The 55,464-nt window shown below is 32.9% G+C and carries 58 protein-coding genes and 1 pseudogene; 35 read left to right on the top strand and 24 right to left on the bottom strand.

Translation table 11 applies throughout. The features are described 5' to 3' along the window. From ACODSB_RS13290 to epsC, 4 genes and pseudogenes are all read right to left on the bottom strand, one after another. Positions 1–472, bottom strand: a pseudogene (locus tag ACODSB_RS13290) (hypothetical protein); the annotation flags it as partial. Between the two features lie 147 nt (positions 473–619). Next, the gene (locus ACODSB_RS13285; protein ID WP_488937399.1) at positions 620–1,606 is read right to left on the bottom strand and encodes an aldo/keto reductase; all 987 of its coding nucleotides are present in this window, start codon (positions 1,604–1,606) and stop codon (positions 620–622) included. Positions 1,607–1,773: 167 nt separating this feature from the next. After that, the gene (gene cysM / locus ACODSB_RS13280; protein ID WP_053473644.1) at positions 1,774–2,661 is read right to left on the bottom strand and encodes a cysteine synthase CysM; all 888 of its coding nucleotides are present in this window, start codon (positions 2,659–2,661) and stop codon (positions 1,774–1,776) included. Between the two features lies 1 nt (position 2,662). Next, positions 2,663–3,454: a serine O-acetyltransferase EpsC gene (epsC, locus tag ACODSB_RS13275; RefSeq protein WP_488937398.1), complete on the bottom strand. Its 792-nt coding sequence runs from the start codon at positions 3,452–3,454 to the stop codon at positions 2,663–2,665. A 190-nt stretch (positions 3,455–3,644) separates the two neighbouring features. Here epsC and ACODSB_RS13270 point away from each other — a divergent pair, with 190 nt between their 5' ends. Beyond that, positions 3,645–4,346, top strand: a complete 702-nt coding sequence (locus ACODSB_RS13270; RefSeq protein ID WP_180861274.1) for a DUF1003 domain-containing protein — start codon at positions 3,645–3,647, stop codon at positions 4,344–4,346. Between the two features lie 15 nt (positions 4,347–4,361). Here the strand turns inward: ACODSB_RS13270 and ACODSB_RS13265 are convergent, their stop codons facing one another. Then, positions 4,362–4,628, bottom strand: a complete 267-nt coding sequence (locus ACODSB_RS13265; RefSeq protein WP_488937400.1) for a DUF2752 domain-containing protein — start codon at positions 4,626–4,628, stop codon at positions 4,362–4,364. A 122-nt stretch (positions 4,629–4,750) separates the two neighbouring features. On the opposite strand from ACODSB_RS13265, the gene ACODSB_RS13260 reads away from it, so the two are divergent. Both ACODSB_RS13260 and ACODSB_RS13255 read left to right on the top strand, forming a co-directional pair. Next, complete coding sequence (locus ACODSB_RS13260; protein ID WP_488937397.1) at positions 4,751–4,936, top strand: hypothetical protein; 186 nt, start codon at positions 4,751–4,753, stop codon at positions 4,934–4,936. Then, complete coding sequence (locus ACODSB_RS13255) at positions 4,926–5,477, top strand: DUF8465 domain-containing protein (RefSeq protein WP_488937396.1); 552 nt, start codon at positions 4,926–4,928, stop codon at positions 5,475–5,477. The genes ACODSB_RS13260 and ACODSB_RS13255 overlap by 11 nt, the downstream gene beginning before the upstream one ends. A gap of 120 nt (positions 5,478–5,597) precedes the next feature. On the opposite strand, the gene ACODSB_RS13250 is transcribed toward ACODSB_RS13255, so the two are convergent. Next, the gene (locus ACODSB_RS13250) at positions 5,598–6,608 is read right to left on the bottom strand and encodes a hypothetical protein (protein ID WP_053473638.1); all 1,011 of its coding nucleotides are present in this window, start codon (positions 6,606–6,608) and stop codon (positions 5,598–5,600) included. Between the two features lie 86 nt (positions 6,609–6,694). Between ACODSB_RS13250 and ACODSB_RS13245 the strand changes: the two genes are divergently transcribed. Further along, positions 6,695–7,819, top strand: coding sequence for a cysteine desulfurase family protein (locus ACODSB_RS13245; RefSeq protein WP_488937395.1), 1,125 nt, complete (start codon positions 6,695–6,697; stop codon positions 7,817–7,819). A 227-nt stretch (positions 7,820–8,046) separates the two neighbouring features. Here the strand turns inward: ACODSB_RS13245 and ACODSB_RS13240 are convergent, their stop codons facing one another. Both ACODSB_RS13240 and ACODSB_RS13235 read right to left on the bottom strand, forming a co-directional pair. Next, positions 8,047–8,619, bottom strand: coding sequence for an L-threonylcarbamoyladenylate synthase (locus tag ACODSB_RS13240; RefSeq protein ID WP_053473636.1), 573 nt, complete (start codon positions 8,617–8,619; stop codon positions 8,047–8,049). 39 nt (positions 8,620–8,658) lie between these two features. Next, positions 8,659–9,735 (bottom strand): DegT/DnrJ/EryC1/StrS family aminotransferase, encoded by a 1,077-nt coding sequence (locus ACODSB_RS13235; RefSeq protein ID WP_488937394.1) that lies wholly within the window; start codon positions 9,733–9,735, stop codon positions 8,659–8,661. 251 nt (positions 9,736–9,986) lie between these two features. Between ACODSB_RS13235 and ACODSB_RS13230 the strand changes: the two genes are divergently transcribed. The 7 genes from ACODSB_RS13230 to ACODSB_RS13200 are packed head-to-tail and all read left to right on the top strand — an operon-like array spanning position 9,987 to position 15,761. Next, positions 9,987–10,217: a phosphopantetheine-binding protein gene (locus tag ACODSB_RS13230; protein WP_053473634.1), complete on the top strand. Its 231-nt coding sequence runs from the start codon at positions 9,987–9,989 to the stop codon at positions 10,215–10,217. Between the two features lie 4 nt (positions 10,218–10,221). Next, positions 10,222–11,277 carry a 3-oxoacyl-ACP synthase III family protein gene (locus ACODSB_RS13225; protein ID WP_488937393.1) on the top strand — a complete coding sequence of 352 codons (1,056 nt, stop codon included), beginning with the start codon at positions 10,222–10,224 and terminating at the stop codon, positions 11,275–11,277. Next, positions 11,274–12,374, top strand: a complete 1,101-nt coding sequence (locus tag ACODSB_RS13220) for an aromatic ring-hydroxylating oxygenase subunit alpha (RefSeq protein ID WP_053473632.1) — start codon at positions 11,274–11,276, stop codon at positions 12,372–12,374. Before ACODSB_RS13225 ends, ACODSB_RS13220 begins: the two co-directional genes overlap by 4 nt. Next, complete coding sequence (locus tag ACODSB_RS13215; RefSeq protein ID WP_488937392.1) at positions 12,361–13,104, top strand: SDR family NAD(P)-dependent oxidoreductase; 744 nt, start codon at positions 12,361–12,363, stop codon at positions 13,102–13,104. Before ACODSB_RS13220 ends, ACODSB_RS13215 begins: the two co-directional genes overlap by 14 nt. A gap of 7 nt (positions 13,105–13,111) precedes the next feature. Beyond that, positions 13,112–14,122 carry a 3-oxoacyl-ACP synthase III family protein gene (locus ACODSB_RS13210; RefSeq protein WP_488937391.1) on the top strand — a complete coding sequence of 337 codons (1,011 nt, stop codon included), beginning with the start codon at positions 13,112–13,114 and terminating at the stop codon, positions 14,120–14,122. Continuing rightward, positions 14,122–14,757: an acetyltransferase gene (locus ACODSB_RS13205; RefSeq protein WP_488937390.1), complete on the top strand. Its 636-nt coding sequence runs from the start codon at positions 14,122–14,124 to the stop codon at positions 14,755–14,757. Before ACODSB_RS13210 ends, ACODSB_RS13205 begins: the two co-directional genes overlap by 1 nt. A 38-nt stretch (positions 14,758–14,795) precedes the next feature. Then, positions 14,796–15,761 carry a glycosyltransferase gene (locus ACODSB_RS13200; RefSeq protein WP_488937389.1) on the top strand — a complete coding sequence of 322 codons (966 nt, stop codon included), beginning with the start codon at positions 14,796–14,798 and terminating at the stop codon, positions 15,759–15,761. Positions 15,762–15,764: 3 nt separating this feature from the next. Here ACODSB_RS13200 and ACODSB_RS13195 read toward each other — a convergent pair whose 3' ends face one another. Next, a complete protein-coding gene (locus ACODSB_RS13195; protein ID WP_488937388.1) occupies positions 15,765–16,784 on the bottom strand; it encodes a glycosyltransferase family 2 protein in 1,020 nt (339 codons plus the stop codon). Between the two features lie 119 nt (positions 16,785–16,903). On the opposite strand from ACODSB_RS13195, the gene ACODSB_RS13190 reads away from it, so the two are divergent. Beyond that, positions 16,904–17,767, top strand: a complete 864-nt coding sequence (locus tag ACODSB_RS13190) for a hypothetical protein (RefSeq protein WP_180861246.1) — start codon at positions 16,904–16,906, stop codon at positions 17,765–17,767. A 3-nt stretch (positions 17,768–17,770) separates the two neighbouring features. Here ACODSB_RS13190 and ACODSB_RS13185 read toward each other — a convergent pair whose 3' ends face one another. After that, positions 17,771–18,844, bottom strand: a complete 1,074-nt coding sequence (locus ACODSB_RS13185) for a glycosyltransferase family 4 protein (protein ID WP_488937387.1) — start codon at positions 18,842–18,844, stop codon at positions 17,771–17,773. Between the two features lie 85 nt (positions 18,845–18,929). On the opposite strand from ACODSB_RS13185, the gene ACODSB_RS13180 reads away from it, so the two are divergent. Continuing rightward, on the top strand, positions 18,930–19,700 hold the full coding sequence (locus ACODSB_RS13180) for a Kdo domain containing protein (protein ID WP_488937386.1): 771 nt from the start codon (positions 18,930–18,932) through the stop codon (positions 19,698–19,700). Here ACODSB_RS13180 and ACODSB_RS13175 read toward each other — a convergent pair. The 3 genes from ACODSB_RS13175 to ACODSB_RS13165 all read right to left on the bottom strand — a co-directional run bounded on the left by ACODSB_RS13175 (position 19,678) and on the right by ACODSB_RS13165 (position 22,456). Then, entirely contained in the window at positions 19,678–20,466 is a 789-nt protein-coding gene (locus ACODSB_RS13175) for a glycosyltransferase family 2 protein (RefSeq protein WP_488937385.1), read from the bottom strand. The genes ACODSB_RS13180 and ACODSB_RS13175 overlap by 23 nt on opposite strands. Before the next feature lie 2 nt (positions 20,467–20,468). Continuing rightward, the gene (locus ACODSB_RS13170) at positions 20,469–21,533 is read right to left on the bottom strand and encodes a glycosyltransferase family 9 protein (protein ID WP_488937384.1); all 1,065 of its coding nucleotides are present in this window, start codon (positions 21,531–21,533) and stop codon (positions 20,469–20,471) included. Positions 21,534–21,640: 107 nt separating this feature from the next. Then, a complete protein-coding gene (locus ACODSB_RS13165; protein ID WP_488937383.1) occupies positions 21,641–22,456 on the bottom strand; it encodes a 2,3,4,5-tetrahydropyridine-2,6-dicarboxylate N-succinyltransferase in 816 nt (271 codons plus the stop codon). Between the two features lie 273 nt (positions 22,457–22,729). Here ACODSB_RS13165 and ACODSB_RS13160 point away from each other — a divergent pair, with 273 nt between their 5' ends. The 4 genes from ACODSB_RS13160 to ACODSB_RS13145 all read left to right on the top strand — a co-directional run bounded on the left by ACODSB_RS13160 (position 22,730) and on the right by ACODSB_RS13145 (position 25,845). After that, the gene (locus ACODSB_RS13160; RefSeq protein ID WP_291153069.1) at positions 22,730–23,362 is read left to right on the top strand and encodes a PAS domain-containing protein; all 633 of its coding nucleotides are present in this window, start codon (positions 22,730–22,732) and stop codon (positions 23,360–23,362) included. A gap of 138 nt (positions 23,363–23,500) precedes the next feature. Then, positions 23,501–23,734, top strand: coding sequence for a hypothetical protein (locus tag ACODSB_RS13155; RefSeq protein WP_488937382.1), 234 nt, complete (start codon positions 23,501–23,503; stop codon positions 23,732–23,734). 76 nt (positions 23,735–23,810) lie between these two features. Then, a complete protein-coding gene (gene ruvX, locus ACODSB_RS13150; protein WP_488937381.1) occupies positions 23,811–24,227 on the top strand; it encodes a Holliday junction resolvase RuvX in 417 nt (138 codons plus the stop codon). Positions 24,228–24,351: 124 nt separating this feature from the next. Beyond that, on the top strand, positions 24,352–25,845 hold the full coding sequence (locus tag ACODSB_RS13145) for a malate:quinone oxidoreductase (RefSeq protein ID WP_256634123.1): 1,494 nt from the start codon (positions 24,352–24,354) through the stop codon (positions 25,843–25,845). Positions 25,846–26,205: 360 nt separating this feature from the next. On the opposite strand, the gene ACODSB_RS13140 is transcribed toward ACODSB_RS13145, so the two are convergent. Then, a complete protein-coding gene (locus ACODSB_RS13140; protein ID WP_488937380.1) occupies positions 26,206–28,428 on the bottom strand; it encodes an FUSC family protein in 2,223 nt (740 codons plus the stop codon). A 199-nt stretch (positions 28,429–28,627) separates the two neighbouring features. Between ACODSB_RS13140 and def the strand changes: the two genes are divergently transcribed. The 4 genes from def to mazG all read left to right on the top strand — a co-directional run bounded on the left by def (position 28,628) and on the right by mazG (position 31,672). Beyond that, entirely contained in the window at positions 28,628–29,218 is a 591-nt protein-coding gene (gene def / locus ACODSB_RS13135; protein ID WP_053473614.1) for a peptide deformylase, read from the top strand. A 64-nt stretch (positions 29,219–29,282) separates the two neighbouring features. Continuing rightward, positions 29,283–29,771, top strand: coding sequence for a DUF5606 family protein (locus ACODSB_RS13130; protein WP_488937379.1), 489 nt, complete (start codon positions 29,283–29,285; stop codon positions 29,769–29,771). Between the two features lie 231 nt (positions 29,772–30,002). After that, positions 30,003–30,809, top strand: a complete 807-nt coding sequence (locus ACODSB_RS13125; RefSeq protein ID WP_488937378.1) for a carbonic anhydrase — start codon at positions 30,003–30,005, stop codon at positions 30,807–30,809. Positions 30,810–30,901: 92 nt separating this feature from the next. Then, complete coding sequence (gene mazG / locus ACODSB_RS13120; RefSeq protein ID WP_488937377.1) at positions 30,902–31,672, top strand: nucleoside triphosphate pyrophosphohydrolase; 771 nt, start codon at positions 30,902–30,904, stop codon at positions 31,670–31,672. A gap of 1 nt (position 31,673) precedes the next feature. Here the strand turns inward: mazG and ACODSB_RS13115 are convergent, their stop codons facing one another. Next, positions 31,674–32,354 carry a Crp/Fnr family transcriptional regulator gene (locus ACODSB_RS13115; RefSeq protein WP_488937376.1) on the bottom strand — a complete coding sequence of 227 codons (681 nt, stop codon included), beginning with the start codon at positions 32,352–32,354 and terminating at the stop codon, positions 31,674–31,676. Between the two features lie 198 nt (positions 32,355–32,552). Here ACODSB_RS13115 and ACODSB_RS13110 point away from each other — a divergent pair, with 198 nt between their 5' ends. The 8 genes from ACODSB_RS13110 (at position 32,553) to ACODSB_RS13075 (ending at position 41,526) form a co-directional block, all read left to right on the top strand. Next, positions 32,553–34,940 (top strand): heavy metal translocating P-type ATPase, encoded by a 2,388-nt coding sequence (locus tag ACODSB_RS13110; protein WP_488937375.1) that lies wholly within the window; start codon positions 32,553–32,555, stop codon positions 34,938–34,940. Positions 34,941–35,055: 115 nt separating this feature from the next. Further along, positions 35,056–35,247, top strand: coding sequence for a cbb3-type cytochrome oxidase assembly protein CcoS (gene ccoS / locus ACODSB_RS13105; protein ID WP_053473608.1), 192 nt, complete (start codon positions 35,056–35,058; stop codon positions 35,245–35,247). A gap of 3 nt (positions 35,248–35,250) precedes the next feature. Then, positions 35,251–37,434 carry a cytochrome-c oxidase, cbb3-type subunit I gene (ccoN, locus tag ACODSB_RS13100; protein WP_488937374.1) on the top strand — a complete coding sequence of 728 codons (2,184 nt, stop codon included), beginning with the start codon at positions 35,251–35,253 and terminating at the stop codon, positions 37,432–37,434. A 7-nt stretch (positions 37,435–37,441) separates the two neighbouring features. Next, complete coding sequence (locus tag ACODSB_RS13095; RefSeq protein ID WP_053473606.1) at positions 37,442–37,636, top strand: CcoQ/FixQ family Cbb3-type cytochrome c oxidase assembly chaperone; 195 nt, start codon at positions 37,442–37,444, stop codon at positions 37,634–37,636. 2 nt (positions 37,637–37,638) lie between these two features. After that, positions 37,639–38,577 carry a cbb3-type cytochrome c oxidase N-terminal domain-containing protein gene (locus ACODSB_RS13090; protein ID WP_488937373.1) on the top strand — a complete coding sequence of 313 codons (939 nt, stop codon included), beginning with the start codon at positions 37,639–37,641 and terminating at the stop codon, positions 38,575–38,577. A 10-nt stretch (positions 38,578–38,587) separates the two neighbouring features. Further along, positions 38,588–40,006, top strand: coding sequence for a cytochrome c oxidase accessory protein CcoG (gene ccoG, locus ACODSB_RS13085; protein WP_488937372.1), 1,419 nt, complete (start codon positions 38,588–38,590; stop codon positions 40,004–40,006). 13 nt (positions 40,007–40,019) lie between these two features. After that, entirely contained in the window at positions 40,020–40,469 is a 450-nt protein-coding gene (locus tag ACODSB_RS13080; RefSeq protein WP_488937371.1) for a FixH family protein, read from the top strand. Between the two features lie 355 nt (positions 40,470–40,824). Then, positions 40,825–41,526, top strand: a complete 702-nt coding sequence (locus ACODSB_RS13075; protein WP_488937370.1) for a sulfite exporter TauE/SafE family protein — start codon at positions 40,825–40,827, stop codon at positions 41,524–41,526. Here ACODSB_RS13075 and hemN read toward each other — a convergent pair. The 5 genes from hemN to ACODSB_RS13050 form a co-directional block, all read right to left on the bottom strand. Further along, positions 41,523–42,887 carry an oxygen-independent coproporphyrinogen III oxidase gene (gene hemN, locus ACODSB_RS13070; RefSeq protein ID WP_488937369.1) on the bottom strand — a complete coding sequence of 455 codons (1,365 nt, stop codon included), beginning with the start codon at positions 42,885–42,887 and terminating at the stop codon, positions 41,523–41,525. The two genes, ACODSB_RS13075 and hemN, sit on opposite strands and share 4 nt — an antisense overlap. A gap of 126 nt (positions 42,888–43,013) precedes the next feature. Further along, the gene (locus tag ACODSB_RS13065; protein ID WP_488937368.1) at positions 43,014–43,484 is read right to left on the bottom strand and encodes a hypothetical protein; all 471 of its coding nucleotides are present in this window, start codon (positions 43,482–43,484) and stop codon (positions 43,014–43,016) included. A 113-nt stretch (positions 43,485–43,597) separates the two neighbouring features. Further along, positions 43,598–43,945: a hypothetical protein gene (locus ACODSB_RS13060; RefSeq protein WP_488937367.1), complete on the bottom strand. Its 348-nt coding sequence runs from the start codon at positions 43,943–43,945 to the stop codon at positions 43,598–43,600. Positions 43,946–44,059: 114 nt separating this feature from the next. After that, on the bottom strand, positions 44,060–44,482 hold the full coding sequence (locus ACODSB_RS13055; protein WP_073413919.1) for a DoxX family protein: 423 nt from the start codon (positions 44,480–44,482) through the stop codon (positions 44,060–44,062). Between the two features lie 120 nt (positions 44,483–44,602). Further along, positions 44,603–46,231, bottom strand: coding sequence for an acyl-CoA carboxylase subunit beta (locus tag ACODSB_RS13050; protein ID WP_053473597.1), 1,629 nt, complete (start codon positions 46,229–46,231; stop codon positions 44,603–44,605). Positions 46,232–46,542: 311 nt separating this feature from the next. Between ACODSB_RS13050 and ACODSB_RS13045 the strand changes: the two genes are divergently transcribed. The 4 genes from ACODSB_RS13045 (at position 46,543) to ACODSB_RS13030 (ending at position 48,183) form a co-directional block, all read left to right on the top strand. Next, complete coding sequence (locus ACODSB_RS13045) at positions 46,543–47,133, top strand: TetR/AcrR family transcriptional regulator (protein ID WP_488937366.1); 591 nt, start codon at positions 46,543–46,545, stop codon at positions 47,131–47,133. 68 nt (positions 47,134–47,201) lie between these two features. Continuing rightward, complete coding sequence (locus ACODSB_RS13040; protein WP_488937365.1) at positions 47,202–47,660, top strand: hypothetical protein; 459 nt, start codon at positions 47,202–47,204, stop codon at positions 47,658–47,660. Positions 47,661–47,662: 2 nt separating this feature from the next. Next, positions 47,663–47,974, top strand: coding sequence for a DUF3817 domain-containing protein (locus tag ACODSB_RS13035; RefSeq protein WP_488937364.1), 312 nt, complete (start codon positions 47,663–47,665; stop codon positions 47,972–47,974). 2 nt (positions 47,975–47,976) lie between these two features. Then, complete coding sequence (locus ACODSB_RS13030; protein WP_488937363.1) at positions 47,977–48,183, top strand: hypothetical protein; 207 nt, start codon at positions 47,977–47,979, stop codon at positions 48,181–48,183. A 223-nt stretch (positions 48,184–48,406) separates the two neighbouring features. Here ACODSB_RS13030 and lpxD read toward each other — a convergent pair whose 3' ends face one another. From lpxD to prfB, 3 genes are all read right to left on the bottom strand, one after another. Then, on the bottom strand, positions 48,407–49,405 hold the full coding sequence (gene lpxD, locus ACODSB_RS13025; RefSeq protein WP_053473592.1) for a UDP-3-O-(3-hydroxymyristoyl)glucosamine N-acyltransferase: 999 nt from the start codon (positions 49,403–49,405) through the stop codon (positions 48,407–48,409). Positions 49,406–49,734: 329 nt separating this feature from the next. Then, a complete protein-coding gene (gene msrB / locus ACODSB_RS13020) occupies positions 49,735–50,181 on the bottom strand; it encodes a peptide-methionine (R)-S-oxide reductase MsrB (RefSeq protein WP_488937362.1) in 447 nt (148 codons plus the stop codon). A gap of 87 nt (positions 50,182–50,268) precedes the next feature. Next, positions 50,269–51,367, bottom strand: a protein-coding gene (gene prfB, locus ACODSB_RS13015) for a peptide chain release factor 2 (RefSeq protein WP_108422250.1) whose coding sequence is annotated in 2 segments (ribosomal slippage) — positions 50,269–51,303 and positions 51,305–51,367 — 1,098 coding nt in all. Because the reading frame shifts where the segments join, the coding sequence is not laid out codon by codon here. Between the two features lie 344 nt (positions 51,368–51,711). Here prfB and ACODSB_RS13010 point away from each other — a divergent pair. Then, positions 51,712–52,731, top strand: coding sequence for a threonine aldolase family protein (locus tag ACODSB_RS13010; RefSeq protein ID WP_291153145.1), 1,020 nt, complete (start codon positions 51,712–51,714; stop codon positions 52,729–52,731). Positions 52,732–52,886: 155 nt separating this feature from the next. Here the strand turns inward: ACODSB_RS13010 and ACODSB_RS13005 are convergent, their stop codons facing one another. Then, positions 52,887–53,207, bottom strand: a complete 321-nt coding sequence (locus tag ACODSB_RS13005) for a YbaB/EbfC family nucleoid-associated protein (RefSeq protein WP_053473588.1) — start codon at positions 53,205–53,207, stop codon at positions 52,887–52,889. Between the two features lie 69 nt (positions 53,208–53,276). Between ACODSB_RS13005 and ACODSB_RS13000 the strand changes: the two genes are divergently transcribed. Further along, positions 53,277–55,412 (top strand): S9 family peptidase, encoded by a 2,136-nt coding sequence (locus ACODSB_RS13000; protein WP_488937361.1) that lies wholly within the window; start codon positions 53,277–53,279, stop codon positions 55,410–55,412. The last annotated feature ends 52 nt before the right edge of the window (positions 55,413–55,464 follow it).

The following is a 55,464-nucleotide window of genomic DNA, read 5'->3' as shown; positions in this document are numbered from 1 at the left end:
TAATTATAAAAATGTAGCTTAACTTTTTCTCCAGTTTTTGTTTGCATATCCAAGCGGCAGCTAAAGGTCTGCGTGCAACATCACAAGTTGAAGTAATATTCCATTTTGTATTAAATATTTCTTGTTGTATAGCATAGGAGTTGACTTTTGCTAAAAATTCAGTCCTGTCGATTTTTAAAGAATAAGGAATATACTTTTGAGGTCCTCCGCAAGTTTTTTTTCCTATTGCTATAAAATCCCACTCTCCAGAGCAAGCAGAATTGCTGTCTGAAAGTGCAATAATTTCATCATACAATTTTTCTAAATTTTTAGAATCTTCATCTTGTGTAGAATCTTCATTTTTTAATGATTCTTTTTTTTGCGTGTTTAAAGAATCTTGAAGTTTAATTTCACTGTCTGAATCACATGCAGTAAAACTTAAACAAATCATAAGGGTAATTAAGCTAATTTTCTTCATGGTTTTGATTTTCATGCAAAGAAGAAAGTTTTAGGCTTAAAACACAGCTACTAAAAGATTGTAAAATAATAAAATAAGACAAAATTTAAACTTAAAGCAGAAAAAAATTAAATGTAGATCTTTTTCTGCTTTAGTTTTTTTTGGGAATTGTTGATGAATCTTTTACCAAAGATGATGTACATCTTGTTTTATATACTTTTCGTAAATTTTATTCATTTCCGAAATTTTCTCCGAACTTAATTTTGGTAAATCATACACTGATAAATTAGACAGCACATGACTTTCTTTTGAAGCTCCGGGAATAATACAGCTAATTTCGTTAAAACTCAAAATCCATTGCAAAGCAATAGGAGCAAGGTTTGCAGTTTCCGGAAACAAGGCTTTTAATTCTTCAACAGCTTTTAAACCTAAATCATAATCGATTCCTGAAAAAGTTTCGCCTTTATCAAACGCATCTCCGTTTCTGTTGAAATTCCTATGATCTTGTGCGTCAAAAGTAGTTTTAGCATCAAATTTACCCGTTAAAAGTCCGCTTGCAAGAGGAACTCTCGCGATGATACCGATATCTTTCTTTTTAGCTTCAGAGAAAAATAATTGTGACGGACGCTGGCGAAATAAATTAAAAATAATCTGAACAGTCGTTACATTCGAATATTCGATTGCTTTTAAAGCTTCTTCGACTTTTTCGACACTCACGCCCAAATTCAAAATTTTACCCTGATCTTTCAAACGATCAAACATTTCAAAAATTTCAGGTCGGTAATACACTTCTGTTGGCGGACAATGCAGCTGAATCAAATCTAAAGTTTCTAATCCGGTTCTTTTAAGGCTGTCTTCAACAAATTTCTGAAGCACTTTTGGCTGATATCCATCATTCACATGCGGATTAATCTGACGCCCGCATTTTGTCGCAACATAAATACGTTCAGAACGTGAACGAACTACTCGTCCAACAGCAGTTTCGCTTAATCCGTTTTCATAAACATCAGCAGTATCTATAAAATTTACGCCGTTGTCAATTGCTGTGTTGATCAGTTCATCAGCAGTTTTATCGTTAAATCCTGAACCCCATTTTCCTCCAACCTGCCAGGTTCCAAGTGAGATTTCAGATATATTAAAGTTTGTTTTTCCTAGTTTTCTGTAGTTCATTTTCTTTTAAGTTGCAAAGGTTCATAGTTACAAAGTTGCAAAGGTTTTTGTAGAGGCGCACAGCAGTGCGTCTTTTAGGAAGTTATAAGGTATTGTAAGTAGTTTATAAAAAACTTAGCTCCCCTAACCCTTTTTCCCTTTGAACCTTTGTCGCTTTGACCCTCTTTTTAATCAAACAAATCCGAAGACAAATATCTATCACCGCGATCGCAAATAACAGCTACTATAACGCCAGATTCTAATTGTTCTGCGAGTTTTAAAGCTACGGCAACAGAGCCGCCGCTGCTCATTCCGGCAAAAACACCTTCTTCGAGCGCTAATCTTTTAGTCATTTCTCGTGCTTCTTCTTCGCTGACATCTATAACAGTATCTACTTTTGAAGCATCAAAAATTTTAGGTAAATATTCCTGAGGCCATTTACGAATTCCCGGAATTTGAGAACCGTCGCTTGGCTGTGCGCCAATAATTTGAACAGCAGGATTCTTTTCTTTTAAATAAGTCGAAGTTCCAATGATAGTTCCTGTAGTTCCCATTGCCGAAACAAAATGCGTTACAGTTCCATCAGTATCATTCCAAATTTCAGGCCCGGTAGTTTTGTAATGCGCTTTCCAGTTGTCATCATTTGCAAACTGATTTAGCATGATATAACCGCCCTCAGCCACTTTTTTGTCGGCATAATCCCTTGAACCAATAATTCCCTCTTCAGCGGGCGTTAAAATAACTGTAGCGCCATACGCACGCATGGTTTGTGTTCTTTCTTTCGTAGAATCTTCCGGTAAAATTAATTCTATCTCTATTTGAAATAATTGAGCAATCATCGCAAGAGCAATTCCGGTATTGCCGCTTGTTGCTTCAATTAATTTATCTCCTTTTTTAATTTCTCCTCTTTCAAGCGCTGCAGCAATCATGTTATATGCTGCTCTGTCTTTTACACTTCCACCAGGATTATTTCCTTCCAGTTTCAGTAAAAGCTTAACGTTTTTATTCTTAACCAAATTGACGGTTTCCATTAATGGAGTATTTCCAATTAGGTTTAGTAACTTCTGTGGACCCATTTTATTTTTTTTCTTTTATTTTAACTTCTGTTGTGGTGGTATTAAGTACAATCGAATCTTCGGGAATTGATTTAGTAATCCATGAATTACCGCCAATAATACTATTTTTTCCAATGATGGTTTCCCCTCCTAAAATCGTTGCATTGGCATAAATGCACACATTTGCTTCAACGGTTGGATGTCTTTTCGCGTTTTTCATATCTTTGCTTACACTCAAAGCTCCAAGCGTAACACCCTGATAAATTTTAACGTGTTTTTTAATAACGCTGGTTTCGCCAATAACAATTCCTGTGGCGTGATCTATAAAAAATGGCGAAGCAATATCGGCACCGGCGTGAATATCAGTTCCGGTAATTCTATGTGCATATTCGCTCATTAATCTTGAAAAAAGCAATAAATCTAAATGATACAATTCGTGGCTTAATCTGTAAATGGCAATGGCATAAAAGCCCGGATAGGCTAAATAGACTTCATCAATGCTGTTTGATGCAGGATCATTTTCAAGAATATATTCGGCATCCTGATTTAATTTTTCTAAAACGCCCGGAAGTTTTGCTACAAATCTGTCCCAGATTGATTCGCATAAATTTTGAGGTTTTTTGCAGGCTAAAACGGCTATTTCTTTAAAGCGGATTTCAAGTTCATCGATACTTTCGTCAAGAGCAGCATTTGAATCAAAAAGAGTGTAAAAAAGCTTCTCGGTAAAATCTTCAGTTTTGGTTTTGATACCGTAGTTTATATTAGAATGGCTTTTTAGAGCCTTAATATTTTGTATGATATTGTCTTTAGTCACAATAGTAAAATTGAGTGGATATTTTAAAACGTTAAAAGTAAGGTGTTTTTTGTAAATAAGGACATGATTTAACGAAAGAAATTTTGCTTTCAGAATTGTATTTGTGATAAATAAAAGATTAATAAATGCTTCTGTTTTATATGATTCTTAAGAAGTTAATTGTGTAAATTAGCGGATAAAATCTACAAAAATGAAAAATAATTCAACTTTTAAAAGTTCGATTTCTGATATTTCTTTTCCCGAAAGTGAGAAAATTTCCGGTAATTCTATCCACGATCCCATTTTAGGCCTTATTTTAAAAGATCATCCTTCATTTTGTGATGATGACTCTATTTCGGTTCAGGAATTGAATGAATACCGTCAAAAATATATTTCTAATTATTTATCAACTGAAATTGGAACACTTTCTGACCTTGAAAAAAGTGTTATTTCTTCTTTAAAAGAAGATAAATCAATTGTAAGTATTGTTGAAGATGAAGATGAAAAAAGAAGTTTCGGTCAAAAAATAGCCGATAAAGTGGCAGATTTTGGCGGAAGCTGGACTTTTATTATTTCGTTTATAGCTTTTATTGTTGTCTGGATTGGTTCTAATGTTTATTTTTTACTGGATAAAGGTTTTGATCCGTATCCGTTTATTTTATTGAATTTGATTTTATCTTGTATAGCCGCACTTCAGGCGCCGGTAATTATGATGAGCCAAAACCGTCAGGAAGAAAAAGATAGAAACCGTGCCAAAAAAGATTATATGATTAACCTGAAATCTGAATTAGAAATAAGAATGATTCACGATAAAATCGATCATTTAATTATGCACCAGCAGCAGGAATTAATCGAAATTCAGAAAGTTCAAATTGAGATGATGAATGATATTTTAAATCAGGTTAAGAAATAAAACAGACCTAAAATATTAAAGATAAAAGTGTTTGTAGTAATAACCCACACACATAAAAATGATATTTATCCCGGCAGCTTTCCAGATGATTTTTTGGTAGTTTCTGGATTTATCCAAAAAATATAAAGCCAGTAAAATTAAAAATAAAAGGGTAGTGTAGATGGCCGGATACATCTTAAAAGCGGCCGAAAATTCGCCTTGAAAAAGTAAGAATAGAGAACGTTGAAAACCACAGCCCAGGCACTCAATTCCGAAGAGTTTTTTGAATAGGCAGGGGATCATATATTTCTCTAAATTCACAGCGTAATTTTTTACAATTTTACAAAAAAATATTCGATAACATTTCAGAAGAAAGAAACTTCTATTTTAAAGTTTTATACTTTTGGATTTTTAAACTTTAGAAAATGAAAGCTTTTAAAATTTTAATTATGATTCTTGCCATTTCAGTTGCATTATATGAGCAGGTTTCTGATGATAAAAATATCTATGTAATGGTAATTGCAATTGCCATTTTTATGTATGGAATGATGCAGTTAAGCGCAAAAACGCCGAGTAAAAATCAAGAAAAAGAGGAGCAGGATGTTGACTAAAGGAGATAAAGTTTCGGTATTAGACGAAGCAATAAACGGAACAGTGGTTTCGGTTAAAAATAAAGAAGTTTTAATAGAAACTGAGGATGGATTTACGATGACATTTTTTGTCAATGAATTGCTTAAAATTCAGGATTCCAGTAATTTAATGAATTCTATTAAAAGAATTGATTTAGAAGAGGTTTCAAAAGAAAAAGCAGAACCGAAACCACGAAGTTTTGTCAAAGAAAAGAAAGATAAACGCGAAATTGCGGCTCCAGAATTTGATTTGCACATTGAAAAACTGGTTCCAAATAAACGCGGAATGTCAAATTATGATATCCTGACACTGCAGACAGAAACGGCAAAAAGACATATTGAATTTGCGATTAAAAACCGCATTCCAAAAATCGTTTTTATTCACGGTGTCGGCGAAGGAATTTTAAAAGCCGAACTTGATTTTTTATTGGGTCGTTATGACGGAATTGATTTTCAGGATGCCAATTATCAAAAATATGGCTTAGGTGCGACTGAAGTTTATATTCGCCAAAACAATAAATAAAAGAATTTTTAAGACTTAAAATTCTTTATTTTTAAGCATAAAAAAACGTCTGTTTTTTGAATCTGATTTAATAAAAAACCGGATCAAAAAACAGACGTTTTTTGTAAGAATATTTTTTTGCTATTTTTTGGACGTTGGTGCTGTTACTGGAGGATCAGTTATTGTACCAAGAACAAAATTATCTGCTAAATAAAAGCTGCTGTTTCCTTTTTTAAGAGTAACATTTTTTATGGTAATAGTATGCTTGTAAACAATACTTGTTGTACCTGTTGCTGTTGTTGTAACTTCAACAATACCTTTGTTATCTGCTACGCTATTCCATACTGTGCTTATAGCTGGTGCTGAAGGTGCCGGGGTTATACAAAAGTACGAGCTGGTTAAAGTCCCTGTATTAGATTTAAAAGTAGTATAATTTATATTGTTTGCTGCTGCTGTTATTGCTGCAGATCTTGTACCTACTACTTGTTTAATAAGTGTCTGGTCCAGATTATTAACCTGCATAAAAGAAGTTGGATTAAAATTATAAACTTGTTTCTTATCTGTACATTGTAATGCCGGAGTTGTAAAAGTCAAATATAGCGGATCTGGTGAAGTTGTGTAATTTCCAAAAACAAATTCTTCTTCTGTTTGTGGACCTGCAGGTTTTAAGAAAGTAATATTTCTAAAAACAATTTGATGATTGTAACCTGTAATTCTTGTACTTCCGTCAGTTTGGCTTTTATCTCCTGTAACTTGTGATGATGTAATTTCAATTATACCTGCTGTAGCCTGCCATTCTTCTGTTACATTTGGTGTTCTTGGCGGTATTGTACCACAAATATTATCAACTGCAACTTTACCGTCGTAAGCTCTGTAAAGTACACGATAAGTTGAATTATTTATATCGTAAGTAAGCGGATCACCATCTGGTGTAGCATCGTTTTTAATACTGTTTGCCGGCAGCTGAAGTATTAATGCTTCCTGAGTTTTTAATTTATAAATTAGAGTTGGAGCAGTTTCGTCAGTACTTGAATTAGGACATTTTGCCGAAGTCTGAATATCTTCAAAATTAATTGTATCTACAGTTAAATCGCCGTCGTCGCATCCGTTTAACAAAAGAGCCAATATTAAAAGGCTTACATATTTTTTCATCGTAATTTTATTTGGGTCAAAAATAGTGAAAAATTTGGCAAATGAACTTTTAGATTAGACAATTGATATTTCATAACTTTGCATCAATGAAAAAAGTATACCTCGATAACGCCTCAACAACCGCTATGCGACCTGAAGTCATTCAGGAAATGACTAAAATTATGGCAGAAGATTTTGGTAACCCGTCTTCTACGCATAGTTTTGGACGAAATGCTAAAACAGTTTTAGAACTTTCAAGAAAAAGTATTGCCAAACATTTAAATTGTTCTGCGCAGGAAATTATTTTTACTTCTGGCGGAACAGAGGCAAATAACTGGATTCTGAGATCGGCTGTTGAAGATTTAAAAGTAGAGCGTATCATAACTACAAAAATTGAACATCATGCTGTTTTGTACAGCGTTTTGGCATTGCAGTCAGATTACAATATTCAGGTTGATTATGTAAATGTTAATCAAGACGGAAGTATTGATTTAACGCATCTTTCTAATTTACTTTCTGATGAAAAGAAAACCATTGTTAGTCTAATGCACGTAAACAACGAAACTGGAACTGTTTTAGATTTGGATAGAGTTGGGGTGATCTGCAAACAATACAATGCTTTATTTCATTCAGACACCGTTCAGTCAATTGGAAAAACTGAAATCGATCTTCAAAAAACTCCTGTAGATTTTATTTTAGCAAGTGCGCATAAATTTCACGGACCAAAAGGCGTTGGTTTTGCTTTTATTCGAAAAAATTCGGGTTTACAGCCTTTGATTTTTGGCGGAGAACAAGAAAAAGGTCTTCGCGCCGGAACAGAAGCCGTACATCAAATTGCCGGAATGGCAAAAGCGTTGTCTCTTTCTTATGAAAATTTAGACACAGAAAGAGATCATATTTCTGATCTTAAAAAATATCTTATAGAACAATTGGAACTTAATTTTCTGGGTTTTAGAATTAACGGAAAAAAAGACGATTTTTATAATATCATCAATATCACGTTACCTTTTTCTTCAGATAAAACTTCAATGCTTTTATTTAGTTTAGATATGAAAGGAATTGCAGTTTCAAGAGGAAGTGCCTGCCAGTCCGGAAGTATAAAGCCTTCACATGTTTTAAAAGAAATGCTTTCGGAGGATGATTTAAAATTACCAAATCTCCGAATTTCATTTAGTCATTATAATACAAAAGAAGATATCGATTGGTTGATTGAGAGTCTGAAGGTTGTTTAGTTTTTAGGTGCAAAGATTCAGAATTGCTAAGGGGCTAAGCGGGTGTAAAAAAACTTTAGTTAAAAAAATAATCACAAACATTGTCATTTCGACGAAGGAGAAATCTCCACGAGAAACTCGACAAAGATTGGATTTTTGTTACGGAGTTACTTGCGGAGATTTCTCCTTCGTCGAAATGACAAAACTAGGTGTTAAAAAATCTAAAATCTACACTCTTAAATCTAAAATTACTTACGAATAACTTTTACCTGCGAGTCGTTTGTTAATTTGATAATTGTCGATGGTTTTCCAGCGATTTTATCCTGATTTAGTTTTACTACATAATCAACACCTTTAATGATTTCGGGATTTATGTCTTTGAAAGAAATAGGAGTAGGCTGCCCTGAAATGTTTGCAGAAGTCGAAACCAATGGTTTTTTCATTCTTTCCATTAACTTGAAACAAAAAGGCTCTTTTACCAATCTTATTCCTAATGATTTATCGGCTGCAATAATATTATGTGCAACGTTTCTGGCTTCGTCTAAAATTAGAGTGGTTGGTTTTTCAGATAAATCCATAATCTGCCAGGCCACTTCCGGAACGTTTTTAAAAACGTTGTAAATCATTTTTTCTCCATTCATTAAAACAATCATGCTTTGTGTTTCGGCGCGTTGTTTTAGTTTGTAGATTTTGGCAACAGCTTCAGGATTAGTAGCATCACAACCTATTCCCCAAACGGTATCTGTAGGGTAAAGAATAATGCCGCCTTCTTTAATCACTTCATAAGCATTGTGAACTTCAGTATTTATATCTTGATTCATGACCTAAATATTTTAATAATAACAGAATAATGCTCTGTATTACAATGTTTGTGTATTTATAATTTGAGTTATATTTTTTAAATCTGCTTCAGAAATTCCCACATAAAGTGGTAAACATAAAATTCTTGATGCGATAGATTCAGAAACAGGCATTTTTTCTCCTTTTGTATATTCTATAGTATTCAAAGAAGGATAAAAATAACGGCGGGGAATTATATTGTCTTTTGCTAAAGCTTCCAAAACTTTTAATAAAGTTTCTTCAGAATCTAAAATTACAGGATAATAACTATAATTCCATTCTGTATTTTCTCTTATTTTTAAAGTTTTTACAGTATTGAAATTTAAATTGTTATTATAAAAATCAACTACTTTTTTTCTTTCAGAAATAATATGATCCATATAAGGAAGTACCGCCAGACCCAATGCTGACTGTAACTCAGAAATTTTAGCATTTATCCCCAAACCATGAAAAGCCAAAGGACCATTGTGTCCAAAATTATGACTGTAATAAAGCTGATGAAAAATAGCAGCATCGTTGCAAAACATAGCGCCGCCTTCTCCAGTATGAAATAATTTAGTAGCATGAAAACTACAAGTGCTTACATCGCCAAAATTAAATACAGACTGATTGTCGAATTTAACTCCAAAACAATGTGCAGCATCATAAATAACTTTTAGATTGTGTTTTTTTGCAATATTTTCGATAGTAACAACATCACAAGGATTTCCAAAAACATGAGTTGCTAATATTGCAGTTGTTTTGGGTGTTATTGCAGCTTCAATTTTGGTTTCGTCAATTGTTAAATAATCCGGATTGATATCTACAAATACAGGCTTACAGTTTTCCCATACAATTGCCGCAGATGTGGCAACATATGAAAATGGTGTTGTAATGATTTCACCGCCTTCTCCAAAAAGTTTTAAGGCAATTTGAATAGGAATTGTACCGTTATTAGTAATTATCAAATTAGAAACGTCAAGAAGATTTTTAAGCTTATCTTCTAATTCTAAAGTAAGTTCGCCTCTATTTGTTAGCCAAACTTTATCCCATGCACGTTTTACATAAGAATTATATTCTTCTTGCGGGGGCAAAAAAGTTTTGGTTACAGGAATCATTTAATTATGGATTTAATGAGTTTAATTTATCATTACGGATAAACTATTGTTATATTTGCGGGGTAAAATTAGGAAAAGAAACCTTAATTTTTGACATAACTGAATATTATAACATTTTAAGAAGTAAAACTTTTGGTTAACCTGATTGGTAAACAGGAAGTTAAAGTTTTTAATCCAATTAATAAGGATGTGTTTTTGATATTTGGTATGATTAATGTAAAAAATGAACACAAAATAAATTTAATATTACTATGGAAATCAACGCTTTTTTGAAAAATTTTGCAGATATTTTAGATGATACAGATGCAGCTTTAATCACACAGGAAACTGTTTTTAGAGATTTAGATGAGTGGAATTCATTAACAGCGTTATCATTAATTGCAATGGCAGATGAAGAATACGATGTAAAATTAACAGGAGATGAAATTAAATCTTCAAATTCATTAAATGACATCTTCGAAATAATTAAAAATAAAGCATAATTAAATGGCAGCTTTTTCAGTAAATGATATTGCAATAAAAGGTATTTCCTGCTGTGTTCCTAAAAATAAGGAACTGAATGTCGATTTAGATATATTAACATCAGAAGAAATTCAAAAATTTATTGAAGCAACCGGAGTTGAAGAACGACGTATTGCTACAAAAGAAATTTGCACATCTGATTTATGCTGCGAAGCCGCCGAAAAGCTTATTAAAGATTTAAATTGGCAGAAAGATGAAATTGAAATCCTGGTTTTTGTTTCTCAGACTGCCGATTATATTTTACCAGTTTCTGCCGCTATACTTCAGGACAGATTAGGTTTGTCTACTAATTGTATTGCTTTTGATGTTCCGCTGGGATGTTCTGGTTATGTGTACGGAATGTCTATTATTGCCGGAATGATGAAAGCGACCGGTTTAAAAAAAGGTTTGCTTTTAGCCGGAGATACAAGCAGTAAACTGTTATCTAAAAATGATAAAAGTACGGTTCCGCTTTTTGGTGATGGAGGAAGTGCCACTGCATTTGAATTTGATGAAAAAGCAGAAAATTTACTTTTTGATTTAGGTACAGATGGTTCTGGATATAAAGCCATAATTGTTCCTGACGGAGGATCAAGAAACAGAATAAATGAAGATTCTCTTATTGTAAAAGATATTGAAGAAGGAATCAGCCGTAATGCCTGCAATTTGGTTCTTGACGGAATGGATGTCTTTGGTTTTGGAATTTCACAAGCTCCTAAAACCGTAAAAAAACTTGTTGAAAAATTTGAGATTGATATTGATAAAATAGATCATTTTGTATTTCATCAGGCCAACTTGATGATGAATAAAATGATTGTCAAAAAATTAAAACTGCCGGTTGAAAAAGTTCCTTATTCCTTAAAAGAATTTGGAAATACCTCTTCTGCCACAATTCCTTTAACTATTACTGCCGAATTAAAAGAGAGTTTAACAAACGCTTCTAAAGATTTAATAGTTTGCGGATTTGGAGTTGGTTTATCTTGGGGAACAGCAAAAATTAAGCTGGATAATGTTGTGATTTCTGATTTAATAGAAATATGATAAAGAATCTGGATTATATAGACGATGAAGTTTATTTAAAAGAAAAATCCTTGTTTTTTAATGAATCCTGGATTTTAGCAGCTCACAAAAATGAACTATTAAACAACAACGATTTTGTAACTTTTGAATACTACGGCGATAAAATTTTTATTCAAAATTTTAATGGCACCATAAAGTCTTTTCAAAACGTTTGTCTTCACAGATTTAATACGATACACGAAGAACCTTTTGGAAACAGGGTTTCATCTTGTTTGTATCATAATTGGACTTACGGAAAAAAAGGAAACGTTGTGGGTTTAATGTGCCGAAATTCTTTTGAAAGAGACCATATAAACGAGTTAAGACTTAAAGAATATGAAGTTGCCTTTTGCGGCGATTTTATCTTTTTAAAATTAAACGATAAGTTCGACAAAACTTTAGAGCAGTATTTAGGCAATATTTTTACACCACTTGAAGAAATAAGCCAGCATTTTGGTTCAAAAACAATCGATTATACAATTGAGCATAAAGTAAACTGGAAACTTTTGATAGAAAATGTTCTGGAATGCTATCATTGTACGTCAGTTCATGAAAATTCATTTGCAAAAATGGGATTCGGATCTGTTCCGCCAGAGAAATTTGATTTTTTTGATGCACACAGCTGGTGCGAATTTCCAAAAGGCGAAGATGTAAAACCAAATAAGATTATCGAAAAATCTTTGGCAGGAAGAACTTTTAAAACGCAGGGATATCTGCATTTTTATCTTTATCCAAATGCATTTGTAAGTTCAGTTGAAGGAAAAGGATTTTATTTAGGATTTATGCTTCCGGAATCTTCTTCAAAAACAAATTTAAGAGTACGCTATTTTGCTCCAAAATTTGAAAAAGAACTAAGCGAATCAGAACAAAATATTATTGATTTTATAAATACAAGTTCAAACGATTCTTTGGATTTAGTTTTAAATGAGGATAAAAAAATTGTAGAAAATATTCAGTCTAACTTAAAAAACTTTAAAGACCATTCGCCAATATTTGGCGATGAAGAATTTAGAATTTTAAAGTTTTACGAATATTTTAATAAACAAAAGAACAAAAGCAAATACAATGAATCCATTTGATTTATCAGGAAAAAAAATTTTAGTAACCGGAGCATCTTCGGGAATTGGTTATGAAACTTGTTTAGCAATTGCAAGGCAGGGCGGAAGTTTTATAGCAATTGCAAGACGTAAAGATTTTTTGGAAAAATTAATAGAAGAATGCGGAAGTGAAAATAGTTTCATAGCGGCAGATTTATCTCAAATGGAAGATATTAAATCTATTGTTGATACAATCGAAAATGTTGACGGAATTGTGCATTCGGCAGGAATCGTGTCTTTGGCGCCTGTTAAATTTTATTCAGAAGAATTAATGAATGAAATGCGAAGCATCAATTTTGATTCGATTGCTTACTTGGTTAATTTGATTTTTAAAAAGAAGAAAATTAATAAAGGAAGTTCCATTGTTTTGGTTTCTTCAATTGCCGGTTTATTCGGTATGAAAGGAAACGGAATTTATGCAGCAAGCAAAGGCGCATTAATTGCGATTTCTAAAGTTTGGGCAAACGAATTTGCATCAAGTAAAACTCGTGTAAATTGTGTTTCACCAGGAATGGTAAAAACAGAAATTACTTCAAAATCTATTGAAGATTTATCTTTAGAAGTAATTCAGCAGGATGAAAAAAAATATCCTTTAGGATATGGAGATCCCGTTCAGGTTGCCAACCCAATTGTGTTTTTGTTATCTGACGCAAGCAGCTGGATTACCGGACAAAATTTAGTATTAGACGGCGGAAGGACTTCAACCATATAATTTGAAGATGAAAGCAAATATTAAAGCCATATCATATTATTTACCTGAAGAAATTTTATCTAACGATTTAATTAATCAGGTATTTCCAGAATGGGATATTGAAAAGATAAGTTCAAAAACGGGAATCAATTCCCGACATATAAGTGCTGGTGATGAATTTTCATCAGACATGGCTGTTAAAGCCGCAGAAAAATTATTTGCAGAACATAATATTGATCGATCTACTATTGATTATTTGTTGTTTTGTACGCAAAGTCCTGACTATTTTTTACCTACAACCGCTTGTATTATTCAGGATAAATTAGGATTAAATACTTCAGTTGGAGCTTTAGATTTTAATTTAGGATGTTCTGGTTTTGTTTATGGATTAAGTTTAGCAAAAGGTTTAATTGCTGGTGAAATGGCAAAAAATGTTCTGTTGATTACTTCAGAAACTTATTCAAAATTTATTCATCCAAAAGATAAAAGCAATAAAACTATATTTGGAGATGCCGCCGCGGCAACTTTAATTACAAGCGACAAAGGTTTTTGTTCAGTAGGTAATTTTATTTTTGGCACCGATGGAAAAGGGGCAGAAAACCTAATTGTAAAACAAGGCGGAATGCGTTTTCCGGTTTCAAATGAAAATGAAGATATTCAGGATGAATTTGGAAACGTGAGAAACGATAAAAATTTGTTCATGAACGGAACTGAAATTTTCAATTTTACAGGTGAATTTGTTCCGAAACTTACAGAAGCTATTTTAGACAAATCAAACTTATCTAAAGATGATATCGACTTGTTTATCTTTCATCAGGCAAATAAATACATGCTGAATCACTTAAGAAAAAAAATAAAAATCCCTGAAGAAAAGTTTTTTATTGCAATGGAACATTGTGGTAATACAGTTTCATCAACCATTCCAATCGCTTTATACGAAGCTCAAAAACAAGAAAAACTAACTACTATTAAAAATTTAATATTAGCTGGTTTTGGAGTAGGATATTCCTGGGCTGCCTGTAACTTAATTATAGAATAATGAAAAATTTAGTAATAGTAGGCGCAAGAGGATTTGGACGTGAAGTTTATGACCTTGCGACACAATGTTCTGGTTATAATCTCGAATATGTAATAAAAGGTTTCCTTGACGATAAGGCTGATGCGCTTGATGGTTTTGAAAATTATCCTTCGATTATTTCTTCTGTAGAAGATTATAAAATTGAAGAAGATGATGTTTTTGTCTGCGCATTAGGAACTGTTGCATGGAAAAAACATTACGCCGAACTGATTATAGCAAAAGGAGGCAGGTTTATTAACTTAATTCATCCCTCTACAAAATTAAATACAAATGCTGTTGTGGGAACTGGTTTACTGGTTTTCATGTATGCAAATATCAGCAATGACTGTATTATCGAAGATTTTGTAACTATACAAGGATATGTTGGTCTGGGACATGATACTAAAATTCGTAAATGGGCGCATTTAAGTTCTTATTCTTTTACGGGAGGTTTTGTTGTTTTGGAAGAAGAAACGACCCTTAATACCCGTGCAACTGTGCTTCCGCGTGTAACTGTTCGCAAAGGCGCTACAGTTGGTGCCTGCAGTCTTGTAATCAAAAATGTAAAAGAGAATACTACCGTTTTTGGTATTCCGGCAAAGAAGCTAGACTTTTAGAATACAATAAAAAAAATAAAAAACCGAAATACTATTTCATGAGAGATCAAAACAGCATTATTTTAAATTGGACTGGCGATATACAAAAACCCATCGTTAGTATTTTATGCGATACTTTTAATCATGAAAAATTTATTACAGAAACTTTAGAAGGTTTTTTAAGTCAGAAAACGACATTTCCATTTGAGATCATTGTACATGATGATGCTTCAACAGATAATACAGCCAGTATTATTACTGAATTTGCCCAAAAATATCCCTTAATTATTAAAACCGTTTTACAGAAAGAAAATCAATATTCTCAAAAGATTAATTTTTGGAGTGATATTACTTTTCCCATGGCGCAGGGAAAATACATCGCCTTATGCGAAGGAGATGATTATTGGATCGATGAATTAAAATTGCAAAAGCAAGTAGACTTTTTAGAAAGCAATCCTGATTATGCAATTACATGGACAGATTTCCTTACCAAAAAAGAAACAGAATTAATTACTAATGATTTCAGCAGTACGTTACCTGCTGTTTATACGATTGATTTTAATACACTCTTTCAGCCTTATTGTACTTATACCTTAACAAGTCTTTTTAGAAAAGAAGCCGTTGATCCTTTAGATTATAAAAAATTCAAGTGCGGAAAAGATAATACACTTTATGCATTAGCACTTTGCAATGGAAAAGGAGCGTTTCTAAATTTTCAAGGCGCAGTGTACAGATGGCATTCAGGCGGGGTTTATTCCTTAAAAACACCTTTTTTCCAGCGTTATTCTTCTTATTTAAATATAAAAGAAATACTTGAAAACATTCCGCAGGCCAGAACTAATAACATGAAAAAAGTTATGGCAACTTTATTGAAAGCCTCAGCGTTTGAAGCTTTAAAATTGCGCAAAACGGATCAGTATAAAACTATTGAAGAACCTGAGAAAGCTATAAATGAATTTTTAGACAAAGCTAATCTGTCATTAAAAATGAAATATCTGTGGCGTTATATTAAAACAAATATTTAATTATTACTTCCCGGTTAAGGATTTAAAATAGAGAATCACTTTATCAACGAAGTTTATTTTTTGGAATAATGAACCTTCGTTATTTTTCAAATGTTTATAAAATGAAAGTTTATAAGAACCTGCATTTCGAACAATGCGGATTAAATTTTTAGTGATATGTTTTTGAAAAATCTCATGATTAAAATATCCCAACTTTTCATTTTGCAAAAGCAGGAATTTTGAAGCATTTATAGTTTCGATAATTTCTTCTGGAGAAAGCCCCTTTTTGAACGAAACAGCATTTAGGTAAAAATCAATTTTTGGATCGGCAGGATTAATTTCAAGCGCCGCCAATTGATTTACTTTAACTCTTTTTACAGATCGGTTTACATTATCAATTTTTGTTTTACTGATGTTATTATTGTGCTGTCTGTAATTTAATAGAGATTCAGGAATATTATAAAAGTTAGTTTTAGCCAATAATCTGCTCCATAAATCGTAATCCTCAACGGGAACATAGTCGTTATCGAATTTTAAATCACCTAAAACTTCTTTCTTAAACATTACAGTTGGATTCCCAATGTTACAACTGTGTAAAAAAGATACTTTGATAGCATCTGGATTTGTGTTATGCTTTATGATTTTATCTTTTTTTGATCCAAAAAAAGTAAACCATGTTCCGCAGACTCCAATTTCAGGATTCTTTTTTAATACTTCAATTTGTTTTTCAAAACGGGTTGGCAAAGCAATATCATCAGCATCCATCAATGCAATATAAGTGCCTTTTGCAGCGTTAATACCTTCATTCCTAAGGTTTGCAGGTCCAACATTCTGTTCTTTGTCTATAATAATTATTCGATTATCTTTAGCTTGAAATTTTTTAATTATTTCTAAACTTTCATCAGTAGATTTATCGTTTAATATGATAAGTTCAAAATCTGAGAATGTTTGACTTAAGATACTTTCAATGCTTTCGTGCAAAAATGAAGCTGCATTAAACACAGGAATTATCACAGAAATTTCAGGAAATTGAAGAATTTGCATGGTTTTTGTTTTATAAGGCAAAGATAATGTTTAAGTTAAAATTATCTTAAAAATTCGAAAGCAAATTTCGTAGATAATTTCGGAATGTTTTTATCTTTGCCCCTAACAAATTTAATTAAATGAAAAAAATTCAGGTCGGATTTTTAGTGTCGTATGATTATGAATTGCTTAAAATTGCTATTCCACAAGTATATAAAGAATCTGACTCAATTTTTTTAGCAATTGATAAGGAAAGAAAGACCTGGAAAGGAGAATCTTTTGTTATAGAAGACGATTTTTTTCAATGGTTGAGGACGATTGATGTCGATTCTAAAATAGAAATACTAGAAGATAATTTTTATCATCCGGAACTGACCAGCATGCAGTGTGAAGTTTTGGAACGAAAAATTCTTGCCGATAAAATGGGTATAGGAAACTGGCTCATTCAATTAGATGCAGATGAATATTTTTTAGATTTTAAAGGATTTGTAAAATTTTTAAAGTCAAAAAATCATTTTCTGGATAATCCCGAAAAAAATCAGGTTCAGATTTCTCCATGCCTTATAAACCTTTATAAAAGATTAGATAAAGGAGTTTTGTATGTTAAAAAGCCGACTAAAATCATGGTGGCTACAAACTATCCTAGTTATAAAATAGGAAGACAAACCCGTAAAAGAATCATTTATTTTAAAGGCCCAATTTTACACGAATGCATATCCAGAACAAAAGAAGAACTGGAAATGAAATTTAACAATTGGGGACATGATACGGATATCAATAAAGAAGAATTCCTGAATAAATGGGAAACCGTAAACGAGTGCAACTATAAAAGCATGCGAAACTTCTTTTACATGGAACCGGAAAAATGGAAAAAACTGGCATTTGTGAAAGGTTCAACCTTTAATGAAATCAAAAATAATCTGGACTTTTTTAAAGTTCTGCCATCAGATTTTTTCATTTGGAAAAAAAACGTCGGGCAGTGGTTTAAACATTTAAATAAATAGAATTTATTTTACGATCTCTTTATAAACATTAAAATATTCAGCAGCTGCAACTTTCCAATCGAAACTTGCAGCTCTTTTTTTAAGCTGATTTTCGATTTCGGTTTTATTATTGTCAAAATTCGTTAATCCGCTAAAAAGAATCTCTTTCATATATTCAGGATCAAAATTGTTCCAATAATTAGAAACATCACCTCCAATTTCAGGCAGCGAAGTTTTATCAGATAAAAATACCGGTTTACCAAAACTCATCGCTTCAATTGGCGGAAGTCCAAAACCTTCGCGAATTGATGGAAAAAGAAATGCGGTACAGTTTTTCATATAAAACTGTTTCCCTTCATCAGATACTTTTCCAGTTAAAAAAACCTGATTTTCTAAATTATTATCAGAAATAAGTTTTTTGATTTCTTCACCGTATTTTTTATCGTTATTTCCTGAAATAATTAAATTAAAATCTTTTATGAATTTCATCATATTAATGATCGAACTGTAATTTTTTCTCTCAATAAAATCTCCAATGCAATAAAAGAAAGGCTTGTCAACAGGAACATTTGAAACAAAAGCAGAAGTATCTAAAAGTGTTGAAATTGGGTTTCCGTTATAAATAACATATTCAGGAACATTTGGAACATTAAAATGTTCGTGTGTATGTTTCTTTGCAAATTCTGAGATATAAGTAATCGCAGTAGATCTTTCTAGTTTTTCTGCAAAAAGCTTCTTTAATTTAGGACTTTTATCGTTTGAAACTTCTTCTACAAAATGAATATCGTGAACAGTTAGGAGATAATTAATTTTATGAAAAGGCTCAACTTTAATATTTTGATTTACAGAATGCCATAAATCGTATTTTTTTCGAATTCTAAACAACGGATGTCTTGAAAGACTGCTGTATTTATGGTATTTAAATTTATCCTTAAATTCGTCTTTTAAAAGTTCCGGCTTTGCACTGTTCAGCGTTAATTCGTAATTATCAAAATCTAACGTAGATAATCCTTTAATTAATTCATAATTAAAAGTTCCTAAACCTGATGCTCTGTTGTTGATATTATGCGTTTCTAGAAAGATACTTTTTTGGGACATTATTTTTCTTTTTTTACGAAAGTACAATAATAATTTGAAGTCTTAAATCGTATCCGTATTTTTGTCCCTTTATAAAAAACTACTGATGAATTTTAAAGTAAATCCTTCTTTCGAAAATAATACTCCAGCAATTTTGGTCACCATCAAAACGTTTGGCTCGTCTGGCGAACTTTTTGGAAACGGAGATCGTAATAAGATAAAATTGTTTGATTTAGATGGAAAAAAAATCAATATCAAATCATTTAAAATTCCGAATATAGTTAACAAAATTGCTTACCGATATTTTAGAAAGTCAAAAGCCAGACGTTCGTTTGAATATGCCACAATTTTATTAGAAAAAGGAATTGGAACTCCAGAGCCAATTGCATTTCTTGAAAACTTTAATTTAGTAGGTTTAAAAGACAGCTACTATGCCAGCGAACATTTAATTACAGAGTTGACTTATAGAGAATTGGTAGAAATTCCTGAATATCCTGATAATGATAATATTCTAAGACAGTTTACAAAATTCACTTTTGATCTTCATGAAAAAGGAGTAGAGTTTCTTGATCATTCGCCGGGAAATACATTGATTAAAAAGAACGAAAACAATATCTATAGTTTCTTTTTGGTCGATTTAAACCGAATGAATTTTCATGATAATATGAGTTTCGAACAGCGCATGAATAATTTTAGCCGTTTAACGCCTAAAAAAGAAATGATTGCTGTAATGAGTAATGAATATTCTAAATTCTATACGGATAAATCAGAAACAGAAATTTTTGAAAAAATGTGGCAGGCAACTTCTACTTTTCAGGAAGAATTTGCAAGAAAGAAAAGATTGAAAAAGAAACTTAAATTCTGGAAGAAATCTTAATTTGTTTCTGAATTTTTTTAAGTTCCTGAAAACGAACCGATACACTCAAAGCATTTAAGTAACAGATAATAATTCCCTTTCTTCCGTCTAAAAATCCAAGTCTTAATATATATTGGTTTAAAAACTGATAAACAGGTCTAATATAGAAATGAAAAAAGTTAGGGTTAGTGTTTTTTATTAACTCTTCCTGCGCTTTTAACTGCCCGTAAAAAATCATTTTTTGTTTATAATTTTCGTAATCAGAATAAGAATGGTGTGTTAGTTTGTGCTTTAATTTTTTAGTTTCTCCTTTTACAATTAGTTTTTCGTGCACAATTTTATTGTTATTATAACGTGCATCTTCTTTTCTAAAAAGGCGAATAATTTTATCATTTTGCCAGCCGCTAAAGTACAGTTTCTTGTTTTCGAAGATAAAATCTCTGCGGAAAAAATAAGCAGAAGCACTTTTAGGCTGATTTATTTCTGCACTAATTTCTTGCTGCAGTTCCGGGCTTATTCGCTCGTCGGCATCGATAAAAAGAATCCATGAATTTGTAGCTAAATCTATTGTATAGTTTCGCTGAATCGCAAAATTATCAAAAGTACGCTGTACAATTTTTACATTTTTGTATGTTGACGCGATTTCGAAAGTTTTGTCGGTACTAAAAGAATCAACGACAATTATTTCATCGGCGAAAGCCAAATTATCAAGAACCTCACGTATGTTAGATTCTTCATTATAAGTTATCAGTAAAGCCGATAAAAGTTGTTTTGGAGACGAAATCATTTTTAGCGAATATTTTTTTCTAGAAATGATTCAATTTTGTCTTTAAAAAATTCAGGTTTAAATTCCTGATACAAAGACAAAGCTTCTTTTTTAAGCATTTTTTCAGATTTCTGTTCAAATAAATCAGAACGATAATCTTTTAAATGCACTGATAAATGGTGGATTTCGTCTTCAAACGTAGCCCAGATTTTCTTTTCAATCCAAGGAGAAAAAATGATGAACGAAGGTTTTTCCAAAGCTTTTGCCATATTTATGGCGCCGCCGTCGTTTCCTATAATCAAATCACATTGATTCATAATCGCAATAAACGAACGTAAGTCGCCGCCTAATAAATCAAAATATATCTTTTCCTGAGTCGAAGGTTTACAGGCGTTAAAAACCGTTTTTGCATCTTCAATCTGCTTGGGGAAATAATTAAAAAGAATGTTTACATCAGCATTATCTGCAATATAATCCACTACTTTCGACATGAATTCAAGCGGATACGTTTTTAATTTTTCGCTTCCTAAAAGACTGATCATTACTGTTTTTCTGTCTTTGCGAACATTATGTTTTTCAAAAACTGCTAAAGCTTCCTGATTTTCTTTTTCAGAAACAAATAACTTCGGGATTGGATCTATTTCAACTTTTAAATCTAAAGGTTCTATTAATGAAAGTCTTCTTTCAATAGCCAAACCTAAATTGGTTTTAGGAAAAGGGGCGAAAGGAACATTATCGGTATAAAGAAAATTTCTTCCGGGTTTTTTATAAGAGATTTTTCTTTTGGCGTTGCTTAAAAATACTAATATCCAGCTTTCTAATTTTGAATAGGCATCAATAACCAGATCGTATTTTTCATTTCGAATTTGAAAACCAAGTTTCAATAATTCTTTTTTACTTTTTCGATGTTTTTCTTCAAATAAAATGATGTTGTCAATACTTGAATTGCCTTCTAAAACCGGAGTTGTCGAAGCATAAACCAAATAATCTATTTGAGCATCTGGATAAGCCGTACGCAGATTATTGCAAATAATACTGCTGACTAAAACGTCTCCAATCATTTTTTGTTGAATAACAAGTATCTTCATCTAAAAAGGGAATCTTTTAATTGGTTACAAATTGAAGCAAAAAAAAACCAAATTCCAATCATAATCAATTGGAATTTGGATTTTTTAATTTATTTGTTCTTTATAAATTATACCGCAACGTCGTATTCGCGAAGTGCATTATTTAATGAAGTTTTCAAATCTGTAGATGGTTTACGAGTACCAATAATTAAAGCACATGGAACCTGAAATTCACCGGCAGCAAACTTTTTAGTGTAACTTCCAGGAATTACAACAGAACGTGCAGGAACAAAACCTTTCATTTCAACTGGTTCAACGCCTGTAACGTCAATAATTTTTGTTGAAGCAGTCAAACAAACGTTAGCACCAAGAACAGCTTCTTTACCAACGTGAACACCTTCTACCACAATACAACGAGAACCAATAAAAGCACCGTCTTCAATAATTACCGGAGCAGCTTGCAATGGCTCTAAAACACCGCCAATACCAACACCACCGCTTAAGTGAACGTTTTTACCAATTTGTGCACAGCTACCTACAGTTGCCCAAGTGTCAACCATAGTTCCTTCGTCAACATAAGCACCAATATTTACATAACTTGGCATTAAAATTACTCCGCTTGAAATATAAGCTCCGTAACGCGCCACTGCATTTGGTACTACACGAATTCCTTTTTCAGCATAACCTTTTTTTAGCAACATTTTATCGTGATATTCGAAAATACCAGATTGCCATGTTTCCATTTTTTGAATTGGGAAATACATTACAACTGCCTTTTTAACCCATTCGTTTACCTGCCAAGCGTCACCAACTGGTTCAGCAACACGTAATTTTCCTGCATCAACTAATTCGATAACTTCTCTAATAGCGTCAGTTGTAGTTTGTTCTTGTAATAAAGCTCTGTTTTCCCAAGCTTGTTCAATTATAGTCTGTAAAGAATTCATAGTTTAAATTTTTGGCAAAGATAACGTATTTACGGAAAAGCAAAAAAGTAAACGGAGTTGAAAGTGTTATAAATATAACTTTTTGTTTTTAATTTGATAAATTATGTTTTCTTAATATAATTTCGGTTTTAATAATATACCACTAAAAGTTTTTTTTATATCAAAATATGACAAATGTCAGATTCTTTGCTTTTTCTTCCAGCTACTTTTGCCGGATTAATTCTGAGAAATCAGCATTAAAAATCCAATCCAAACATAAAAAATCTACTAGACATGAATCAGGAAAATCAACTTCGAACCCCAGTAACAGTGATCGATAAAGAAGTTACGTGGGATAAAACGCAGGTAATTATGAGTAAAACAAATGCCTTTGGTATTATTGAATATGCCAATGAAGTTTTTGTTGATGTTTGTGGTTACGAAGATTATGAATTAATGGGACAGCCGCATAATATTATTCGCCATCCCGATATGCCAAAAGTTATTTTTAAAGTGCTTTGGGAAAATCTTAAAAACGGAAAAAACTTTCATGCAATCGTAAAAAATTTAGCAAAATCAGGAAGATATTATTGGGTCATTACAGATTTTGATATTGCAAGAGATGAAAATGGGGTTATTGTAAATTATTTTGGAAGAAGACAAGCTGTTCCGCAAGAAGTAATTGCGATGCATATTGAGCCATTGTATAAAAAGCTGCTTCAAATTGAAGCGGCAAGCGGAGTAGAGTTTAGCGAGAAATATTTGATTGGTTTTTTAGAAGAAAAAAAGAAATCATATGTCGAATATATTAAGGAGTTAATTTACGATCATGAAAAAAATCAGGCAAAGTTTGCTCATTATGAAGAAGAACAAGATGGAGAAGAAGAGGAGCACAGAGGTTTTTTCGGCAGATTGTTTAATCGATAAAATAGAATAATTTTTAGTTTTAAATATTTAGGTTCGGGTCCGTTTTGAGTTTTCAAGGCGGGCCTTTTGGTTTTGAAGAAACATAATGTCTTTTTATAATTGATATTAAATTATCTTTGTAAAATGATTTAAATATTTATGGAAGTAATAAGATTGCAAGTAAAACCAGAAGCTAAAGAAAAATTATTTCAATTTTTAAGAACTTTTTCGTCTGATGAAATAAATGTAATTATTGAAGATGAGGAATTTCATAAAAATAAAAGAAAATTAGAAGTTACAATTGCTAAGATAGAAAATGGGACTGCGAAGTTTGTTACATTTGAGGAAATGGACGAAATACTAGAAAAAACGATTTCAAAATATGAAAAATAATGTCTTTTATTAATGAAATATTTGCGTGAATTAAACACAAATTTTATTTTTCTATCTTTTATAAAAATTTCAAAAAATGCCAAGAATCCTTTCCATAGACTACGGACAAAAACGCACCGGAATTGCTGTTACAGACGAAATGCAGATTATAGCATCAGGTTTAACTACGATTCCTACTCATACTTTAGTTGATTTTCTAAAAGATTATTTTGCTAAGGAAAAAGTAGAAGCAGTCTTAATTGGCGAACCAAAACAAATGAACGGTCAGCCATCAGAAAGTGCATCTATTATTAATGGATTTGTAACCCATTTCTCAAATATTTTTCCAGAAATGAAAGTCATTCGTGGTGATGAACGTTTTACTTCAAAAATGGCATTTCAAACCATGATCGACAGCGGACTTAGTAAAAAACAACGCCAAAATAAAGGGCTTATTGATGAAATTTCGGCAACTATTATGCTTCAGGATTATCTTTCGTCTAAGCGTTTTTAGGTTTATTTGGGATTAAATTTCCATTTTTAGAAAAATTTATAATTTCCTAACTTTTATCATGTAAAAATTAGTTTTTTTTTGCGATTGAAAAAAGTACCTTTGCATTTTAAAACAAATTACTGTTATGCCTGACAATACAATACGTTCCAATAGTGAAGTAGTGCTTATTGGAGCTGGAATTATGAGTGCAACTCTTGGATTAATTTTAAAAGAGCTGCAGCCCGATATAAAAATTGAAATTTACGAAAGATTAGATGTGGCAGCTGCTGAAAGCTCGGATGCCTGGAATAATGCAGGAACCGGACACTCTGCCTTTTGCGAATTAAATTATACTCCAGAAAAAGCAGATGGAAGTATCGATCCCAAAAAAGCAATCAGCATAGCAGAATCTTTTGAAATTTCACGCCAGTTTTGGTCGTATTTAGTACAGGAAAATAAAGTTCCTTCTCCAGAAAATTTTATTAAAAGTGTTCCTCACATGAGTTTTGTATGGGGAGATAAAAATGTTGAGTATCTTAAAAAGAGATTCGAAGCACTTCAAAGCAATCCTATTTTTGCTGAAATGACTTTCAGTACAGATTTTAATCAACTGAAAGAATGGATGCCTCTTGTAATGGAAGGCAGAGAAGAAGGAGAAAAATTAGCGGCAACCCACATGGAAATTGGTACTGATGTTAACTTCGGAGCCTTAACCAGAAGCATGTTTAATTATCTTGAAAAATTAGACGGGGTAACTTTATATTTTAATCACGAGGTTAAAAAACTAAGACAGCGTGAGGATAAATCTTGGAGAATTAAAATCACAGATTTATCTACAGGTCAAAAAAGAAAAGCTTATACCCAATTCGTATTTATTGGAGCGGGCGGCGGTTCATTACCATTATTAGAAAAAGCAGATGTTCCTGAAGGTAATGGTTACGGAGGTTTCCCTGTAAGTGGTCAATGGTTAAAATGTACAAATCCGGAAGTTATTGCAAAACATCAGGCAAAAGTGTACGGAAAAGCAAGCGTAGGTGCACCTCCAATGTCTGTTCCGCATATTGATACACGTGTAATTGATGGCGAAAAAGCACTTCTTTTTGGACCATTTGCCGGATTCTCAACACGTTTCCTTAAAAATGGATCTTATTTAGATTTACCATTATCAATAAAAGCAAACAATTTAATTCCGATGCTTTCTGCCGGATTTCATAATATTCCACTAACAAAATATTTAATAGAGCAGGTTCGTCAGTCTCCAAAAGACAGAATGAAAGCACTACGTGAATATTTGCCAAGTGCACGCTCTAAAGACTGGAAATTAGAAAAAGCAGGTCAGCGTGTTCAGGTAATTAAAAAAGGTGAAAATGGCGGTGGAGTTTTGGAGTTTGGAACTGAAGTTATTACAACACACGACGGAACTTTAGCAGTATTATTAGGAGCTTCTCCGGGAGCATCAACTGCAGTTGCCATTATGGTTGATTTAATCAGCAGATGTTTTACAAACCAAATTAAAACACCGGAATGGGAAGCTAAAATGAAAACAATGATTCCATCTTATGGTAAAACGCTGAATGATAAACCAGAGCTTTTAGCAGAAATGAGAAAACATACAGCAGAAGTTTTAAAAATTAAATAAAACTTCGGTTAAAATAAAAAAGAAGCTGTCTCAAAAGTTGAGACAGCTTCTTTTTTTATTTTACATACTTCCTTGTTCCGTAGGAACATTTCATTGGTAGAAAATTATATTGTTAATACATTACGTTCCTTAGAAACGTTTGATTTTTGAATTGTTTTTTTAACCTGACCTATCAAACGTTCCTACGGAATGCAAATGTGACTGATTTTTATCTTTTTCTACCTACGAAACATTCCTACGGAATGATAAATAGATATCAAAAAGTGATCAATAAAGTCACTAAAAACAAACAAAATAATTATAGTAAAAGAGCTGTCTCTACTTTTGAAACAGCCTCATTTTTTGTTGGTATAAACTCTATTAATTGTTGTTTACAGCTTTTAATTCCTTTGTTATTTTTAAAATTTTCTCCGCAAGATTACTCATCCAGATCAATTGTTCGATAACCATCGAAGCTTCCTGCATTTTAGCCTGACGCGTTTCTTTATCCAGTTCATCGTCTGTTGCAAGGCGCGTAAAATTTTTACGTTTGAGTTCTTCAAATTGCAGCGTCACATCTTCTTTATCAAAAAAAGTATCCGTTATAATCGTTTCATTTCTTAAAATAGAAATCGAATGTTCCAGATTTTGTAAAATAGTTTTTATAATATAATTGAAAGATTCTGATGCCGATGTTGTTTGATGCGATTGAATATAAGTCGATAAAGACGCTAAAGCAGATAAAAGCGAATGATTTAAAACCACCAATTTATTAACCAGCGGCATTGTTTTCTGCTTCGATTTTGGTTCCTGCATCATACGTTGAAAAGAAGTCATTAAATTTCCTATTTCAACAAAGGCATTCTTTCTTGATAATCTGTAAGACGTTGGGATTTCGCCTTTTTTATTATAAAAATCAGCAATTTCTTTAAGATAATTTCGATTTGCACGTATCGAATTTTCAATATGAATTGGCGTATTAATAAATTCCCACGCCGGCCATAAAAACTGATTGGCAATAAAAGCTAAAGTTGCTCCCGCAAGTGAATCTAATATTCTAAACTGAATAACTTCAACTACATTCGGCGTTAAAATTCCGTAAATAAAAACCACATACATCGTTACAAATGTCGCGCTGATTTTATAATTGATCTGTGTAAACGAAATTCCCAAAAGCATACACACAATCGAGAAAATACTCAAAGCAACATGATTTTGAATTACAGAAACAATTCCAAACGCGAGAAGACCGCCTAAAATAGTTCCGAAGATTCTATTGTAAGAACGCTCTTTCGTTAAACCATAACCGGGACGCATGATTACTACAATCGTCAATAAAATCCAGTATACGTTTTGAAACGGCAGAAATTTGCCAATTATAAAACCAATTAAAATCGTAATCGTTAATCTAAGCGAATGCCTGAATATGGACGAAGAATAACTGAAATTTTCAATAAGGGTTCTTATAGGATAATATTGCGGCGTTAAGAATTTTTCTAATTCCTTGTCCTTATCTTTCAACTTGTAAGACTGCATCGCCAGCGAGAAAGCACGCTGAATAATTTTAATTTTTCCAACCTGATTTTTAGCATACTTGAGCATATTGGTCAGCATCAAGACACCTTCTGCAGCTTCTTCTTTACCTAAAGTTTTTTCGTAATCAAAAATGGCAAATTCAAGCGCATCTAATTCATTTTTCAAATCATTTTTATCTACATAAACCGCAATATGATGTACGTTTTTTGAAAGCTTTTTAAGAGTAGAAGCCAGTTTGTAAGCAACATTTTGATACGTACGAAGCACCTCAGGATGTTTGGCAAATTTTTCATGAAGTTTACTGTGATCAAACGACGTGTAAAGCGCCAATTCCTGAATTTCAACCAAAGTAATAAACACCAAAAGCATTTTTCGATTTTGCGTTGTAGTTGCAGATGCATTTTGATTTCCAATAAGCATTTTACGTAAATCCTCATGAATCAAATTCAGGTCAACTTGTATTGCTAATTGTTTTTCTATAATTTTTTGACGATCTGCAGCCGGGCTCCATAAATCACCTCTTAATTTTAAATACTTTGCAGTCAGTTTTATACCCTCGGCAATTTGTAATTCTACATATTTATAAGGCTGTACAAAATGAAAAACCAGTGAAACTATAAGATATAAAATTCCTCCCGTAAAAATAAATCCGGAATATTGGAGAGCTTCCCAACCCGTATGTAAATGCCCAAATGATAAAGAAATCGACAATAAAGCAGAAAACGAAACCAAAGTAGCACGCTGTCCGTAAACTGAAATCATCGAACATAAAAACAATAAAAATCCTAAAAAAGGATAAAATAAAAGAGGAAAGGGATAAGCAAGATTTACTAATAAATTTACACCCGAAACAATTAAAGAAGCAACAATTAAACCTTTGATTTTGTGGCTTAATGAACTCGGAATATCACTTGGATACGTATAAAAAGCACCAAGCGCAATCGTAAAACCTATTTCAAAATGCCCTAAAAAATTCAAAATTACAACAGGTACAACCGAAGCAATAGTAACTTTTGATGCATTTAAAAAAGAAGTGCTGTTGGTAAATTTCGAGATTCGATCAAACATATCGTGAGGTTTACTAGCAAAGTTAAGAATTGTACGAAATATTTTGGCATAATTATAGCGGAGTTTTCCAAAGCATATAAAAATTTGTTATAATGTGCCTTTACAGCTAATCGTTGACTATTTTTTACTATTTTTGCCAGCTGAAATATGTTAACCCTAATATAAGGTTTTCATTAGATAAAACATTAAATAATTACAAATGATTTTACCAATTGTAGGATATGGTGATCCTGTTTTAAGAAAAGTAGGAACGGCAGTTACGCCAGATTATCCAAACTTAAAAGAGACAATAGCAAACATGTATGAAACCATGTATAATGCTTTAGGAGTTGGACTTGCAGCACCGCAGGTTGGTCTTCCTATTCGCCTATTTGTTATTGATACAACTCCTTTTAGCGACGATGAGGATTTACCAGAAAATGAACAGAAAGACTTAAAAGGTTTCAAAAAGACTTTTATCAATGCTAAAATCGTTAAAGAGGAAGGTGAAGAGTGGAGTTTTAATGAAGGATGTTTGAGTATTCCTGACGTTAGAGAAGATGTTTACAGAAAACCAACTGTTACGATTGAGTATTGTGAAGAAGATTTCGTAATGAAAACAGAGGTTTTTGACGGTTTAATCGCAAGAGTTATTCAACACGAGTACGATCATATCGAAGGCATTTTATTTACTGATAAAATATCTTCTTTAAAAAAGCGTTTGATTCAAAAGAAATTAAAAAACATCACCGAAGGCAAGACTTTTCAGGAATACAGAATGAAATTTGCCGCTGCAAAGAAAGGAAGATAAAAAGTTCTAAATAATTAGAACATTAATAAAAAGACAAAAATTCTTAATACTAATTTTAATAAACATGAATTTAGACAAAATTTTAGCCATTTCTGGGAAACCAGGTTTATATGTATTGAAAGTGCAGACTCGTACAGGTTTTGTGGCAGAATCATTATTAGACGGAAAAAAAATTACAGTAAACTTAAAAAGTAACGTAAGCTTACTATCAGAAATTTCAATTTATACACACGAAGGAGAAAAACCATTGACTGAAGTAATGCAAAAAATTGCAGCTAAAGAAAATAAAGGTCAGGCGATTTCTCACAAAGAAGATAATGCAACTTTAGCTGCTTACTTTAAAGAAATTTTACCGGATTATGATGAAGAAAGAGTTTATCCTTCAGATATTAAAAAAGTATTAAACTGGTACAACACACTTCAGGCTAAAGGTTTAGTTACTGATTTAGCTCCAGCTGCTGCTGAAGCTCCGGAAGAAATCCCGGCTGTTGAAGAAAAACCAAAAAAAGCACCAGCTGCTAAAAAGCCAAAAGCTAAAAAAGAAGAAAAATAATTTTTTCTGAATTCAAATATTGATCCCGTTAAGATATTTCTTAACGGGATTTTTTATTTAAAATTAGTTGCTATTTAAGTTTTAAAATATAATTTTGTAAGAAAAATAATATTTCAAAATAACATAAAATTGGATTTGATTGTTTGTGTTTTTGTACATGAATGCATTGTTTTCGCAGTTGTTTTGAAATTGTTTTTTGGCTTTGAAACTAAATTTTAAATGATAGGAAAAATGAAAAAGGGAATAAAAATTTTTGCCGTAATAGCAGCTTTAGTATTAGCGACAGCCTGCAATAACAAATCAAAAGAAACAGAACAATCTGTAACTTCATCAGATACAACAAAAACCGAACACCACAAGAAACATTGGGAATACGAAGGTGAAGCAGGGCCGGAACATTGGTCAGAAATCGATCAGAATGATTGCGGAGGAAAAACACAATCTCCAATTGATATTGTAGAAACAGAAAAAGACAAAACAATAAAACCAATTGATTTTCATTACAGCCAAAAAACTAAAATTCATGATGTTGTCAATAACGGGCACACTATTCAATTTGATTTTGAACCTGGAGATTATATTGTAATCAATGGAGATCAATACGAGCTAAAGCAATTTCATTTTCATGAATCAGCAGAACATACTATAAAAGGTGTGCGATATCCGTTAGAAATTCACATGGTTCATAAAAATAAAGACGGAAAATTTGCCGTAGTTTCTATTATGGCACAAGAAGACAAGAAAAGCAATGAAACTTTTGAATTTCTTGATAAGTATCTGCCTAAAAAAGCCAACGATACTGTAAAAGTTAACAACGATTTTAACATCAATAAAGTTCTTCCTCAAAATAGATCTTTTTACACTTATACGGGTTCATTGACAACACCGCCTTGTACAGAAAGCGTACAATGGTTTATTTTTAAAACTCCAATTGAAGTTTCTATTAAAATGATAACAGATTTAAAAAAGATAATGCCATTGAATAATTTTAGAAATGTTCAGGAATTAAATGGCAGAAAAATTAAAGAGTCAATCTAAATAAAAAGAAGGTATTTTGCCTTCTTTTTTAGTTTAGGAAAGAACCGTTTAATCGACAAATTGTTTTAATTTTGGTATCTTAAAATAAAAAAATGAGCAAAGAACTTCAACTCAAAGCCTTCGAAAGATTATTAATTATCATGGATGAACTTCGTGAGCAATGTCCGTGGGATAAAAAACAGACCTTGCAGACATTAAGGCATTTAACGATTGAAGAAACTTACGAGTTAGGCGATGCCATTTTGGACAACAATTTAAACGAAGTAAAAAAAGAACTCGGAGACTTATTGCTTCACATTGTTTTTTATGCTAAAATAGGTTCAGAAACCAATGATTTTGATATTGCAGATGTCTGCAACGAAATCTGTGATAAATTAATTCACCGTCATCCTCATATTTATTCTGATACGGTTGTAAAAGATGAAGAAGAAGTAAAACAAAACTGGGAGAAACTAAAACTTAAAGAAGGAAAAAAATCTGTTTTAGAAGGAGTTCCAAAAAGTTTGCCCGCATTAGTAAAAGCAAGCCGAATTCAGGATAAAGTAAAAGGAGTTGGTTTTGACTGGGAAGAACCGCATCAGGTTTGGGATAAAGTTCAGGAAGAACTAAACGAATTGCAGGTTGAAGTTCAAGCCGGTGATCAGGATAAAATCGAAGCAGAATTTGGAGATGTTTTATTCTCGATGATAAACTACGCCAGATTTTTAAATGTTAACCCGGAAGATGCTTTAGAACGTACGAATAAAAAATTCATCAAGCGTTTTCAATATTTAGAAAGTAAAGCAGGTGAATTAGGAAAACCTTTAATGGATATGACTCTTGCAGAAATGGATGTTTTTTGGAACGAAGCTAAAAAACAGTAATCTATTCAGCCATTCGTTTTAATGCCTTTACATTTTTAAGCATTATTTTTTTACCAACTAATTCAATTAATTCCAGTTTATTAAAGTCAGATAATAAGCGGATGCAGCTTTCAGTTGCTGTTCCAATTATTCCGGCAAGTTCTTCTCTGGTAAGCTGTACTTTTAGGGTTTTATCTTCATTCTCCCCAAACTCATTATGCAAATGCAATAAAGTTTCTGCCAAACGCTGTTTTACCGTTTTTTGAACCAAAGCAATTTTATCATTTTCAGATTCTTTCAAATCCTCGCATACAGACTGCATCAAATTCAAAGAAAACTGATTATTGTTATTAAAGAAATGTATGATTTCTGATTTCGGAATAAAACAAACTTCCATATCAGCAATAGCTTTTGCAGATAAATTTGCAGGTTCATTGCTAATCATGGAACGCTGTCCTAAAAGTTCTCCCGATTTTACAAGTTTAACGATTTGATCTTTTCCGTTGGCACTCAATTTTGAAAGCTTTCCAACTCCGTCCTTAATGCAGAAAACGCCATTTGTAACATCGCCCTCTTCAAAAATAGCTTCGCCTTTTTTAATCGTATAGGTAGTTTTGCTATTAGCTAATTTTATAACTTCATCTTTATTTAGGGCTTTTAGAGAAGAAAGCTGACGAACAATACATTGATCACATTTATTCATAGCAGGAGTAATTTGGAGCAAAATTAACCAATTCCTGCGGTTTAAAAGTACTTTTACGTTTAAAAATGCGTAGAAAAAGGTATTATTTCAATTTGACAAATTATTTCATTACTTTAGGATTAGATTTCGTTATAACATGATAAATGTCATAGTTATAGTCACTGCCTTTTTTGAATTTTGCAAATTAAAAAACAAATTATGAGCGAGCAGAGTTGTTTTCATTGCGGGCTGACTATTCCTAAAAATGAAGAGATCAATTTTGATGAAAAAAAGTTTTGTTGTACTGGTTGTAAAACAGTTTACGAAATTTTTAGTCAAAATAATTTAACCTGCTATTATGATTTCGAAAAATCACCTGGTGCTACTCCACAGGACATTCAGGGCAAGTATGACTTTTTAGACAACGAAGCAATTTTAGCTAAAGTTCTCGAATTTCACGAAGGAAATACTTCAATAGTTTCATTAAATATTCCGCATATTCACTGCAGTTCATGTATCTGGATTCTCGAAAACCTAAATCGTTTACAACCCGGAATCAGCGCTTCACAAGTTAATTTCCCTGAAAAAAAAGTTCGAATTACCTTCAATTCAGAAACCGTTTCTCTTAAATCAATTGTATACCTATTAAGTTCAATAGGTTACGAACCCTATATTAGTTTAGAAAATTACGAAACAGGTAAAAATAAAGTAGACAGAAGTTTAACTTATAAAGTAGGGGTTGCCTTTTTCTGTTTCGGAAACATTATGCTGCTTTCATTTCCAGAATATTTCGAAATCAAAGAATTCTGGTTAGATAGTTATAAACCGTTTTTCAGGATTTTAATTTTTCTTTTAGCGTTGCCGAGTTTTTTCTATTCTGCAAGCGGTTATTACGTTTCAGCTTATCATAGTATAAGAACCAGAATGTTAAACATTGATATTCCTATTGCTTTAGGGATTATTGTAATGTTTATTCGCAGCAGTTATGATATGCTGATGGATCACGGACCGGGATTTTTTGACAGTTTGGCCAGTTTGGTTTTCTTTATGCTGCTGGGGAAAATGTTTCAAACAAAAACCTATAGTTTTTTAAGTTTCGAAAGAGATTTTAAATCCTATTTTCCAATTGCGGTAACCAGAATCAATACTGATTTTTCAGAAGAAAGCGTTCCAATTTATGACGTTTTAAAAGGAAACAGATTATTGATTCGAAATCAGGAATTAATTCCCGTAGACGGAATTTTAATGAGCGAAAAAGCCGAAATTGATTATAGTTTCGTAACCGGAGAAGCTGTTCCAATCACAAAAAAATCAGGAGATAAAATATTCGCCGGAGGAAAACAAATTGGAAAAGTAATCGAAATGGAAGTACTGCATTCTGTTTCACAAAGTTATCTGACACAATTATGGAGTAACGAAATTTTTCAGAAAAAAGTAGAACAAAAACACAAAACGATTACAGACACTTTAAGCCGCTATTTTACACCTATTTTACTACTAATTGCCTTTGCAGGATTTGGTTACTGGATATTTATCGATGCCAATACTGCTTTTAATGTTTTTACCGCAGTATTAATTGTGGCGTGTCCTTGTGCACTTGCGTTAACGGCCCCGTTTACTTTTGGAAATATTCTCAGAATAATGGGAAAACAAAAAATGTATCTTAAAAACGCCTTAGTAATCGAACAATTGGCTAAAGTTGATACTATTGTTTTTGATAAAACCGGAACGATTACGACTAATAAAAAATCTAATATTCTATACGAAGGAATTGATTTTTCAGATGAAAATTTACAATTAATAAAAAATGTGCTCCGAGGTTCAAATCATCCTTTAAGCAGAATGCTGTATGACTTTTTACCAGAATATGACAGAGTTAAAATTGATGATTTTCAGGAAATTACTGGGAAAGGAATTTTGGCTTTCGCCGAAGAAAAAGAAGTGAAAATAGGGTCTTCGTCATTTGTTGAAAGCCCGATTTTAGACTCTTCAGAAATAGAAAGAACCTCGCTCCATATTAAAATCGACAATACCTATTACGGAAAATTTGTTTTCCAAAATCAATATCGTGAAGGCCTTGAAAAATTGTTTGCAACGCTTAGCAAAGACTATAATATAAAAGTGCTTTCTGGAGATAATGATGGCGAAAGAGAAAATCTCGAAGCTATTTTACCTAAAAATACCGAACTCGTTTTTAACCAAAAACCAGAGCAGAAATTAGAATTTATTAAAAAACTGCAGGAAACTGGGAAGAATGTTATGATGGTTGGAGATGGTTTAAATGATGCCGGAGCCCTGGCGCAAAGTAATATTGGAGTTTCTGTATCCGAAAACGTAAATGTATTTTCTCCGGCCTGCGATGCAATTCTCGATGCAGGTGAATTTTCACGATTAAACTATTTCTTAAAACTTTCTCATAAATCGATCCTGATTATTAAAATGAGTTTTGGCCTGTCACTTCTATATAATATCGTAGGTCTTACGTTTGCTGTTACGGGAAATTTGCTTCCTATTGTTGCGGCAATCATTATGCCTTTAAGTACAATTACGATTGTTAGCTTCGTTACTTTTATGTCTAATTACTTCAGTTGTAAGAATTTAAATTGATTTTACGTAATTTGTAAGATTATTTTACTTAATTTTAACATTCTTCTATAAGCATGATAATTATCATATTTTAAACGCCACTGACCTAGTAATTTTGTTAACATAAATTTACGGTATGAGTGTTATTTATCTTTTAATTTCAGTAAGTATTTTCGTGGCAGTCTGTTTCTTTATTGCCTTTATCGTTGCTGTCAAATCCGGACAATATGATGACGATTATACGCCCTCGGTCAGAATCCTTTTTGATGACGAGACCAAAATTATTTCCCCAAATAATAATTCACCAATCGAAGAAAAACAAGTATAAATTATGGAAATGGAACAGTTTTATTACGACAACAAAATTGTAAAAAAATTCATTTACGCCACCATTCTTTTTGGAGTTGTGGGTATGTTAGTGGGGCTGACCCTGGCGGTTATGTACCTTTTTCCCAATATTACAGATGGGATTTCATGGCTTAGTTATGGTCGTTTAAGGCCTTTACACACAAACGCCGTTATTTTCGCCTTTGTTGGGAATGCTTTTTTTGCAGGAATGTATTATTCAATGCAAAGATTACTAAAAGCCAGAATGTTTAGTGACTTTTTAAGTAATCTGCATTTTTGGGGCTGGCAGTTAATCATTGTCGCCGCAGCCATAACATTACCATTAGGATATACTTCTTCGAAGGAATATGCAGAACTTGAATGGCCTATTGATATTGCTATAGCGTTAATTTGGGTTGTCATGGGAATTAACATGATAGGAACCATGCTGCGCCGTAGAGAGCGTCATTTATATGTAGCAATTTGGTTTTATCTGGCAACATTTGTAACGGTTGCCGTATTACATATCTTTAATAATATCGAAATTCCTGTTTCAGGATTAAAAAGTTATTCCGTATACGCTGGTGTACAGGATGCATTAGTACAATGGTGGTACGGACATAATGCGGTCGCATTTTTCTTAACCACACCATTTTTAGGATTGATGTATTACTTCGTTCCTAAAATTGCAAATCGTCCTATTTACTCTTATAGACTATCTATTATTCACTTTTGGTCTTTAATTTTTATCTATATCTGGGCAGGGCCTCACCACTTATTATATTCAGCATTACCAAACTGGGCCCAAAATTTAGGTGTAGCATTTTCAATAATGCTTATCGCTCCATCTTGGGGAGGTATGATCAACGGACTTTTAACTTTAAGAGGTGCATGGGATAAAGTTCGTGAAGAACCAGTTTTGAAATTCTTCGTAGTAGCCATTACAGGTTACGGAATGGCGACTTTTGAAGGACCAATGTTATCGCTGAAAAATGTAAATGCTATTGCGCATTATACAGACTGGATCGTTGCACACGTACACGTTGGTGCATTAGCATGGAACGGATTTATGTCATTTGCTATTATTTACTGGTTGATTCCACGAATGACAAAAACAGCATTATTCTCTAAGAAATTAGCAAACTTCCATTTCTGGATTGGTACCCTTGGTATTATTGTATATACAATTCCGTTATATGTGGCTGGTTTTCAACAAGCATCAATGTGGAAACAATTTAATCCAGACGGAACTTTAACTTACGGAAACTTCCTTGAAACTGTAACTGCAATTATGCCAATGTATTGGATGAGAGCAATTGGAGGTAGTTTGTATCTAATAGGAATGCTGACATTGGTATACAACATTATCATGACAGTTAGAGCTGGTGAAACAATCGAAGATGAATTAGCACAAGCTCCGGCATTACAAAAAATCAGCAGTAATAGATTAAGTGGCGAAAGATTCCATTCATGGTTAGAAAGAAAACCAATCCAGTTAACCATTTTAGCTACAATTGCTATTTTAATTGGAGGAGTTATTCAGATCGTACCAACAATTATGGTGAAATCTAATATTCCAACTATTTCAAGTGTAAAACCATATACACCATTAGAACTTGAAGGACGTGATTTATACATCAGAGAAGGCTGTGTGGGTTGTCACTCACAATCAGTTCGTCCGTTTAGAAGTGAAGTGGAACGTTATGGACCTCAGTCAAAAGCAGGAGAATTTGTTTGCGATCATCCATTCTTATGGGGATCAAAACGTACAGGTCCGGATTTGTTAAGAGTAGGAGGTAAATACAATGATAACTGGCACTTTAACCACATGTGGAATCCGCAAAGTACATCTGCAGGATCAATAATGCCGGGTTATAAATGGTTATTTGATAATAAACCTTTAGACATTTCATTGACCCAAAAGAAAATGAACGTCATGATTTCACTTGGAGTTCCTTATTCGGCAGAAGAAGTTGCAAACGCACAAAAAACTTTAAGAGATCAGGCGGTTAAAATTGAGAAAAGTTTAGAAAATGATCCTGACTTTGTAAAAAGTTATGAAAAAAGCCGTGAAAAAGCAGCTGCAACAGGTGAAAAATTCATTCCGATGAATGAAAGAGAAATTGTCGCTTTGATTGCTTATATACAAAGACTTGGTACTGATATTAAAGTAAAAGAAACTAAATAACAGCATTATGTTTGAACAAATAAAACACAATATGGAAACGATATCGGGTGTAGAAATTTACCCGATACTTTCCCTCTTGATTTTCTTCTTTTTTTTCGTAGGATTAGGCATTTGGGTGTTCTCTTATAAAAAAGATAAAATTCAGGAAATGAGTAATATACCTTTAGAAGAAGGGCAAGTTATAATCTCAAAAGATAGATAAAAATGAAAAAGTTTTTCCCAGTATATGTTAGAGTACCGCTGATTTTCTTCATCGTATTCGCTTTGATGGAATATTGCATAGATTCAGGCGACAGACCTGCTTTTATAAAATACCCAATGGTATCTGTCTTTTTACTTGTTTTTCTGTTTATTTTAATTGCTATCGAAGTTACACTTACTGCTGTAAATAAGGTAATGTATCAACTATTGTCGCCAGAAGAAAAAGCAAAATTAGATTACGAAAATAGTTTAAGTCTTCAAGAAAGTACTTGGTTCAAAGAATTAATGCATAAGCTTACTAAGACAGAACCAATGTCTAAAGAAGCTGATTTATTGATGGATCATGATTATGACGGAATCAAAGAGCTTGATAATAATTTACCGCCGTGGTGGGTTTACTTATTCTATATCTGTATCATTTTTGGAGTAATCTATGTAGTCCGTTACGATGTTTTAGGAGCCGATGATCAGGAAATGGAACTTAAAAAAGAAATGGCACAAGCTAAAATTGATGTTGAAGAATACTTAAAAACAGGTCCGGATTTAATGGATGAAAAAACGGTTGTTTTACTGACTGATGATGCAAGTTTAGCAGAAGGAAAAGAAATTTTCGCAATGAATTGTGCGGCTTGTCACAGAGCAGATGCAGGAGGGCAAATTGGACCTAACTTAACAGATGATCATTGGATTTTAGGTGGAGGTATTAAAAATGTATTTCACACTATTACCAATGGTGGACGTGATGGAAAAGGAATGGTTTCCTGGAAAACAAATGGTATGAAACCAAAAGAAATTCAAAAAGTGGCGAGTTACATTTTATCACTGCAAGGATCAAATCCAAAAGATCCAAAAGCGCCGGAAGGAGAAGTTTGGGTAGACGAAAGTGCGCCTAAAACAGATGCAGCAGCTGCAAAAAAAGATACCACAGCAGTTAAAAAATAATTAGAATATCATGTCAAATTTACCAGACGAAGCTTTTAGAGATACCATTGGAACTATAGATGAAGGTGGTAAAAGGAAATTTATCTTTCCGAAGAAACCGTCTGGTAAATTTTATGATTACCGTAAAATTGTCAGTTATGTTTTATTGGCAATTTTAATAATAAATCCGTTTATAAAAGTAAACGGAAACCAGTTTATGATGTTCAATATCATTGAACGTCGTTTTAATATCTTCGGCTTCCCTTTTTGGCCGCAGGATTTCTACCTCTTTGTAATTTCAATGCTTATTGGAGTTGTCTTTGTACTTTTATTTACCGTTGTTTTTGGCCGAATATTTTGCGGATGGATTTGTCCGCAGACCATTTTTCTTGAAATGGTTTTTCGCCGAATCGAATATTGGATTGATGGTGACCGCGGCTCACAATCACGCTTGGCAAGAATGGAATGGAACGCTGAAAAAATCAGAAAAAGATTGACTAAATGGACAATTTTCTTTTTGATCTCTTTTGGAATTGCAAATATTTTTCTGGCTTATTTAGTAGGAAGTGATTCTTTACTATTAATGGTTGAGCAAGGCCCAATTCAGCAAGCAAGTAATTTTATTGCACTACTTATTTTTACCGGAGTTTTCTATTTTGTTTTTGTCTGGTTCCGTGAACAGGTTTGTATAATTGCCTGTCCTTACGGAAGGCTGCAGGGCGTTCTTTTAGATAATAAATCTATAAACGTTGCGTACGATTTTGTGAGAGGAGAAAAAGAAGCGGGAAGAGCAAAATTCAATAAAAAAGAAGATCGAGCTTCAACCGGAAAAGGAGATTGTATTGACTGCCTTCAATGTGTTCATGTCTGCCCAATGGGAATTGACATTAGAAACGGAACTCAGTTAGAATGTACAAACTGCACCGCATGTATTGACGAATGCGATCATATAATGGAAAGTGTAGGATTGCCAAAAGGTCTTATTCGTTACGCATCAGAAGATGAAATCGTTAAAAAAGAGCCTTTTAAATTTACTGCCAGAATGAAAGGTTACAGTGCGGTTCTTTTTATTTTGATGGGTATTTTTGTTGGAATGTTATTTTTAAGAACTGATGTTCAGGCCGTTATTCTGCGTTTACCCGGACAGCTTTTTCAACATAAAGGAGATAAAATAAGTAATGTTTATACCTATAAAATTGTCAACAAAACCATGAAAGATTATAACGATATTCATTTTGAATTAATCGATCAGAAAGGTGAAATTAACAATGTAGGGAAAGAGCATTTTAAAGTGGCAAAAGAAGCTATTTCACAAGGAACTTTATTTATAGAAATAGAGGAAGTTTTACTGGAAAGTGATAAAACGAATGTAAAAATTGGTGTGTATAACGGCAAGGAACTGCTCGAAACCACCACTACAAATTTCTTAGGGCCACGAAGTTTTAATTAAAATATACACTATTATGAAAATTAATTGGGGAACCGGAATTGTCATTGCATTTGCTTTGTTTATGACGTTTATATTATACTTTGTTTTTGAAGTACAATCGAACAGTAAATACGATAACGACTTGGTTGTAGAAGAATATTACAAACACGACACGCATTTTCAGGAAGAAATGGCCAGAATTCAAAATGCGCATGATTTACAGCATAAACCTTCAGTAAAGTTTCAAGAAGATGGTGTAAAAGTTACTTTTCCTGCCACTTTTGAAAGTGATAAAATAAAAGGAAATATTTTGTTATACCGACCTTCAAACAAGAAATTCGATTTTAATACTGAAATCGCTTTGACGAATTCTTCATTATTAATTCCGCATAAAAAACTAATCAAAGGTCGTTGGGATGTTAATATGGAATGGCAGTATGAAGGTAAAAAATACCTGACAAAAGAAGTTATTTACGTAAACTGATTTAGTCTTTTTTTGTGTGAAAAGTATAGTCCCTACGGGACAATAGAATACTAGAGTATTTCTTTTTTACCGATATTTTATCTCTACGAGATATGTTTGAATAATATGCTGTCAAAGGAAAATATCGCTAATTTAAATAAGATCTGCTCCGTTAGGAGCAACATATAGGTAGAAAAAAACATATTAATGATGTAAATGTCCCGTAGGGACTACAGTATTTTACATATATAAAATTTTTACGAGATATGTTCCGTTAGGAACAACTGATTGGTAGAAAAAATATAAAATTTCATAAAAAAGTGTCCCGTAGGGACACATGATAACCGAAAATTTGACAACAAAAAATAAATAAAAAATGTTATTTTCAGCTTTGGTATTAGGTCTTATCAGCAGTCTGCATTGTGTTGGCATGTGCGGACCAATTGCTATGATGCTTCCAGTTGATCATCGGAATGAAGCTAAAAAAGTAACACAGATTATAACGTATCATTTAGGAAGATTAACCGCTTATTCAACAATTGGTTTAATCTTCGGATTACTGGGAAGAGGTTTTTTCTTAGCAGGAATGCAGCAAAAAATGTCTGTTTTTATTGGTATTGCAATGATTTTAATTGCTCTGATACCTGAAAAAGTATTCGCTAAATACAATTTCTCAAAACCTGTTTACAAAGTAATTTCCAATATAAAATCAAGCTTAGGAAGTCAGTTTAAAAAGAAAAGCTACAAATCACTTTTTACAATTGGTTTGTTAAACGGATTCCTGCCATGCGGAATGGTGTATGTGGCCTTATTTGGAGCAATTGCCATGCAGAGTGCCGGCTTTGGAGTTTTATATATGTTTTTATACGGATTAGGAACAATTCCGCTAATGACCGTTGTAGTGTACGTCAACTCATTATTAAAATTACCATTTCGAAATAAAATTCAAAAAGCAATTCCTTATGTTGCCGTTATAATTGGAGTATTATTTATTCTAAGAGGTTTAGGTTTAGGAATTCCCTATTTATCTCCTTCAAATATGAGTTTGTTTGTTCAGGGAACTCCTAATTGTCATTAAACGGTCATCGAAAACAAGTTCGTTTCCGGTGATTTTCTTTTTAAATGTAAATCAAAAGCCATACAAATGTTGCGGACAAATGGTCTTCCCGCTTCAGTAATTTTGATTCTGTTTTCTTCAATTACAATTAATTGATCGTTTTCTATTTCTTTTAAAGCCGTTAAAACTTGTGGCAATTCTTTAAAATATAAAGAATCGTCACTCCAGGAAGTTTCAAGATCGCAGGTTAAATTTAGAATATGTTTTCTAATGATAAGGTCTTCATCGGTTAAAATGTGACCTTTTACAACCGGAAGCTGATCCCATTCTAATAACTGATAATAATCTTCCAGATTTTTAGTGTTTTGTGCAAAACCATACCAGCTGTCGCTGATTGAAGAAACACCTAAACCAATCATAAGTTGTGTTTTTGAAGCACTATAACCCATAAAATTTCGATGCATTTTTTTGTTGTGCGCAGCATGAAATAAACTGTCTGAAGATAAAGCAAAATGATCCATTCCAATTTCATTATAACCATTGGTTGAAAGCAATTGTTTGCCAATTTCATAAAGCTGTCGTTTTTCAGCATCTTTTGGAAGATTTTCATCGTTGAATCCGCGTTGTCCATTTCCTTTAATCCACGGAACATGAGCATAGCTGTAAAATGCCAGTCTATCTGGTTTTAAGGAATTTGTTTTCTCAACCGTATCAACAACATCATCTAACGTTTGAAAAGGAAGTCCGAATATAATATCGTGCCCGATAGATTTATAACCAATTTCTTTTGCCCAAAAAGTAACTTTGGCAACATTATGAAAAGGCTGAATTCGATTAATGGCTTTCTGTACTTTTTCTGAATAATCCTGAACACCAAAACTCACTCGGCGAAAGCCCAAATCATATAATTTTTTGAGTTGCTCGTAAGTTGTATTATTAGGATGTCCTTCAAAACTAAATTCATGATTTTCAGCTTTATTTGCGAAGCTGAAAATACCATTGATAAGATGTTCTAAATTATTGGTTGAAAAAAAAGTAGGCGTTCCTCCGCCTAAATGTATTTCTTTAATAAAAGGTTTTTCGGGCAGTTGTTTACAATACAAACTCCATTCTTTTAAAAGAGCCTGAATGTATTTTTCTTCGACAGAATGATTTTTAGTAATTCGTTTGTTGCATCCGCAAAAGGTGCACATACTTTCGCAAAAAGGAAGATGAATATATAGACTAATTCCATTTTTTGAATTGCTTTCGGCAAATGCTTTTTGAAAAGATGTTTTCCATTCCTCAACTGTGAAAGCGGTTTCATTCCAATAAGGAACCGTAGGATAACTCGTGTATCTTGGGCCAGGTACATTGTATTTCTGGGTCAATGAAATTTTCATAAAGACGGATTTAGTTTATATCAAAATTACTGTTTGAACCACAGACATAAAATGACAAATATCATGTATGAGACAAAAAAAAGAGACTCATAAAGAGCCTCTTTCTACTGAATTAAATAACTAACACTAAATAGAATCCTGAATGATTTTAAGCCATTTTTTCGCAAACATATGATCCTGATAGGCGCTTATTTGTTTGATGCAGTCATCATCAAAATCATAGAATGAAATTGTAATTTTTTTAGAAGTTTCTCTATCCTGAAATTCATAATCAATTTTTACAATTGTATCTGAGTTTCCTTCTGTAGTTAAAACTAATTTGCAAGATGAAACACTTTTCAAATCGACATAAGTTGATTCTTGTTGATTTGGATTGAAGTTCATCAAAATAAACTTTCTGTTTTTTTGATCGATCGTTAACGTTTTATTGCTTTGAGATTCAGTCAAATCAAATTCCTGAGGATTGTTTGGATTGAATTTCTTCTTGATGTCTAAAATTTTTGTTTTGTTTGCTTTGCTCGATCGTGCTGAAAAATATATGGGAATGGCTACTATGACCGCAATCACAATACCAATTATGGTTACACTTGTTTCCATGTTTCTTTTTTTAAAATTTGGTAAATAATATGAAATGGTAAACAGTTTCGGGATAGAAACGGTTTAATTGCTGATGAAGAATTGCTTCTCCGGATTAAAATTTCAAAGTTTAATTACCAAAAAAAATGGAAGGCGTAGAGCATTAATGAGATTTTTTTGCTCTGTGCAGGAAATGGGTTTGTAAAGTTAAAGGCTGATTTTATTACTTTATGCTGTGGAACAACTATAAGTAACGAATCAAACCATTTAATTGACGCGAGATGATCTGTCTTAATATTTGCCAAAAAGTGATAGCTTCCCTGAGGCTGAATAAATGCTGATGAATCTGCGGTTTCTTTAGAGAAATTGGTATCCGTTTTTTGGGTTTCCGCTTTTTGCACAGGAAGTTCGTTTGCCTGAGCGGCAAAAAGTCCTATGATCAAAAGTGATACAAAAAGTATGGTTTTACGAATCCAATTCATGGTGGCGAATTTAGTTCATAAAACACAATAAATAAAATTTTAAGTGCTAATTACTTCTTAAAAATGACTTTAATATTTTATCCTCAACTTTTAAAAGTTGAGGATAAAATATTTTTATTGCTGCATTTTAAAATAATAATCGGCTGAATGTTTTCCTCCTCCGTAGAATAAGAAGAAGATGCAAAGTAAAAGAACTACTATTGCTAAAGCTAAGCTTTCAGAATGCATGTGTCCCATAAAGTTTACGAGAACGGCTCCAAATAGTATTGGTAATTGAGCTGCAATTGCCCAGCGGGTAAGTAGCCCAAAAACAATCATTATGCCTCCAATCATGTGTGCCGGCGCGATATAATGCAGAAGAAACATTCCGCCTCCGAACCGATCAATTGGAGATATTAAATCATGTAAATACTGAACGTTTGTTACAAAAGAAATGCCTTTCATAAATAAAAAAACACCCAATATTATACGTACTAAATCTACTGGTAAATAAGTATGGGCATTTGCCCACTTATTTAAGCTTTTGACATTTTCCATGATACTACGTGATTAAAAATTATATATAAAGTTACTAATTTTTAATGATATGTTTAATTTAAGTATCTGAAAATAAGTTTTTTACTATTTATTTAACACGTTATCTATAATTGTGGAATATTAAACCTGAATTACGCCCAGATTAAATGGTTTTTGAATAGGAGCGTGGTTGGCAGCTTCGATTCCCATTGAGATCCATTTGCGGGTATCCAGCGGATCGATAATTGCATCTGTCCATAATCTTGATGCGGCATAATAAGGCGAAGTCTGCTCGTCGTAACGTGCTTTTATTTTGTTGAAAAGTTCTGTTTCTTTAGCTTCGTCAACAACTTCTCCTTTTGCTTTAAGCGAAGAAGCTTCGATTTGTGCTAAAACTTTAGCAGCCTGTGTTCCGCCCATAACGGCAAGTTCTGCACTTGGCCAGGCAAATATTAATCTTGGGTCATACGCTTTTCCGCACATAGCATAGTTTCCTGCTCCATAAGAATTCCCTACAATTACAGTAAATTTTGGTACAACCGAATTACTTACGGCATTTACCATTTTGGCACCATCTTTAATAATTCCGCCATGTTCTGATTTTGAACCTACCATAAATCCGGTAACGTCTTGTAAAAATACCAACGGAATTTTCTTTTGATTACAGTTAGCAATAAAACGAGTTGCTTTATCGGCACTATCAGAATAAATTACACCGCCAAACTGCATTTCGCCTTTTTTGGTTTTTACGACTTTACGCTGATTGGCTACAATACCAACTGCCCAGCCGTCAATTCGGGCATAACCCGTAATTAACGATTGACCGTAACCATCTTTATAAGCTTCAAATTCTGAATTATCGACCAAACGATTGATGATTTCCATCATATCGTATTGTTCGTTTCTCGCTTTTGGTAAAATTCCGTAAATGTCTTTTGGTTCTAAAGCAGGTTTTTCAGCTTTGATTCGGCTGTATCCCGCTTTATCAAAATCGCCAATTTTATCGACTATATTTTTGATTTTATCTAAAGCGTCTTTATCATCTTTAGCTTTATAATCAGTCACTCCAGAAATTTCGCAATGTGTTGTTGCGCCGCCTAAAGTTTCATTATCAATCGTTTCGCCAATAGCAGCTTTAACCAAATAACTTCCAGCAAGGAAAATACTGCCTGTTTTGTCTACAATTAAAGCTTCATCGCTCATAATTGGCAGATAAGCACCTCCGGCAACACAGCTTCCCATAACAGCAGCGATTTGCGTTATTCCCATACTGCTCATTTGAGCGTTATTTCTAAAGATGCGTCCGAAATGTTCTTTGTCAGGAAAAATTTCATCCTGCATTGGCAGATAAACTCCGGCGCTGTCTACTAAATAAATAATAGGAAGTCTGTTTTCCATTGCAATTTCCTGTGCACGCAGGTTTTTTTTACCTGTAATAGGAAACCATGCACCAGCTTTTACGGTAGCATCATTAGCAACGACAATACATTGTTTCCCTCTTATATATCCTATTTTAATAACAACTCCGCCGGAAGGGCATCCGCCATGTTCAGCGTACATTCCTTCTCCGGCAAAACCGCCAATTTCAATATTTTCTGAATTTTCATCTAATAAATAAGCGATACGCTCACGAGCCGTCATCTTTCCTTCGGCATGTAGTTTTTCGATTCGTTTTTCGCCGCCGCCTAGTTTTACTTTGGCAAATTTTTGTTTTAGTTCTGAAAGTAATAGTTTATTGTGATCTTCGTTTTTATTGAAGTTTAAATCCATGATATAATATTGATTTTACAAAATAGTGTTGGCTAATTTACAAAATCCATTGAAATAAACCGATTGCTTTGTGAATTAAGAAAAAGTTTATGTTATCCTGTTTTTTTATTTAAACACATAGAGCATAGGATTTATAGTTTAAAGAAGAGAATAAAAAAGAAACTAGTTTCTAACACATATCTGATACTATGTTTGTTTAAACAAGTGAAACGCCTTTTTAAGCTTGCTAAATCTATGTTTCTATGTGTTAAAACTAATTACACCAATTATTTTTCTTTAATTTGCTTTTTCATACTAACTAGTATTTTTTTATGTCTAAAGCTGCAAATACCCGACTTACGATTCTCCATAAAGCATTTGAATTAATCTATACCAAAGGTTATCAAACCACAAGTATTGATGAAATTATTGCAACAACTCAAGTTACAAAAGGCGCTTTTTATTACCATTTTAAAACTAAAGATGAAATGGGAATTGCGATTATAGAAGAAATTCTAAAACCGACTATGCAGGAAAATTTTATAAAACCAACTGAAGCTTCTCAAAATCCAGTTGAGGATTTTTATAATATGATTTCGTATTTATTACTCGAAGATCCTTTTTTGCAGGTGAAATATGGCTGTCCGGTTGGAAATCTTACACAGGAAATGACACCGTGGAATAATAGGTTTAGTGAAGCTTTGGCCGAATTGGTCGATTTATGGAAAAAGAAAATTATAAATTCAATAGAAAAAGGGAAAGAATCGGGTTTGATTCGCAAAGATGTAGTGGGTGAACAAGTCGCTTTTTTTATCCTTTCCGGTTATTGGGGAATACGAAATTTTGGAAAACTTCAAAATGATAATTCGTCTTATCTTGTTTATTTAAAGGAGCTTAAAAGCTATTTGAATGGTTTGAAATAAAAATATATTTAAAAACATACTACTTAGTATGTTTTTAAATATATTTGCATTGTCTTAATCAAAAAACAATGTATCAATCTCTTTTAGTATGCCATTCTTTTATAAGATGGCTCGTATTGGTAAGCTTGTTATATTCTATTTATACAGCTTACAAAGGTTATTCTCGAAAACTTCCTTTCAATAAGAAAGATAACCTCATCCGACATTGGACGGCTACAATTGCTCATATTCAGCTTATATTCGGAATATTGGTATATGTGCAAAGCCCGATTGTGAAATATTTCTGGAAAAACTTTAAAGAAGCGGTTCAAAATCTGGATGCTTCTTTCTTCGGAATTATTCACATTGCTTTAATGTTAATAGCAATAGTTTTTATTACAATTGGTTCGGCTTTAGCCAAAAGAAAACTTGCTGATGATCAAAAATTCAGAACGATGCTTTTATGGTTTTCTGTCGCCTTACTAATTATTTTTATTGCCATTCCGTGGCCATTTTCACCTCTTGCAAACCGCCCTTATTTTAGATGATTATGAAAAATTTACTGCTTACAAATACCGGAAGACTACGAATTATTGGGTTTCTGGAAGGAACTTCACTTTTGATTTTGCTTTTTATAGCTATGCCAATGAAATATATTTTTGAAATGCCATTTTTAACGAGACCAGTTGGAACAGTTCATGGTGCTTTATTTCTGCTTTTTGTTTTTAATACATTAAGCGTAGGAGTAGAGCAGAACTGGAAATTTAAAGACACAACATGGAAAGTACTTTTGGCCTGCGTGATTCCGTTTGGAACTTTTTACATTGATTCTAAAATTCTAAGTAAAATTCAAAACCATTAGTTATGATTTTTGTATTCAAAACAAATGTTGATAATATTTCGAAAGTGGAGAAGGTTACACCAAAACTGAATCAGTTATTTCCAAATTGTAAGTGGAATTTTGATCTCGAAGACTGCGATAATATTCTAAGATTTGAATGTAAAGATGATATTATCGAAAAGGTAATTTTTTTAATGAAAGTGATTGGCTTTGAATGTGAAGCTTTATAAAAACAAAAAACATCCGTTGCAGCGGATGTTTTTTTATATAAACGATTGCGTGTAATTAATTTAAACACATAGAAACATAGGTTTTGTTTCTGTAAAAGGCATTTCATTTGCATTAACAAACATAGTCTATGTGTAAATGATGTGTCATTTATTTTAATCTTTAACAAACGGAAACGATATAAATCTATGTTTCTATGTGTTTAAAAATATTTAGAATTGCAGATTATTTTTTAGGAGCGCAAACCATTCGTTTTAGCATTGCCCATTGTTTTAAAGCATCACGAGCTTCAACAGCCGGATAACCTAACATTGTTTTTCCTGCAGGAACGTCTCCGGTAACACCAGATCCGGCACCAATTACAGCTCCATCTCCAATAGTGGTATGGTCTTTTATAGAAGCGCTTCCGCCAATAATAACACCATTTCCTAAAGTTACAGAACCTGCTAAACCACTGTTTCCAGCCATAATACAGAATCGGCCTAATTTACTGTTATGTCCAATTTGAACTAAATTATCAATTTTACAGCCGTCTCCAAGAATTGTTGAACTGAATTTTCCACGATCCACGCAAGAATTGGCTCCAATTTCAACACCGTTCCCGATGATTACATTTCCAATTTGCGGTATTTTCACCAAGCCTTTTTCAGAACAAGGACGAAATCCAAAACCATCAGCACCAATTGTAGCATTTGGGTGAATAATACAATCGCTCCCAATATGACAACGCTCACGAACAACTGTTCCAGACCAAATAATAGTGTTTTTTCCAATAGTACATTCATCCAGAATAGTAACATTTGGGTAAATTACCGCATTGGCACCAATTTCAACTTTTGGTCCAATATAACAGCCAGCACCAATTTTAGCACCTTCGCCAATAATTGCTGTTTCGTCTATAGTAGCTGTTTTATGGATGTTATTATGAAAAATTGGAGTAGGCGGAGCAAAAAGGGCAAGAATTTGCGACATGGCTAAATCTGCATTTTTCACTTTAATAAAAGCGCGATTTTCTCCAGGTTCAATAGAAATGTCTTCGTTTACGACAGCAATTGAAGCATTTGAGGTCGACCAGTACTTTTCATATTTTTTATTTCCTATAAAAGAAATTTCTGAAGTTGTAGCTTTTTCTAATTGCTCTGTTGCGGTAACGCTCTGTGAAGTAGTGCCGTAAATTACACCATTAATTACTTCATTAATTTCTTGAATTGAATAGGATCTCATTGACAAATTTTATTCGACTTAGGGTTAATTTTCGTCAAATAAAATAAAATAGATTTTAATTACCTAATAAAATTTTTATGTTTCTTAATAATTATTTAAAATAGAAGTCTAAATATTACAAAATTAACATTTTAACTATTAATTTTTTGCAAGTTTTTTAATGTCGGGGTTTGTCGCTGTTCAATTTTTGGGTGAATAATCTTAGTTTTTTTCAATAAAAAATAAATTATTTAATTGGTAAGTAGCAGCCTACATTTCTTTTGTTAATTGTTTCTCTTTGTGGGTATTAAAAAAAAGCGATTCACTTTAAAAGGAATCGCTTTTTTAATTTATTCTTTAATTTTCGAGAGTGAAACTGCGTTAATGCAATATCGTAAACCGCTTGGTTCTGGTCCGTCTGGAAAAACGTGTCCTAAATGCGCATCGCACACATTACAGACAACTTCAACACGAATCATTCCGTATGATTTATCAGCATGATAACCAATCGCATTTTCTTTAATTGGCTGTGTAAAAGATGGCCAGCCCGTTCCTGACTCAAATTTTTCGCTTGCATCAAAAAGAACCGTTCCGCAGCATTTACACTCGTAAATTCCAGGATCAAATAAACTACATAATTCAGAGCTGAAAGATCTTTCAGTTCCTTTTAAACGCGTTACCTGATATTCTTCCGGAGTTAAAAGTTGTTTCCATTCTTCTTCCGTTTTCTCGACTCTTTTTTCCGAAGCCGGATTTCCTTTATTTGTAAAATGAATTACATCTGCCCATTTTATCATAACTAATTTTTTAAGTTTTCAGTCGCAGTATTCAGTCACAGTATTCAGTCGCAATAAACTGAAAACTGTGACTGAATACTATAAACTCTATTCTTCCTCCTTCTGTCCCATCATCATTAAAAATGCTTTTAGGAAAGGGTCGATATTACCATTCATTACGCCGTCGACATCGCTGGTTTCATAACCTGTACGAACGTCTTTTACTAATTTATAAGGCTGCATTACATAATTACGAATCTGCGAACCCCATTCGATTTTCATTTTTCCGGCTTCAATATCAGCACGCTGCGCTTGTTGTTTCTTTAACTCAATTTCATATAATTGAGAACGAAGCATTTGCATGGCACGCTGTCTGTTATCTTGCTGAGATCTTGTTTCAGAACATTGAATCTGGATTCCGGTTGGTTTGTGAACTAATTGAACTTTCGTTTCAACCTTATTCACATTTTGTCCTCCGGCACCACTTGATCGTGATGTTGTAATTTCGATATCGGCAGGATTAATGTCAATTTCGATACTATCATCAACAAGCGGATAAACATAAACAGATACAAACGAAGTATGACGTTTGGCATTACTATCAAAAGGAGAGATTCTAACCAAACGGTGAACACCATTTTCTCCTTTTAAATATCCAAAAGAATAATCCCCTTCGAATTCTAAAGTTACCGTTTTTATTCCGGCAACCTCACCTTCCTGAAAGTTAAGTTCTTTTATTTTATAGCCATAACTTTCGCCCCACATCATGTACATACGCATCAGCATTCCTGCCCAGTCGCAGCTTTCAGTTCCGCCGGCACCGGCAGTAATCTGCACAACAGCACTTAAACTGTCGCCCTCGTCAGAAAGCATGTTTTTGAATTCGATGTTTTCTATATGACTTTGCGTAGTATCATATTGTTCGTCTAATTCATCTGCAGAAAGTTCCCCTTCTTTATAAAAATCATAAGCAAGCTGCAGTTCATCTGTAAGCGTTACAGCTTTGTCATAATCCTCAATCCATTTTTTCTTGTTTCGAAGATTTTTTACGATGTTTTCTGCTTCTTTGGCATTATTCCAAAAATCAGGCGCAAAAGTTTTTTCTTCTTCGTTTGCAATTTCGATTAGCTTGGCATCAACGTCAAAGATACCTCCTCAACGCACCAAGGCGCTCCACAATACCTTTTACTTGTTCGGCTGTTGTCATAAATTAATAAGTAGTTTTATTTGTTTTTTGCAGATATTACGTTAGTTTATTCAAAAAACTAATGCGTAATTTCGTTATACAAAAATAAGATTTAGTTTTTAGAATACAGCATTAAATTATGATACAAAATAAGATAAACTCTAAAAGGCCTTTTAAGGAGATAGAATTGTTTTTGAAAACGAGAGATCAATTTTTGAAATTATTAATGCTAGTTTTATATGTTTTTTATAAATATTACGTTAATTTGGTTCTAAGTAATTCACAAGTTAAAATTTATTAAAACTTGGGATTAATAACAAACAGTAATACGTAATTTTGCTGTCCAAAATAGATATAGTTTTTATATGGAAATAAATTTAATTAGCGATACCATTACCAAGCCTTCTTATGAGATGCTGCAGTATATGTTTAACGCTCAGGTTGGCGACGACGTATACAAACAAGATCCTACGGTTATCGAATTAGAGACAAGAATAGCCGAATTTTTTGGTATGGAAGCTGGACTTTTTTTTCCGTCGGGAACTATGGCGAATCAAACCGCAATTAAACTGCATACTCAACCCGGAGAACAATTAATTGCCGATAAATATGCTCACGTTTATAATTATGAAGGCGGCGGAGTTTCTTTTAACAGCGGAGTTTCCTGCTGTTTGTTAGATGGAGACCGCGGAATGATAAATGCAGCACAAGTGGCAGCCGCAATTAATGATCCCGAATTTTATCATAGTCCGTTAACGAGTTTAGTTTGTGTTGAAAACACGACGAATAAAGGCGGCGGAGCTTGTTATGAATTAGAAGATTTAAGAGAAATAAAAAAAGTATGCGATGCTAATAATTTGAAATTCCATTTAGACGGAGCGAGAATTTGGAATGCATTGGTTGCCAAAAGACAAAATCCGAAGGAATTTGGAGCTATTTTCGACACTATTTCCGTTTGTTTATCAAAAGGTTTAGGCGCACCAATTGGTTCTGTTTTATTGGGAACCAAAGCAGATATTCACCGAGCACTAAGAATCAGAAAAATATTAGGCGGCGGAATGCGTCAGGTGGGTTATTTAGCCGCAGCAGGATTATATGCATTGGCGAATAATATTGAACGTTTAGCAGAAGATCATCGCAGAGCCAAAGAAATAGGAGCAATTTTAAGCACAAAATCCTGGATTGCATCTGTAGAGCCCGTAGAAACAAATATTTTAATTTTTTCATTAGCCGAAGGTTACAGCGACCAGCTTTTGATTGAAAAATTAAAACAAAAAAATATTTTAATAAGTTCCTTAGGACACAACAAACTAAGAATCGTTACCCATTTAGATTATAAAGAAGTAATGCATACGTATGTTTTGGAGATGTTTTCAAAAATTTAGATGCTAAGTTGCTAAGATTCTAAGTTTTTACTTTACTTAAAAAATGCCCCCAAATAGTGTCTAACTTTTTGGGGGCAGTTCATTTGTGCGTCTTTTTTTTAAATTTTTGTTCCTAAAAAGCTTAGTAACTTAGAATCTTAGCAACTTAGCAACTTTTATTTAAACAAATTATCCATCCCCGGAATCATCGGCATATCCATTTTTGCGACAGCGTCAAGTTCACTTTCGTTTACACTTGTAGCTCTTTCGATAGCTTTGTTTAGTGTTACAATTAAATAATCTTCCAGTTGCTCTTTATCTTCTAAAAGAGAATCATCAACAGAGATTGATTTTATTTTTCTATTGGCAGTAATTGTAATTTTTAATAATCCGTCGGCGCTTTGTTCGTCAATTAAAACAGTATCAAGGCGTTTCTTAGTATCTTCAATTTTTTGCTGGGTTTCTTTAAGTTTACCCATCATTCCCATTAAATCCATTTTTTGTTGATTTTTAAATTATTTCATACAAAATTAGTATATTGCTGTATTAAATCAATGGAATATTTTATGAAAAAATTAATTTTGTTCTGTTGTGTTTGTACTACTTTTGCTCCTTCGTATTTAAAAACAAATGCTCAATCAATGCAAGAAAATATACAGGCTCCAAAAGCCAAGGAAGTTCCAAAAACATTAAAAAAACACAAAGAAACCCGAATCGATAATTATTTTTGGCTGAATGACAGAGAAAATCCGGAAGTTATTGATTACCTGAATAAAGAAAACGAATATTACCAGCAAATGACCTCTCATACTAAAGATTTTCAGGAATCTTTGTATGAAGAAATGAAAGGCAGAATTAAAGAAGATGATTCATCAGTTCCTTATTTCTATAACGGATATTTTTATATTACACGTTTTGAAACAGGAAAAGATTATCCAATTTTTGCCCGAAAAAAAGGAAGCCTTTCGGCAGAAGAAGAAATTCTGTTCAACTGTAACGAACTAGCTGTAGGCCACGCATATTTTAAACTAGGGGGTTTAAGTATAAGCCCTGATAATAAATTTGCCAGTTTTGGAACTGATATCGTGGGAAGAAGAATTTATACCATCCAGATCAAGAATCTTGAAACAGGAGAAATTTTATCAGATAAAATCGAAAATGCAACGGGAGCTTCTGTTTGGGCAAATGATAATAAAACCATTTTCTATACCAAACAAGACGAAGTTACTTTAAGATCTGATAAGATCTTTAGACATAAATTAAACACTGATTCTAAAAAAGATGTTTTAGTTTATGATGAAACAGATGATACTTTTAATGTTTCGGTAAGTAAGGAAAAATCAAGGAAATATATTGTAATTGGTTCATCAAGTACTTTAACGACAGAATACAGGATACTGAATTCAGATAATCCGGATGGGGAATTTGAAGTGTTTCAGCCTCGTGTTCGTGGTTTAGAATACAGCATTTCTCATTATGAAGATTCATTTTATATCTTAACAAATAAAGATAAAGCAACGAATTTCAAGCTAATGAAAACGCCTGAAAATAAAACAGGCAAAAAAAACTGGGTGGATGTAATTCCGCATAGAGAAGATGTTTTGTTAGAAGATATCGAGATCTTTAAAAACTATTTAGTTGTAGAAGAACGCTCGAATGGTTTAAATCATATTAGGATTATGCCATGGAACGACGAACCAGATTATTATCTGCCTTTTGGAAGTGAAACTTACAATGCTTTTACGACAACAAATATTGATTTTGATACCGATATTCTGCGTTACAGTTATCAATCGCTTGCTACGCCGTCATCTGTAATTGATTTTAATATGAAAACTAAAACCAAAGAAATTCTAAAAGAACAACAGGTTTTAGGCGGAAAATTTGACAAAGAAAATTATGTCGAAGAACGCGTTTGGGCAACAGCAAGAGATGGTGTAAAAGTGCCAATTTCGATGATTTATAAAAAGGGATTGAATAAAAATGGTAAAAACCCGTTATTGCTGTATGCGTACGGTTCATACGGAATTACGATGGATACTTATTTCTCTTCAACAAGACTTTCGTTATTAGATCGCGGTTTTGTTTATGCAATTGCACACATTAGAGGAGGAGAAGACTTGGGAAGACAATGGTATGAGGACGGAAAACTGTTAAAAAAGAAAAATACCTTTACAGATTTCATCGATTGCTCTAAATTTGTAATAGACGAGAAATATACGTCACCAGAACATCTTTATGCTGAAGGTGGATCTGCAGGAGGACTTTTAATGGGTGTAATCGTAAATGAAGCACCAGAGTTATATAACGGAGTTATAGCGCAGGTACCTTTTGTAGATGTTGTTACAACAATGCTGGACGACAGCATTCCGCTTACAACAGGAGAATATGACGAATGGGGAAACCCAAACAATAAAAAATATTACGATTATATGTTGTCGTATTCACCTTATGACAATGTAAAAGCACAAAAATATCCTAATATGTATGTGTCGACAGGATTGCATGATTCTCAGGTACAATATTGGGAGCCAGCGAAATGGGTGGCTAAATTAAGGGTTTTAAAGACAAATAATAATCAATTGTTTTTAGATACTAATATGGACGCGGGACATGGCGGGGCTTCAGGACGTTTTGAGGCTTTAAAAGACTTAGCAAAAGAATTTACTTTTTTATTAGATTTAGAAAAAATTAAAAGCTAATTAGAAATTTTTTGTTAAATTTGCAACCTATCAAGGTGCGTAAAAAACACCT

The organism is Flavobacterium sp. FG68, from assembly GCF_057808895.1.
The sequence above is the reverse complement of the archived record's forward strand: the minus strand, read 5'-3'. Positions and strand labels throughout refer to the sequence as shown.

Bases quoted from the DNA above. Each gene is read 5' to 3' on its own strand.
- ACODSB_RS13285 (WP_488937399.1), bottom strand. From the start codon at position 1,606: ATGAACTACAGAAAACTAGGAAAAACAAACTTTAATATATCTGAAATC.
- cysM (WP_053473644.1), bottom strand. From the start codon at position 2,661: ATGGGTCCACAGAAGTTACTAAACCTAATTGGAAATACTCCATTAATG.
- ACODSB_RS13270 (WP_180861274.1), top strand. From the start codon at position 3,645: ATGAAAAATAATTCAACTTTTAAAAGTTCGATTTCTGATATTTCTTTT.
- ACODSB_RS13265 (WP_488937400.1), bottom strand. From the start codon at position 4,628: ATGATCCCCTGCCTATTCAAAAAACTCTTCGGAATTGAGTGCCTGGGC.
- ACODSB_RS13260 (WP_488937397.1), top strand. From the start codon at position 4,751: ATGAAAGCTTTTAAAATTTTAATTATGATTCTTGCCATTTCAGTTGCA.
- ACODSB_RS13255 (WP_488937396.1), top strand. From the start codon at position 4,926: ATGTTGACTAAAGGAGATAAAGTTTCGGTATTAGACGAAGCAATAAAC.
- ACODSB_RS13250 (WP_053473638.1), bottom strand. From the start codon at position 6,608: ATGAAAAAATATGTAAGCCTTTTAATATTGGCTCTTTTGTTAAACGGA.
- ACODSB_RS13245 (WP_488937395.1), top strand. From the start codon at position 6,695: ATGAAAAAAGTATACCTCGATAACGCCTCAACAACCGCTATGCGACCT.
- ACODSB_RS13240 (WP_053473636.1), bottom strand. From the start codon at position 8,619: ATGAATCAAGATATAAATACTGAAGTTCACAATGCTTATGAAGTGATT.
- ACODSB_RS13235 (WP_488937394.1), bottom strand. From the start codon at position 9,735: ATGATTCCTGTAACCAAAACTTTTTTGCCCCCGCAAGAAGAATATAAT.
- ACODSB_RS13230 (WP_053473634.1), top strand. From the start codon at position 9,987: ATGGAAATCAACGCTTTTTTGAAAAATTTTGCAGATATTTTAGATGAT.
- ACODSB_RS13225 (WP_488937393.1), top strand. From the start codon at position 10,222: ATGGCAGCTTTTTCAGTAAATGATATTGCAATAAAAGGTATTTCCTGC.
- ACODSB_RS13220 (WP_053473632.1), top strand. From the start codon at position 11,274: ATGATAAAGAATCTGGATTATATAGACGATGAAGTTTATTTAAAAGAA.
- ACODSB_RS13215 (WP_488937392.1), top strand. From the start codon at position 12,361: ATGAATCCATTTGATTTATCAGGAAAAAAAATTTTAGTAACCGGAGCA.
- ACODSB_RS13210 (WP_488937391.1), top strand. From the start codon at position 13,112: ATGAAAGCAAATATTAAAGCCATATCATATTATTTACCTGAAGAAATT.
- ACODSB_RS13205 (WP_488937390.1), top strand. From the start codon at position 14,122: ATGAAAAATTTAGTAATAGTAGGCGCAAGAGGATTTGGACGTGAAGTT.
- ACODSB_RS13200 (WP_488937389.1), top strand. From the start codon at position 14,796: ATGAGAGATCAAAACAGCATTATTTTAAATTGGACTGGCGATATACAA.
- ACODSB_RS13195 (WP_488937388.1), bottom strand. From the start codon at position 16,784: ATGCAAATTCTTCAATTTCCTGAAATTTCTGTGATAATTCCTGTGTTT.
- ACODSB_RS13190 (WP_180861246.1), top strand. From the start codon at position 16,904: ATGAAAAAAATTCAGGTCGGATTTTTAGTGTCGTATGATTATGAATTG.
- ACODSB_RS13185 (WP_488937387.1), bottom strand. From the start codon at position 18,844: ATGTCCCAAAAAAGTATCTTTCTAGAAACGCATAATATCAACAACAGA.
- ACODSB_RS13180 (WP_488937386.1), top strand. From the start codon at position 18,930: ATGAATTTTAAAGTAAATCCTTCTTTCGAAAATAATACTCCAGCAATT.
- ACODSB_RS13175 (WP_488937385.1), bottom strand. From the start codon at position 20,466: ATGATTTCGTCTCCAAAACAACTTTTATCGGCTTTACTGATAACTTAT.
- ACODSB_RS13170 (WP_488937384.1), bottom strand. From the start codon at position 21,533: ATGAAGATACTTGTTATTCAACAAAAAATGATTGGAGACGTTTTAGTC.
- ACODSB_RS13165 (WP_488937383.1), bottom strand. From the start codon at position 22,456: ATGAATTCTTTACAGACTATAATTGAACAAGCTTGGGAAAACAGAGCT.
- ACODSB_RS13160 (WP_291153069.1), top strand. From the start codon at position 22,730: ATGAATCAGGAAAATCAACTTCGAACCCCAGTAACAGTGATCGATAAA.
- ACODSB_RS13155 (WP_488937382.1), top strand. From the start codon at position 23,501: ATGGAAGTAATAAGATTGCAAGTAAAACCAGAAGCTAAAGAAAAATTA.
- ruvX (WP_488937381.1), top strand. From the start codon at position 23,811: ATGCCAAGAATCCTTTCCATAGACTACGGACAAAAACGCACCGGAATT.
- ACODSB_RS13145 (WP_256634123.1), top strand. From the start codon at position 24,352: ATGCCTGACAATACAATACGTTCCAATAGTGAAGTAGTGCTTATTGGA.
- ACODSB_RS13140 (WP_488937380.1), bottom strand. From the start codon at position 28,428: ATGTTTGATCGAATCTCGAAATTTACCAACAGCACTTCTTTTTTAAAT.
- def (WP_053473614.1), top strand. From the start codon at position 28,628: ATGATTTTACCAATTGTAGGATATGGTGATCCTGTTTTAAGAAAAGTA.
- ACODSB_RS13130 (WP_488937379.1), top strand. From the start codon at position 29,283: ATGAATTTAGACAAAATTTTAGCCATTTCTGGGAAACCAGGTTTATAT.
- ACODSB_RS13125 (WP_488937378.1), top strand. From the start codon at position 30,003: ATGAAAAAGGGAATAAAAATTTTTGCCGTAATAGCAGCTTTAGTATTA.
- mazG (WP_488937377.1), top strand. From the start codon at position 30,902: ATGAGCAAAGAACTTCAACTCAAAGCCTTCGAAAGATTATTAATTATC.
- ACODSB_RS13115 (WP_488937376.1), bottom strand. From the start codon at position 32,354: ATGAATAAATGTGATCAATGTATTGTTCGTCAGCTTTCTTCTCTAAAA.
- ACODSB_RS13110 (WP_488937375.1), top strand. From the start codon at position 32,553: ATGAGCGAGCAGAGTTGTTTTCATTGCGGGCTGACTATTCCTAAAAAT.
- ccoS (WP_053473608.1), top strand. From the start codon at position 35,056: ATGAGTGTTATTTATCTTTTAATTTCAGTAAGTATTTTCGTGGCAGTC.
- ccoN (WP_488937374.1), top strand. From the start codon at position 35,251: ATGGAAATGGAACAGTTTTATTACGACAACAAAATTGTAAAAAAATTC.
- ACODSB_RS13095 (WP_053473606.1), top strand. From the start codon at position 37,442: ATGTTTGAACAAATAAAACACAATATGGAAACGATATCGGGTGTAGAA.
- ACODSB_RS13090 (WP_488937373.1), top strand. From the start codon at position 37,639: ATGAAAAAGTTTTTCCCAGTATATGTTAGAGTACCGCTGATTTTCTTC.
- ccoG (WP_488937372.1), top strand. From the start codon at position 38,588: ATGTCAAATTTACCAGACGAAGCTTTTAGAGATACCATTGGAACTATA.
- ACODSB_RS13080 (WP_488937371.1), top strand. From the start codon at position 40,020: ATGAAAATTAATTGGGGAACCGGAATTGTCATTGCATTTGCTTTGTTT.
- ACODSB_RS13075 (WP_488937370.1), top strand. From the start codon at position 40,825: ATGTTATTTTCAGCTTTGGTATTAGGTCTTATCAGCAGTCTGCATTGT.
- hemN (WP_488937369.1), bottom strand. From the start codon at position 42,887: ATGAAAATTTCATTGACCCAGAAATACAATGTACCTGGCCCAAGATAC.
- ACODSB_RS13065 (WP_488937368.1), bottom strand. From the start codon at position 43,484: ATGGAAACAAGTGTAACCATAATTGGTATTGTGATTGCGGTCATAGTA.
- ACODSB_RS13060 (WP_488937367.1), bottom strand. From the start codon at position 43,945: ATGAATTGGATTCGTAAAACCATACTTTTTGTATCACTTTTGATCATA.
- ACODSB_RS13055 (WP_073413919.1), bottom strand. From the start codon at position 44,482: ATGGAAAATGTCAAAAGCTTAAATAAGTGGGCAAATGCCCATACTTAT.
- ACODSB_RS13050 (WP_053473597.1), bottom strand. From the start codon at position 46,231: ATGGATTTAAACTTCAATAAAAACGAAGATCACAATAAACTATTACTT.
- ACODSB_RS13045 (WP_488937366.1), top strand. From the start codon at position 46,543: ATGTCTAAAGCTGCAAATACCCGACTTACGATTCTCCATAAAGCATTT.
- ACODSB_RS13040 (WP_488937365.1), top strand. From the start codon at position 47,202: ATGTATCAATCTCTTTTAGTATGCCATTCTTTTATAAGATGGCTCGTA.
- ACODSB_RS13035 (WP_488937364.1), top strand. From the start codon at position 47,663: ATGAAAAATTTACTGCTTACAAATACCGGAAGACTACGAATTATTGGG.
- ACODSB_RS13030 (WP_488937363.1), top strand. From the start codon at position 47,977: ATGATTTTTGTATTCAAAACAAATGTTGATAATATTTCGAAAGTGGAG.
- lpxD (WP_053473592.1), bottom strand. From the start codon at position 49,405: ATGAGATCCTATTCAATTCAAGAAATTAATGAAGTAATTAATGGTGTA.
- msrB (WP_488937362.1), bottom strand. From the start codon at position 50,181: ATGATAAAATGGGCAGATGTAATTCATTTTACAAATAAAGGAAATCCG.
- ACODSB_RS13010 (WP_291153145.1), top strand. From the start codon at position 51,712: ATGGAAATAAATTTAATTAGCGATACCATTACCAAGCCTTCTTATGAG.
- ACODSB_RS13005 (WP_053473588.1), bottom strand. From the start codon at position 53,207: ATGGATTTAATGGGAATGATGGGTAAACTTAAAGAAACCCAGCAAAAA.
- ACODSB_RS13000 (WP_488937361.1), top strand. From the start codon at position 53,277: ATGAAAAAATTAATTTTGTTCTGTTGTGTTTGTACTACTTTTGCTCCT.